Here is a 41,315-nt window from a genome sequence, read left to right as displayed (position 1 = left end):
GGCTGTGAGTTCTTCAGAAACCAGAGCCTTCAGATCAACCATTTGTTGGCTACTTGGCTGACCCTCTTGATGGGCAGCCATCATCCGTTTCAGAGCACCCCTTTGATCAAAGGCCAGTGCTGAAATAATGCCATTTTTACTGACTTTTTCTAAAGACTTTCTTTTATTTGTTGTTAAAATCATCCTATACCTCTTCTACTTTAATGTCCTTGAATAACTTATCAAAATGAGCCATATTAACCTTCCCAGTAAGGTCTTCTTGGGCATTGAGCATGCCTAGAGTATTGGCTTTTTTTAGAAAGGTCTGATCATCATCTCCCTCAGCCAATGCCCAGGCAATGCCCGCTACCGTTGAATCACCAGAACCAACAGGATTTTTGACTGTAATTTTGGGAATCTTAACCTGATAATATTTGTCCCCATGCTTAGCAAATGCCCCATCTGCTCCCAATGAAACCACGATCCATTCAAGACCCTCAAAAAGATCATCTGCTAAAACTGCTTTCAAATTTTCTGGACTGGCTACAATTTTTTGTCTCACAATCGCTTCTAGTTCTTCAATATTTGGCTTAATAACAGTTGGTTTTTCTTTTGATTGTAAAACTGTCATTAAGGGGATTCCAGAGCAGTCAAGGACTGTTTTTTGGTGGTAAGTATTTGCCATAGCAATGAGCTTTTTATAATAATCTGCCTCTAGACCTTTTGGCAAGCTACCAGATAGCGTAATGACATCATAGAGCTTTTGAATGATACCCATATGATTAAGAAAGCCTTCGGCTTCATCCAGGTCAATATAGGGACCACTTTCTAAAATTTCAGTTTGGTTGCCTTCATGCAAAATGGCGATGCAATTCCTTGTTTCTCCTTTGATCTTGAAAAACTGGTTCTTAATTTGAGCCTGATCAAGCTCATGAATGAGGTAATCCCCTAATATACCACCAACAAAGCCAGTAGCAACAACCTCTTGTCCTGCTTGGGAAAGTACGCGTGTGACGTTTAAACCCTTACCACCAGCTGTTTTACGAGCTTTTCTAACACGGTTGACAGTATCAAGATGGAACTGATCTAAAGGGTAGGAAATATCAATTGACGGATTTAGGGTTACTGTTAGAATCATATTGTCTCCTAGTCGTGATAATCGCCGCGATCCCATTTCTCTAGAAATTCTGTAAAGAATTCAGGATCTTCTTGCTGGGCTGAGTGATTTTCAAGGTGGGCAATTTTGGCGATCAACTTTTTATTGTCCTCAGTTTCCTTATAGTCAGCCTTAATAAAGGCTTCAATAATATCACACATTAAAAGTTGGCCCGTAATTTTTCCACCAAAGCCAATAACATTAGCATTAAGCTCTTCTTTGGCATAGAGAGCTGTTGTCATGTCTCTAACCAGAGCTGATCTGATTCCTGGAACCTTATTGACGGCGTTGTTAATGCCAACCCCAGTCCCACAGATACATACCCCCAGATCGGCCTCGCCATTCATGATGGCTTCGCCAACCTTTTTTCCATAGATAGGGTAGTGGGTCCGTGTATGATCGTAGGTTCCATAGTCTAAAACCTCGTAACCTTTTGATTTCAAAAATTCTGATACCGCCATTTTTTCATCTGTTACAATATGGTCACATCCTATAGCTATTCTCATGTCATTTTTCCTTTCTTAGGCCATCTTGTTAAGCATGTCTACACGAATTTGGTGACGTCCACCATCGTATTTGCCTTCGACAAAGGCCTTGGCAATATTTTCTGCAAGTCCCGGTCCAACAATTTCAGATCCCATGCTGATCATCCGAGCATTATTGTGGCCACGGGTCATATAAGCAGAGCGCTCATCTGAAACCTCAGCAGCAATCATTCCTTTGATCTTACTTGCTACCATAAAAGGACCAGCGCCATAGGCATCAATCATAATGCCCAGATCTTCTTCTGATTGCTTGAGAGCATTAACTACAGCCAGAGTATTATCAACAAAATCCTTCTCGGGATCAGAGACATCTTCAACAGAATATCCTTTTTCAATGAGAAAACTTTTGATCTGGTCTTTTAATTGTTTTCCTTGTGCATCAGCACCTATAATAACAGTCATATGCGACTCCTTTTTTCTATATCTTCTAAAACTTTCTGCTCTTTTTTGAATGAAGCTAAAGTTATACACCAATAGTACTTCCATTGGTGTCAACTTTTATCTTTAATCTTTAATTTTTTTCTGCAAGGTAGGCTTCATTACGTACTTTCATTTGCTTAGCATACCAAGCAAAGAGTCCAAGGTAAATTGCCAAGAAAATGATGAGGGTAAAAATAGCTGTTAATTGGCCAGTTGTTGCCTGTCCAATCGTATAACCAAAGATTTTTTCCATTGGTCCTTCAAGTGTTGAATGGGTAATGAGAGATCCAGCTGGTGCTCCAGCAGGAAATGCTCCTACTTTTTTAGCTAATTCTGTAGCAAAAGGAGCAATCATTGTTCCAGAAAGAAGGAATAATGGCAGCAAGAGACTACCAAAAATAATCATGCGGATCAAACGACCACGCGTAACCACTAAGAGTGCTGGTGTCATCCCCATAGCAATAATCCCAGCCAAAGGTAGGATACCATTGCCCACTTTTGAAAGTAAGAGAGCCTCAACTAGCATAATAGGAGCTAGGATATTAGCACAGGCCCAGATCTCAGCTCGCCCAGCAATAAATGGCCAGTCAAGTCCGATATTGAAGCGTCGGCCGCCCATTTTTGAATTAGCAAAATTTGTAATCCCTTGTGACAGCGGCTCAACAGCTGCGATAAACCAAGAACCAATCAAGGAGAACAATTCCAAGCAGGCACCTGCAGTAAAGCCAAGTTCAAACCAATGTTTAACAGAAAGAACCTTAAGGTGCGGGTCACCCATAACACCAATAACAAAGCCTAGAATCATACCGATAAAAAATTTTGATCCCCAAAAACCAATTTTTTTGTTGAGCTTGGCAGCGTCAAAATCGTATTTATCAAGACCAGGGAAAAGCTTGTCAAAAATTTTATCAAGAACCATGATGATTGGATTCATCATATAATTCATATGAGTAGAGGTCATTGGAGAAGCTGGGCCTGTACCTAATAAGTCATCAAAAGTCGGCTTCATCAGATCAGAATTAATGATTTTTAAGACACCAACCAAGACTATTGCCAAGGTTGCAATGATTACTGATAAGACAATAGGAAGATGATTCTTAGCTGCATACCACATAATCAGCAAACCAGTGATGGATAAATGCCAAATATCAAAGATATCGACATCAAGGGTATTGGTTTTGTTCATGATAATCATGACAATATTGACAATTAACATGATGACTAAGAAATACAGGGTATAAGGAGAGCCCCAAGTGATGGTAGCTAAAGGTGCCCAACCCACGTCAATAATACTGAGACTGATGCCTGTGTTTTTAACAAAGGCCTGTAGGGACTCAGAAAAAGACGTTGTCAAGATTCCAATAATGGCTCCAATACCTGTTAAGGCAATAGCCAACTTGATCCCGCCTTCTAAGGCCTTGGTGAATTTAACTCCAAATAGCATGGCTAAGCCAGTCATGACAATTAACATAACCGGACCAGATCCAAGTTTTATAATGGGAGCAAAGACAGTATTGACAACATGTAAAAAATCATGCATTTTCCTTCTCCTCTTTATTTCAAATGATTTTCTTGAATAACCCGTTCTAATTCTGAAAAAACAGGTTCACTCATTACAGGAATGCGATACAAGATCGGCCCAGCTTCTACTGTTGGAATAGGCACGGTAAAGCCTAAGTCTGTTTTAGCAATAGGGGTAAAGATATCATAGCGTGAAACCATTTCTTCAGTAATGTCCTTAACCATTACAGCGTCACAATGAACCTGATAACCTCGTTCAGACATCTTGCTTTCAATAGCATCCTTAATCTGGTGGCTAGAATTAACACCGGCTCCGCATGCTGCTAAAATTTTAATCATTTTTCAATACTCCTTTTTCTATTAAGTAGTTTTTTAGTGACTCCTTATTGGGACCAATCTTCTCTAATTCTTTAATATTTCCCTTTGTCATAAAGAAATTGATCAGATTGGAAAGGATGGTCGTTTGCCCATCATTTTTATTGTTGACAATAAAAAAGAAATGTTTAACAGGACAATCTTCTTCTGGATTAATCATGTGTTTAAAAATCAAGGGACTGGCATTTTGAACATAAATTAGCTGATCAACCAAGCAATACTGTGTTTCTGTATGGGGAATAGCTGCGTAATAAAGATCGCTTCCATCCCTAAAGTCAATTTTTAAACCAGTTGGAAAGTCCTTTTCTCTTTCCTTTAAAGCCTTTTTGTAGTCATGACTGACAAAGCCAAATGATTCTAATTGATCAGCAACTTGGTTAAAGAGTTCATCCTGTGTTTGTGCCTGGGTCAACAAAATAGTATTAGCCATCAAACATCTCCTTCCAAAATAAGAAACAAAAGTATTCAGATTGAAAACAAGATCCTTTTTTTAAATCTTTTTATGTCTCTTCTAAAGTGCTAGAGTCAAAAAATTCTTCTTTGTTTGTCTTCTGAATGTTTGTTTTTGTTTGTTATTTGTTTTGTAATCGTTAACAATGTCATTATATATTATTTTTAAACATTTATCAACACATTTTAAAATATTTTGTTTGATTATGTTTTTAATTGTGTTTTATTGAAATGTTTTTCCCTTTATGCTATTATTAGGAAAAGAAAAGCCTGGAAAAGAGGAATCAGCGTGCTAAAGAGAGAACGTTTATTAAAAATCATAGAAAAAGTGAATCAAAAAGGCATCATAACGGTTGCAGAGATCATTGAAAATTTAGAAGTTTCTGATATGACAGCTAGGCGTGACTTAGATGAACTGGCTGCAGAGGGGAAATTATTACGTATCCATGGTGGAGCTCAAAGTATCTCAAAGCCCAGCAAGTTGGAAAAGTCAAACAGTGAAAAATTAACCGTTCAAACTCAGGAAAAAAAAGAAATTGCTAGTTATGCTAGTCACTTTGTTACGGAAGGGGAAACCATCTTCATTGGACCTGGAACGAGCTTAGAATTCTTTGCTGAAAGTGTCAGAACTAAGCATATCCGTGTTATCACTAACAGCCTACCAGTCTTTGAAATTTTAAAAAAGAGCAAAACGGTTGACCTACTCCTATTAGGTGGTGAGTATAGGGAAATAACTGGAGCTTTCGTGGGTAGTATCACCAGTCAAACCATTGCCAATTTAAAATTCTCTAAGGCTTTCATCAGTTGTAATGGCATCTACAAGGATGACATCGCAACCTATAATGAATCTGAAGGAGACATTCAAAAAATAGCTTTTAATAATGCTATTGAAAAGTTCCTCTTGGTTGATAGTAAGAAATTTAATACCTATGATTTTTCTATTTTCTATCAACTAAAGAATATTGATAAGGTTATAACAGATTCCTCTATCTCAAAAGAAGTCCAAGAAAGTTATCAGGCAAGGACAAACCTATTAATAGCAAACAAAAAAGAAGTTCACTAGAAGGAACTTCTTTTTTGTCAGTCTTTTTTGATGCTATAGGCTGTGCCTCTTAAAGCCCATTTGAGCAAGAAAGTTAGTGGCTTTCCACTAATCAGGGCTTCTTCTTTGTCAAGGTCAACCCGAACACTTTCCACTCCTCTAACTGAAGCAAGTTTTTTTCTGACCTTTTCAGCACAAGCCTGACAGGACATGCCTTTAATCTCATATTTGTTTTCCATTAGAACCTCCTCTTTGTCCATTTCATTCTTTTTAAGCGTAGGGCATTTAAAACCACTGAAATTGAGCTAAGGCCCATGGCAAGGCCAGCTAAGATGGGACTCAGCAAGGGTCCGCCAAAGAGATGTAAGATTCCCATAGCTACTGGAATCATTAGGATATTATAAATAAAGGCCCAGAATAAGTTTTCTTTAATAACCCTGATAGTCATTTTGCTTAAATCAATAGCTTTGACTAAATCCATCATAGGAGCCTTCATTAAAATCAGATCAGCCGACTCAATGGCAATATCAGTTCCAGATCCCATTGCGATCCCTATATCAGCTAAAGCAAGTGCCGGAGCATCATTAATGCCGTCACCGACCATGGCTATCACTTGATTTTCCTTTTTCAATTGGGCAATAATATCTGCCTTTTGGTCTGGTAAAAGCTGACTATAGACCTGATCAACACCAAGCTGTCTGGCAATAGAGTCTGCTGTTGATTTTTGGTCTCCTGTCAAAATGATCGTCTTGATTCCCCGCCCCTTAAGGGCTGCTATTGTCTCCTTACTATCTTCTTTGATCTGATCAGCTATCAGTAGATAAGCCCTCAGACGCCCATCCTTAGCAAGGTAAACCAGGCTCTCTTCCGGTCTAACAGTATTCACAATCTCTGCATCTAGCTGAATAGAATGTCTACGCATCAGTTGGCTATTACCCACACAATAACTAGCTCCATTGACCTCAGCCTCAATTCCCATACCTACTATGGCCTTGAAATCCTTCACTGCCACTAAGCTAAGACCTTCTTTTTTAGCCTCTTCTACAATAGCTGAGCTGATAGGATGTTCAGAATACTGCTCAATGGAAGCTACATCCCTAAGTAAGTTTGGATCTTTGCCTGCTGTAAAAATAAGTCTGCTAAGCTTAGGTTTACCCTCAGTGATCGTTCCTGTCTTGTCAAAGACCACACTATCAACCTCATGTAATTTCTCTAAGAACTCTCCACCCTTAAATAGGATCCCATTTTGGGCGGCACGGCCTGAAGCAACCATAATGGCCGTTGGCGTAGCTAAGCCCAGTGCACAGGGACAGGCAATAACTAAAACAGCAATGGCTGCAGTCAGTGAAAAGTTAAGGTCTTGCTTCATTAGAAAGAACCAGAATAGGCCTGTCAAGACTGATAAGGTAATGACTATTGGAACAAAGACCCCAGAAACCCGATCAGCTATCTGGGCAATGGGCGCCTTACTTTCTTGGGCCTCTTCTACTAGAGTGATCATTTGAGACAAGAAGGTCTCACTGCCCAGCTTATTGACCTTAACACTTAAACTTCCCTGGCCGTTAATGCTACCTGCGTAAACCTCCTGTCCCTTGGTCTTTTCATTGGGAATACTTTCACCTGTAAGCATAGACTCATCAATATAGGATCTTCCTTCAACGACTAGGCCATCAAGAGGGATCTTTTCTCCCGGTTTTATGATAATTTTATCACCCAGAGCTATGTCTTCTATAGGAACCATCTGAGCAGAGCCATCCTTAACTAACCTCGCTTCATTGACCCTTAAACTTAAGAGCTTTGAAATAGCCTGTGATGTTCTACTTTTAGACTTAGCTTCAAAATAATTCCCCAGGGTAATCAAGGTGAGAATGACTACTACTGATTCAAAGTAAAGCTGGTGGACGTAGTGGTTGTGACCAAGATAAATGTTAAAGAGGCCAAAAAGGCTACAGCAAAAGGCAAAGGATGTAGCCAGGGCTACTAGGGTGTTCATGTTAGGATGCCCTTTAAAGAGTGATGTGAAGCCATTGTGGTAAAAAGTTCGACCAAAGTAGAGGACTGGTAGGCTTAAAAGAGCTTGTACAAAGGCAAAGTTAAGGGGCTCTTGGTCTGCTGCTATGATACTTGGAACCGCTAGGCCTATCATGGGCCCCATGGCTATATAGACTAGGGGGATGGCAAAGACAGCTGATCCTAAAAACTCTTTCCATAGCTTGGAAGTCTGCTCTTTATGGCGCTGCTGACTTGATTTTTCCTGATAAGAATCATATAGTTTAGCTTTGAAGCCTGTGCCGGCAAGGGCTCTTTCAATATCTTCGGGGCTGACTTCTTTTTCAGGATAAGAAACTGTTAATTTCTCAGTTGTCAGATTAACACTGGCCTCTTGGACTTTGGGTATGTTCTTAACTGCCTTCTCAACAGTTAGGGCACAGGAGGCACAGGACATTCCTTCAATGAGATAGCTTTCTTTTGTCATCTTAGGTCTCCTTTCAATGCTGGCACTGGCATTGGCCAGGTACACAGTTGCAAGCTACCCGAGGGACTAAGTCTTTTTTCTTTTGCCTTAAGACTTGCTCAAATGCTTCCAAATCAGCTTGGGTCATGGGCATATCTTCCAGCAAGGTCAAAAGCAAGTGATTGTGCTGACACTGGCAGATTCGAGCAAAGCTTTCCTTCACCATTTGCTCCTGGCAGTTTTTTTGGTCTATTAGGGGCTGGTAGAGGAAGGCTCTGCCGGCTCTTTGGGTCAGGACTAACTTTTTGTCCACAAGTCTGCCCAAGAGGGTCTTAACTGTGGAAGCTGACCAGTCATATTTGTCTTTAAGAATGGCCACAATGTCAGTGCTCTTTATTTGCTCATTGGCCCAAAGAACCCGCATAACTTCCCATTCAGAGGTAGATATAGATACCATGATAAGCTCCTATATGTTTACATTTGTAGATATATAATAACATTTATGTTTATAATTGTAAACAAATGTATTTTCCTAGTCCCTAATTGTCCAGATACTATTGACATTTACTCTCTTTTTTGCCATTATTTTATAATGATATATTTATTTTAAAATATAGATTATAAAATACTAAAGGAGTTTTAGGTGAAAACGAAGTTTTATCTATTTTGTCTTATTTGTTTTTCCATTAGCTTGTGTATGATCCCTGAGGTAAATGCTCAAAACCGTTCTTGGAAAAGTTGGTTTATTGAGCAGTATTTCTGGCTAAAAGGTGATAAGAGCTACTATAGTGCTCAAGATCCCGCAAGCTTTGATAAATACGTTCAAAGTGCTGGGCTAGAGTCTAATAAAGGGTTTGCTCTCTCTGCAGATTCTGTTAATGGTGAACTAGTGACAGAGCAACAGTTTGGTATGCAGGTACACCGATGGAATAAAAGTGGAAAGGCCAACCAAAGAGTTATTCTTTACTTACATGGAGGGTCTTACCTAAATAACCCAACATCTTACCATATTGACACCTTAAAGACCTTGTCAACCAGTTTAGATGCTGAAATCGTTCTCCCCATTTATCCAAAAGCTCCTTCTTTTACCTATCAGGATTCCATTCCTAAGTTAATTGAGCTCTATAAAGGAATTAGACAAAAAACTGATCCTAAAAACATTACTATCATGGGTGATTCTGCCGGCGGCGGTTTGGCTCTTGCTCTAGCTTTAGCTGTAAAAGACAATGGCCTCACACAGCCCAAAGATATCATTCTTTTATCCCCTTGGTTAGATGTCAGCATGTCAAATCCTGGAATTCCAGCCTTTGAAGAGTCTGACCCAATCCTTTCTGCCTGGGGACTGCGACGTGTTGGTGAAATTTGGGCTGGTGGTGCCGAGCATATTAACCACCCTTATGTTAGTCCTATAAATGGTGATTTTACTAACCTTGCTCCTATTACCTTATTTGTAGGAACACGAGAAATCTTTTACCCAGACATCATTATCTTTAGAGAAAAATTAGCTAGCATGAACCATCCTCACCAATTATTTGAAGGTACAGGAATGAACCATGTCTATCCTATTTACCCTATCTCAGAAGCTAAAGATGCTCAATATAAAATCATAGATACAATCAATAAGGTTTGGCAATAATATATAAAAAAAGACCTCTATTACTGGTACATATCAGACCTGTCCATAGTAATAGGGGGCTTTTCTTTTTATTCAGCAATAAGGTTCTTGCTCTAAGCTTTTTAATGCTCATACTGAAGACCTTCTTTATTTCCTTATTTTTTATCTAAGTCGCGTAGGAGTTGGTCTATCTTATTACCATAGGCAATAGACTCATCCTTTTCAAAGATTAAATCAGGAATTTTGTAGAGAGTTAAGGTTTTACCAAGTTCACGTTTTATGGTTCCTTTGGCCTTTTCTAAACCAATTTGTGCTTTTTGATTATCAGAAGCTAAAGAACTCATCACAGTATAGTAGACCTTGGCTGCTGATAAATCTCCCAGCATTTGCACCTCTGTGATGGTAATACCTTCTACGCGTGGGTCACGAACCTTTTTTTTCAAAATATCATTGACTTCACGTTTAACTTCCATACCGACACGGTCAATACGATGATTTGCCATTTGGTTCTTCCTTTCATTGGATTCAGGGTGATTAGCTTGACCGCAATATAGCGGCTGGCGTCTTATGAAGAGCTACTTTAGTAGCCTTCATAAGTATCACTTACGAACAATCTCTTCCATAACGTATGCTTCTAGGTTATCATCAATTTGAAGATCATTGAATTTCTCGATCATCAAGCCACCTTCTTGGGAATTTCCGACCTCTTTAACATCATCTTTGTAATGTTTGAGACTTTCAATTTTACCATCAAAGATAACCACACTATCACGGATAACACGAACGCTGGAATCACGGGTGATCTTACCACTTGTAACCATAAATCCACCAATGGTACCCACTTTAGAGACCTTGAAAGTGTCACGAACAATAGCTTCCCCAATAATTTTTTCACGGAATACTGGGTCAAGTTTACCTTTCATGGCTTCTTCAACTTCTTCGATAACTTTGTAGATAATACTATGAAGACGAATTTCGACTTCATCAGATTCTGCCTGTTGGCGAGCCTGTGGCGTTGGACGTACATTAAATCCAATAATAACAGCATTTGAAGCTTCAGCTAAGGTTACATCAGATTCGTTGATGGCACCTACTGCTGAATGGACAACATTGACACGCACACCTTCAACTTCAATTTTAAGGAGTGAAGCTGATAGAGCTTCAACGGAACCTTGAACATCGGCTTTAATAATAACATTAACTGTTTTAACTTCACCAGCTTTAAGGGTGTCAAATAAATTGTCAAGACTAACACGCTGCGTATTTTGACGTTGTTTTAAGAGAGCACGTTTGGCACGTTCTTCACCAGCTGCACGCGCTGCTTTTTCATCTTCATAGACCGCAAAGTGATCACCAGCCATTGGTGTTTCATTAAGTCCTGTAATAGAAACCGGTGTAGATGGAAGGGCAAATTTGACACGACGACCAATATCGTTTGTCATGGCACGAACACGTCCAAAGGTATTTCCAATAACGATAGGATCTTGCACATGTAGGGTTCCTTGTTGAACAAGCAAGGTTGCTACTGCTCCTTTACCTTTGTCCAAACGCGCTTCAATAACGGTACCAATTGCACGTACTGTAGGATCGGCCTTTAATTCTTCAACTTCAGCGACCAATAGAATCGTTTCTAAGAGTTCATCGATATTCTTGTTAAATTTAGCTGAAATTTCAACAAATTCACAGTCCCCACCCCAAGCAGTTGAAATGATACCATATTCTGCAAGTTCAGAGATAACACGCTCTGGGTTAGCCCCTGGCTTATCAATTTTATTGATAGCAACAATAATTGGGACTTCTGCAGCTTTTGAATGGTTGATGGCTTCAATGGTTTGAGGCATAACGCCGTCATCAGCCGCAACGATCAATATGGTAATATCGGTTACAGAAGCTCCACGCGCACGCATGCTGGTAAAGGCCGCGTGTCCTGGTGTGTCTAAGAAGGTTATCTTCTTGCCAGCTTCTTCAATTTGGTAGGCTCCAATATGCTGAGTGATCCCACCAGCTTCTCCTGTAGCAACACGAGAATTACGTAAGGTATCTAGCAAGGTTGTTTTACCATGGTCAACGTGTCCCATAATGGTAACAACGGGTGCCCGTTCAACAAGATTTTCAGGATTTAGGTAAGTTTCATCTTCAAAGAAACGCTCTATATCCGCATCATCAACTTCAACCTTGGCTTTTGCTTCGATGCCATAATCTACCATCAATAATTCAATGGCATCTCCATCTAAAGATTGGTTCTGAGTAGCCATTACGCCCATCATAAATAGTTTTTTAACAATTTCTGCTGGCTCGCGCTTAATACGTTTTGCTATATCGGCAACGGTCATTCCCTCAGTATATTCAAATTCTTTAGGTAATTCATGGAATTTGCGCTCTGTTACTGGTTTTGGAGCTGAGTTATTATTCCGATTGTTCTTGCCTTTTTTAGGTTTCTTATTCCAGTTACTATTTCTTTGATTTCTCACTTGGTTATGATTATTCCAACTTTTCTTATTTTGTTTTTGTCCAGATTCATGTGATTGGTTAAGCTCTTGTGAAGGTTCTGGACGAGATTTTTTACGACGTTTATCTACAGCTTTGACTGGTTCGGCATGAGCTTCCATGACCGAATGAACTGCGATATCCGTTTTGGCTGATGTTTTTTGCTTCTTGGCTTTGGCTATGTCTGCTGCTGCCAATTTTTCTGCTGCAAGCTGCGCTTCTTCTTTAGCAATCTGTGCTAAACGTTTAGCTTCTTGTGCTTGACGGAAATCAAGTTCTCTCTGACGAGTGTACTCCGCATTTTGTTCAGCTTTCAGCGCTGCTGCTCTGGCCTTAAAATCAATTTTACCACTTGTCGGCTGGCCTTGGTTGACCTGACGATTAGCAGTAAAGCGATCATTCTGAGGTCTTTTAGGTTTGAAGGAATCTTTGCGGTTTTGATAAGTATTTGAAGCATTGGCATGCTGATTATCAAAACTTCTTTTCTTGGCTGTTTTCACCTCATTGTGACCAGTATTTCTAGCTTCCTGCTTATGATTGTTTCTCGTTTTATCTGATTGACGAGACTTCATTTGCCATGGTCCACCAGCTTGTTGCCCTGCTGCTTGAGCCTTAGCTCTTGCTTCTCTTTCTGCCTTAAAGTTACGACTTTTGGGTTTAACAACAGTTGGTTTATCAGCTACTGGCTTAGTCTCTGCCGCCTTTTTTTCAACTTTTTCAGTAGAAAGTGGCTTTTGCTCGACTTCTTTTGCCTGTTGAGAGCTATGGTCTTTAGGGAGGGCTGCTTCTTTGACAGTTTCACTCTTCTTATCGGCTTTTGATCCCGCCAAAGCAAAACTAGCAGCTATCTTTTGGGCATCCCCATCTTCAACACTCGAAGCATGGCTTTTAACCTCTAAACCCAAACTTTTAGCTTTTTCAACAACCTCTTTACTTGTTTTCCCTAAATCTTTTGCAATTTCGTGTAATCTTTTCTTTGACAATTTGTGTCCTCCTATTCGTCTATTTCATAAGAGTCCTCATTTTCTTTGAAAATCCAGCATCTGCAATAGCAAGAACCTTTCTTGGTTTTCCTAAAGCAGAACTTAATTCCAGTGTATTAAACACTGTGGAGACTTCTACATTATAAGAATTACTTTTATCTCTTACTTTTTTTGTCACATTTGGTCCGGCATCATTTGCTAAAAAAACAAGTTTTGCTTTTTGGTTCTGGATAGCTTTGATAACTAATTCCTCACCTGAAATAACCCTTCCAGCTCGCTGAGCTAAACCAATGAGATTTGATAATTTTTCTAAATTATTCAAGGCCTAACTCTCTTCTTTTGACTTTGTGATCAACATAAGCAATCAATTCATCGTAAAAACTCTCTGGAACTTCCATTGAGAAACTACGGTTAAAAACCTGTTTTTTCTTAGCTTGAATGGCCTCTTCATTGTCTAACTTAATATAGGCACCCCGACCATTCTTTTTGCCCGTAGGGTCTATAAAGATATCGCCGTCCTTGGTTTTGACAATCCGAAGCAAATCACGTTTGTCAATTATTTCTCCTGAAACAAGTGATTTACGTAAAGGTATTTTTTTTACTTTAGGCATAAAACACCTCTTTTCTTATTCTTCCTCAGTAGTCACTTCAGAAATCGCTACATCAGCTGATGAATCTTCCATTGATGTATCTTCTTTTTCTGCCTCTAAGCGTTCATACTCACTGGCAGATTTAATATCAATACGGTATCCAGTTAGGTGGGCAGCCAGGCGGACGTTTTGTCCTCTTCTTCCGATAGCTAGTGACAATTTGCTGTCTGGAACAACAACTGTTGCACGTTTGATATCTTCATCATCAAAGAGTACCATATCCACTTCAGCTGGAGCAATAGCGTTATAGATAAATTCAGCTGGATCATCAACCCATTGAATAACGTCAATGTTTTCTTCAACTGGAATTTCAATGCCTGTTTTGGCATCGAAACGTTTTGGATGGAATTTACTGATAACCTTTTTAATGTTACTTCCACCACGACCAACGATAGTTCCGATAGCATCTACATTTGGGTTGTGGCTACGTACTGCAACCTTTGTTCTGTCACCAGCCTCACGAGAAACACTCATGATCTCAACAGTTCCATCAAAAACTTCTGGAATTTCTTGCTCCATGATGCGCTTGATAAATTCTGGATGGCTACGGCTTACAAAAACGTTAACTCCTTTAGGATTATTCTCAACCTTATACACATAAACTTCAATGCGATCATGTGATTTAAAGCTTTCACCAGGGATTTGATCCTGATGTGAAAGTTGGGCTTCTAGGGAACCTAAGTTAACATAGATGAAACGTTGATCAAAACGTTCAACGGTTCCTGCCATGATTTCACCTTCATGTTCCTTGTATTCATTGAAGGTAACTTCACGCATTTGACGGCGCATCTTTTCCACGATGGTTTGCTTAGCAGACTGAGCTGCAACTCGGCCAAACTCGGTTACTGATTCTTCGAATTTAATTTTATCACCTAATTCATAAGCTGAGCTGATAGCCAAGGCTTCGCTAAGACTAATTTCCAAACGGCTGTCAAATACTTCTTCAACAACTTCACGAACAGTGAAGACTTGGAAATCACCAGTTTTTTCATTGTATTCAATCACACAGGATTCCGCTTGTCCATAACGACGTTTGTAAGCTGACTTCAATGATTCTGTAACAGCCTCTATGATATCAACTTTGTTGATGTGTTTTTCTTCTTCCAAAATACGGAAGGCTTCTAGCATTTCTTTGCTCATAATCGTATGTGCTTTGCCATTTTCAGCTAAAGCAAAAATTCCTTTCTTAATGTCGTATCACATGTCAATGGTTTTATAATTTCACTGCCAATCGTGCTTTTGCTACTGATTGATAGGGAATGTCGACAGTTTTTTGGCGGGTTTTATCAAGGTAAGTGATTGTTAGGGTCTCTCCATCGAAGCTAACCAAATCACCTTGAAAGATTTTGACCTTATCAATAGCTTTATAAAGGCTGACATTTACATAAGAACCAATAGCCTTCTTTAAACTTTCTGCTGTTTTTAAAGGTCTTTCTAAACCTGGACTAGAAACTTCCAGCATGTACTGGTCGGGGAAGGGATCAGGAGTGATGGTATCCAAAAGTGGGCTTATCACCTCAGTTAAGACAGTTGTATCCTCTACTGTAATACCACCTTCTTTATCAACTAAGATGCTCAGAATATAGTCACTTCCCATTTTTTCATACTCAACATCTACTAACTCATAGGGCGATTCTATGACTGGTCTGACTTTCTCGGTAACTAAGTCTATTATATTTTGATTTGCTATTGTAATGACCCCCTTTACAGTTCTGGTAATAGGTTCTCTTGAACCCAGCAAGGTAAAATTCAATACAAAAGTGGCGAGACATGTCTCACCACCTTTCTGTATTAATTAAGTCTATTATACCACAAATTATTGGAATAGCAAGATGAAAGCATATTTACTTGGAATTTATTTAAAAGAACACTTTTACCTTCTAGCATTTCCACTGCAAAACCAGATAATGCTTTGCTTATTAAAGAATAGAGTTTCCCATATGACTGAAATATAATACAATAGATAGGATCGTTATTTTTTAGGGAGTTTCAATTGAATCAGAAAATGAGAACAGACTTTATTGTAACCTGTTTAAAACTTAAAAATATTCTAAAACTTAGAGACACTTGGTATGGCTTAGTCAGTTTCTTGGTAAGCTATGGACTAGGGTCAATCGTTTTATATAATAACTACTTTGTAGAGTCTGCACATCAGAGCCAAGACCTTGCAATCCACTATTTAGTTCTTCTTTCAATTGCTCTGGGCTTTTTGATGACCAATAACCTCTCCTACAAGTTTTTTTGGCGCCTTACTTTATGGCTCTTATCATTTAACAAGCTATTTCTTGAAATGATCCTACGACCCTACGGCTAAATGACCAGGAGTTTAACTGGTTACAGTTTAAAGAATTTTAGCAGACAGACTCTTTACCCTGCTTATTTATGGCGATCTTATTCCTTTGTAAAAGCCGTTTTTTTAAGTGGAGCAGTTATTTCTTCTTTGAAAAATAGATTACTTTTGGTGATGCTTTTTTCTGCCTAGGATCTAGTTTCTTTACTTATATCAAGGCCAAGGCTAATAAGGATTTTCCTAAAAATGTGCTCGTCCTTTCTTCTGTTTATAACTTTTATAATGTTAATTGGCTGGGCATCAATGCTAATGCACGTTTTCAATCTCTATCTTATGTCTGATTAAAGGCATTAACTGTGGATAAAATGGCTAAGCCTAAGGGATATAATCAAAAAAACATTGAGACCCTGTATCAAAAATATAAAAAAGAAGCAGCCCTAATCAATAAAAATAGATCTGCTAAAATTTCTGATCAAAGTATTACCTATATCTTAAGCGAAGCTTAGCTGATCCAATCCGTTTAGAGGTAATCACCGCCAGCAAAAATCCGCTGGAAAACATTAAAAACATCCAAAGTACTACAACCAGTGGTTTGATGATCTCAGATGGCTATGGTGGCGGAACAGCAAACATGGAATTCCAAAGTATCACTGGTATACCTATGACCAATTTTAATTCAAATATTTCCGTGCTATTTTCAGAAATTTCCCCTAGAATGTCTCTGGTTCCATCACTTAGCCACTTTTACCAACCTGAAAATCGGTTGGTTCTTCATCTTAATAGTGCTAACAACCACAACCGTTCAACCGTCTATCAGAAGTTGAATTTTTCAAAATTCATTGCTATAGAAGGGACAGATCACAAACCAAAAGTTACTGAAAAATATGGCACATACCCAAGTGACCAAGCAATCTACCAAATCGTACTTAACCACTTAAAAGAAGGAAAACACCAGTTCATCTATGCATTGACCATACAAAACCATGGTCCTTATTTAGAAAATGGTGGCTCATATGATATTTCTGCTAGCAATTTCACAGCCAGTCAAAATAAAAAATTGGAAGACTATGCTAATAGACTGGCCCAAACAGATAGGGTAACTATTGATTTCTTAAATCAATTGAAGGCAATAGATAAACCTATTTCTGTTGTTTTCTACGGAGATCACCTGTCCGGATTCTACCCAACAGATTTCTTCAAAAGTAATGATCTGAATAAGCAAACTACAGAATATTTCATTTGGTCAAATAAAACTAATAAGATTTTAAATTATCCACTCATCCGATCAAATGATTTTACTGCCCTCTCACTTGAAACCACAGAGTCTCAGCTCTCACCCTATTATGCTTTACTGAGAAAAAACCTTCCTTCCCAAGACAGTGTGATAGATGAGGTTAGCGCAGAAGATTTAAAATTAATCCAATACGATTTAACCGTTGGCCACTACTACCTAAAAAACTATCCACAGTGCTTTAAGATTAACGGCTAAAAACCACCCTCTCTTTTCTCATAAAGAAAGTAGAAAAGACAAAACAAATAAGGCTGGGATAAACCCAACCTTATTTTTACTAATCTTCATTTGTAAGGGGTGAAAAACGGGTCAAACAAAGAAAACCCTTGATATATCAAGGGTTTGGAAGGAGAGGAGGGGATTCGAACCCCCGAGCCCCGTTAAGGACTACACGCTTTCCAAGCGTGCGCACTCGGCCACTATGCGACCTCTCCATAAATGAAGTTGCTTAGTACAACTTCGATAGTTTACTTAAAAAATGCTTCTACGCGATAAATGACTTGACCCTTGCTGGAGAATTTTTCCTCATACTCGGTCATGACATTGTCTTCCAAATCACTGGCATGTAAATCTAAGCAGACTTCTTTTAAGGTCATACCATATTGTGAAAAACTAGCCAGACTATACTCAAAGAGACCACGATTATCCGTTTTGAAATGAATCTCACCCTTTTCAGGAAGTATCTTCTCATAGGTATCTAGGAAGTCCTTATAGGTTAAACGTCTCTTTTCGTGCCTTGTTTTTGGCCAAGGATCTGAAAAGTTGAGATAAAGTAAATCAATCTCACCGTCTTCAAAATAATTTCTTAGACTAGAACCATCAACTCTTAATAGTTTAACATTTTTTGCCTGAGATTCAAGTACTTTATCTAAGGCATAACTTAAAACTGAAAGTTGAATATCAATACCAATATAATTGATATCTGGATGCCTAAGAGCCATTCCAGTGATAAAACCACCTTTACCAGAACCAACTTCTACGTGGATGGGGTTTGTATTGCCAAAAACTTCTTGCCACTTTCCCTTAGCTTCCTCGGGATTTAAAATAACATAGTGGGGATGGTTTTCTAAATGCTCTTTTGCACCTTTTCTTTTTCTAACTCGCATTATTTCTTTCTAAATCTGTCTCTAAACCTACGAAGGGCATAAATTTCTTGGTTAACATGTTCCATATCTCTCTTATCAAAACATCTTAAAATCTGAGTTAAATAAGATAACTGACCATACCAGATAATTTTGCGCATGACTTTCTCGTTATTTTTATAACCATAGAAAGACAGCCATTCTGGCCAGCGAGATTCTGGGATATAATGACTCAACAAATAAGCCACGTCATACATCCTATCTGTTAGTCTAACTGAATCCCAGTCGCAGAGATAAATCATCCCACTGGTTGTAATAATCCAGTTACTGTGCTTGATATCACCATGAACAATGGTTGCAACTTCCGCACGAAACCCTGGTAGGCTCTTTTTCAATTCCTTAACAACACCTTGCAAGTAAGAATTGTTTTGAATCTGCATAGGAGCATTTTGCTCAAAATCCGCCAACAAATCATAGGGATTTTCAATCTTGTAATTCAATTGAAGGAGCTGATTAACCAGTTGTTTTGACTTATGCAGACGAGACATAATGTGAATAATCTGTTTACTATTCATATCCTGTCTGGTCAAAATCCTACCATCTAACCACTCTTGGGCACTCATCATGTCCCCATTTCCCATCCGTTTTGCCCACAATAATTGAGGGGCAATCTGCTCCTTTGCTAGGGCAGGCAAAATTGGAGTTGTATTGAGTTTGATAAAGACACTGTCACCATTTGGATAAGTCCCTTTATAGGCCTTGCCACTTTTACCTTTTAAGGGCGTCAATGTTAAATCTTGTTCTGTTACGGTCACCTTATCGCCCTCCATTTCTATTTCAAATCATTTAATCCTATTTTACTTGTTTTAGGCTACTTAGTCAATTATGTTCTTCAACTTATAGGGAAGGTAAAAAAGATTGATTAAAAGCATAATTAAAAATAATAGCAGAGCAGAGAGCAAGCTTTGACTAAAGGGTAATTCTATACAGAGGCAAAGAAGGCTAAGAGCTCTCAAAAAGGCCAGTAGATTCTTAGCTTTTTGGTCACTATTTTTAGGATAAAGAATGCTTAGATAGTGATAATCAAAATGATGATAAAGAGCAATCAACTGAAAGAGCAAGAGATAATTAAAGGTTGCAGCTAAAATCAAAGCCAAGTAGCTATTAGACACAAAATAAAGAGCTAGGGTAGCCAGCAAGGTCAGTCTTACAAATAACCCCAGATAATCTGAACTTCGTAAAAAGGCTCTGAGATAAAGGTTTGTCCACAATTTTGAACTGGTCTTTTTAACCAAGGAAAGAACCACATTAAGGTAAGAACGATCTTTAAAACTTGTTGATACACCTTTCACATTTGTAAAAAGAGAATAAAATCCCAGAACTTTTTGCTTACGTTGACTTTCCAGCAAAATAGCTTCCTGCCAATTCAAATGATCCCCACAGAATAAAGCAGCCACTTTTCTTTTTAGAATGACCCATTTTAAGAAGAGTAAGAGAAGAAAAACTCCCCAAAAAAGAAGGAAAGAAAAGCCTAATTTCAAGAAAAGAGGATATAAAACGAGAAGTGCAAGACTTTGCAAGCCTCCCCAAAAAAGAAAGGCTCTTTGTCCTGCTTTTTTAAGATGTTCTCCAACTTCAACTTCTTTACTGAGCAAGTAATGACTGTCTGCCTTCTCCAAGTAGCTGGCTATTGTCCCCATATTCAAAAGCAGAGCTATGATGACAATTAATAGGAAAAAGATAGGGAGATGATTCTTAGGAAAATTTTTTAAAAGGCTGCTATATTGGAAAAGCACATACCCTAATAAAAATAAGAGAACCAAAACAAAATGATCATTAAAAACATAAGGCAGATACTTTTGATGTAATTTTTGAAAGGCCAAGCGTCTTTTATTAAATAACTCTGTCATTTCACACCTCTTTTGTCAGTGCTAAATAGATATCATTTAAGCTAGCATTTGGACTAGCAAAACTTTGACGTAACTCCTCTAAACTCCCTTGTGCTCTGACTTGCCCCTTGTGCAAGATAACAAAGCGATCGCACATTTTTTCAGCAGAATCTAAAACATGGGTACTCATCAAGATTGATTTCCCTTTTTTCTTTTCTTCTTCTAAATAGGCTACCAAATCAGAAATAGCTAAAGGGTCAAGACCGAGGAAGGGCTCATCAAGGATAAACAAACTAGGGTCAATGATAAAGGCACATATAATCATAACCTTTTGCTTCATCCCTTTTGAAAAGTGACTAGGATACCAGTCTAGCTTATCTGTCAATCGATAGGTTTCTAATAGTGGTTTGGCTCTATTCTGGGCAAGCTCAAGGTCAATATCATAAGCCATGGCAATGGTTTCAATATGCTCTCTTAGGGTTAACTCCTCATATAAGGCTGGTGTTTCTGGAATAAATCCAATTTTTTTTCGATAGTCAGCCTTGTCTGTGTCCAGACTCAGTCCATCAATAGTAATCTTTCCTTTATAAGGCTGTAAAAGTCCAATAATTTCATTGATAGTGGTAGACTTTCCAGCGCCATTTAATCCGATCAATCCAACCAGCTCACCGTTTTCAACTGTGAATGATACTTCTTTTAAAACAGGGATATTAATATAGCCCCCTGTAACATTTTCAATTTTTAACATACGCATTCTTTCTATAATTTGATATACTTGTAATGTCTATTATAACAAAATCAAGTAAAGAAGGTGACAGAAAATGGAAGATTGCATTTTTTGCAAAATTATAAATGGTCATATCCCATCATCAAAAATTTATGAAGATGAGCAAGTGATAGCTTTTCTTGATATTTCACAAACAACACCTGGACACACTCTCCTAGTGCCCAAAAAACATGTGCGAAATATTTTAGATATGGATCAAGAAACAGCAGCAGAAACTTTTTCACGTCTACCTAAACTGGCTCGCGCTGTGCATAAAGCAACAGATGCTCTTGCTATAAACATTATCAATAACAATGAAGCACTAGCTGGCCAAAGTGTTTTTCATGCCCATATCCATATTGTTCCACGCTACAGCGAAGACGATGGCATTTCAATTTCTTATACAACACATGAACCAGATTTTGAAAAGCTAGGCTTACTAGCTGATAAAATAAAGAAAGAGGTTATCTAATGACATTCAAGTCTCTTTTAGCAGTTGGACTCACTTCCTTTGTAGCCTATGAAGCCTACAAGCATAGGACTCATCTAAAAAACACCATCAAAGGTGTAAAGGATGATAAGGATCTCATTCAGTTGGATCTTGATAAAATCAAGGCAAATCTTGAACTGATCCAAAAAGAAACAAGAAAAGTTCAAGAGCTTAGCGATGATCTTAACCATAAATTACGCGTCTTTAATCAAGAAAGCCAACCGGTCATTGACCAAATCAAAAATCGCATGGCCAAATACCAAGCGAAGACAGAATAATCTAAAAAAACAGTTCTCGCGAACTGTTTTTTACTTTAATTATCACTTGTTGGGCTAGTAGAAGGAACCGGAGCTACCGGTGTTGTAGCAGCATTTGAGCTAGCAGTTGCTGCTGTCCCCTGTTCACTAGAATAGTTGTTGGCGCCGGATGAATAATCGCTTGCAGGGGTACTACTTTCTGGTGGAATAATGTTCACACTATTATCTGACCCAGAATAGTAGTTTCCTGCATCTGAATTTCCTGAGTAGCCTGAATATTGGTCACTGGTATTTGGTTGTGAGCTATCCCCTTCATACCCTGAACCTTCTCCTCTAGTCTTTGCTTTCTTAAACTTACTAGAACCTCCCCCATAAAGAACCTCATAGGTTATAGCACTGGTTTTTAGTTCTGTCAGTTTTGATAAACCAAGCTCACGCCTAATATTATTTTGGACTTCCAAAAGATGATCTTCTGTGACGATTTGATAAGATCCACCATCTGCAAGAGTAGCATCCTCACCTTTTAATTGGTAAGATTTAATATTTTTCAAGGCATCCGCATATCCCAATAAGCTAGGAATTGTAGATGAAGATATCTCAATGTTAGTTTGCATATTGTTACTTACAGCATGCAATATTTTGCGGTAAGAGCTGACACTGTTTAGGGCAAGAACTTTCTTTAGGACTTTTTGAATAACGATACGTTGACGTTTTTGACGTCCATAGTCTCCTTCAGGATCATCATAACGCATTCTAGCATAAACAAGAGCCTGCTCTCCGTTTACCTTATGAGTTCCTGGTGCGACTGTTGCCTGATATTCAGGTTCATTTTCAGAGATGGAAATAGGAAAGTTAAACTCGTTGGTAACAGTGATACCACCAACTGCATCCACCAGATCAATAAGACCCTGCATGTTGATTTGGATATAGTTGTCAATAGTCATATTGAGCAAATTTTGAACGGTCATAATGGCCATCTTGGCACCACCAGCCGCATAGGCAGCATTTAGCTTAGCTTCTTGTCCATTCATACTATTTGATTCTGGGCCAGTAAGTTTGATCAGAATATCTCTTTCAAGACTGGTCATGGTTGTTTTTTTGGTTTTAGGATTGATGGTGACTAGAATCATTGAGTCACTATTACCTTCCCATCTTGATTTACGTTCTGAGGAACCAGTGTCCACTCCCATCAAGAGTATAGAGAAGGGTTTTGTTTGTTGAATAGCTGTACTTTTAGTTTTAGAGGTTGAAAAGTCCTTAAAAGTCTTTGACAATTCTCCAGTCGAAAAAGTATAAGCACTTGTAGCATAAATACCAACAGCTATAAGAGTAGCCATTATAATAGCCGTTATCATCAATACTATTTTTTTTCCAATTTTCATCTATTTTTTATCCTCAAAGACTTTACCCATTAGATAAAGATCTAAAAACTCTCCATTTTTAGTTTTGGCACTTTTTTTCCGAGTGCCTTCGATTTCAAAACCGAATTTTTCATAGAGTTTCAAAGCTCTTGTATTTCGTTTTTGAACTTCTAATTCCAATTTTTTAATCTGAGGGCTATACTCTGCCCAATCTACAGCTAATGCCATCAAATCACTGCCTAGCCCATAGCCTTGGTAGCCCTCTCTAATGGCAATAAAGAGATCAGCAATATGGCTGTCAGATTCTTTTTGACCAGCTTCTAAATTGACTAAGCCGACAACTTTATCATCAACTTTTACTAAAAGACAAATCCTATCTTGAGCCTGCAATTGTTCTTCAATGAATTGCTCCATAAAGCTTAGGTCTGCTGAGGCTACTAGTTCTGTATCGCTAATATAATCAGTCTCCTCAATTATCTGACCAAGACAGCTTAAGAGTTGACTAGCGTCTGCCGTAGTGGCTTCTTCTATTGTTACCTGATGTTCAGACATCCTTTAATCCTTCGATGATTTTCTCAGAAGCTTTGCCATGAGCTTCTAGCTCAAGGTCTCTCACTAAGCCATTTTTCTTTAATCTTATTTGCAGATAGTCATCCAAAAGAGACTGATCTAAAAGGTCGCCCCATTCAATAACAGTAACCCCGTCGCCAAAAATAAAATCGTCTAAATCAATCGAATCAGGATCATCACCAATGCGATAGACATCTAAATGATAGAGAGGTAAGCGTCCCTCATATTCTCTAACAATTGTATAGGTAGGGCTTTTGACCATTTGGCTAACACCAAGTCCCTTGGCAATACCTTTGGTAAGGGTGGTCTTGCCAGCACCTAAGTCGCCAGACAAAGTAATGATAGTCTTTTTTTGTAATTTTTGACCTAAATGATAACCAAACTTAATAACTTGGTCTTCGCTCATACCGTTCATTCTATAAAACATAAAAATATTATAGCAGAATTCATATAGACTTCCAAGTACAATCTTGCAGTGAGGATTGAATCAAAAAAGGTGCTTAAAGCACCTTTTCTGAGATTATAAAATTGCCAAAATAATAAAGTTTAAAATGAATAGGAAGGTTGCACCCCACAAGATAGGATGAACTTCTTTTGCTTTTCCTTTAACAACCTTAACTAAGCAATAGAAAATAAATGCGCCAGCGATACCGTATGAAATAGAATAACACAAAGCCATAAAGAAGGCTGCGAAGAAGGCTGGAAGCGCATCTTCAAAGTTACTCCAGTCAACATCTAGGAATGAAGATACCATCATAACCCCAACGATAATCAAGGCTGGAGCTGTAGCTGCGGCAGGAACAATTCCAACTAAAGGTAATAAGAGAGTTGAGAGGATAAAGCAGACAGCTGTTGAAAGAGCCGTCAAACCTGTCCGTCCTCCTTCTGCAATACCAGCAGCTGATTCAACATAGGTTGTTGTGTTTGATGTACCAAACAAGGCTCCAATTGAAGTTCCAATAGCATCCGCAAAAAGAGCGCGATCCATTTTTGAACTGAAACCTTTACTGTTTTCAAGTGCTGCTTCATCTTCTGCAGAAAAGATTCCCGTACGACGACCAGTACCAATGAAGGTTCCGATGGTATCAAAAGTATCAGATAGAGAAAAGGCAAAGATAGTCATGAATACCAAAGGTAGGCGACTTGACTGGCTAAAGAGTGAAGACATGCCAGAAAATGCCGCTAAGAAGGTGCTGCCTAATTCATTAAAGGCTGAGCCAATGTGATTAGCACCAAAGTTGACAGTCGATAGATCAACAACTCCCAAAGGAATGCCCACTAGGGTTGTTATGACGATACCTAATAAGATACCACCACGAACATTTTTGATGACTAGAACCGCCATTAGAAGGAGACCAAAAATAGCTAAGAGAACACTTGGATTAGTGAAGTTAGAGATAGCAGGAACCACACCACCATTAGCATTAACAGAAAAGATACCATTTGCAAAGGTCTTTGCAGTCGCTTTGGTAGGTTCTACCCCATTGACAGCGACTATATTTCCCTGAGACAGGGAAAACTCAATGATGTTAGCATTCTTAAAACCAAGATAAGCTACAAAAACACCGATCCCGCCACCAATAGCATGTTGTAAGCTTAGTGGGATAGCTTTGATAATGCTTTTACGAACTTTGGTTACTGTAATAAAAATATTAAATAAACCACAGATGAAAACCATTGCTAGAGCTTCTTGCCAAGAAAAGCCAAGAGCAAATACGACTGTATAGGTAAAGAAAGCATTTAAGCCCATACCTGGAGCAAGTGCGTAAGGAACGTTAGCAAATAATCCCATAATTAAAGTAGAAACAGCTGCAGAAATAATGGTTGCTAAAAAGACCGCCTTTGTTGGCATACCTGCTGCACCCAAGATACTTGGATTGACAAACAAGATATAAGACATGGCAAAAAATGTTGTCAGCCCTGCTACAATTTCAGTAGAAACGGTCGTTCCGTTCTCTTTCAAATTAAAAAACTTTTCCATTTAGATGGAGTCTCCTTAAGATAATATAAATAAAATTAAAAAAGCGTCCTCGCTAATGATTAGCTTCCCCTTACTATGATTAGTCATCTTATTGTGAATGATATGTAAAGCATATCATGTGACTCTATTTTTATCAAACCTTTCATGAGATTTTTTGTAAAATGTTCGGATTTTAAGCACTTCGACCCACTTTTTTACAAACTTGCCTGTTTTTTCTTATTTAAATAGACAAATTTCCCGAATTAAAGAAAAAGTTTTTCTTTTTTGATACTTTTCTTAGCTGGTGAGAGAAAACTCCTTTCTTTTAAGAACTCCAGGCCTAACTTTTGACTGTCATAAGGTTTTTCTGAGAAATAATCACCTATAAATTGTTAATCAAATGACTTTAGCTGTTTTTCTACTTCCTATTTTCTGTTATAATTTACCCATGAATAAAAAAATAATTGCACTTGATTTAGATGGAACACTTCTCCATCATGACAATACCATTTCAGACTATAGCAAAAAAGTCATTAAAAAAGTACAAGAAAAAGGTCATTATGTACTCATTTCTACAGGTCGTCCTTATAGAATGGCCTTAGATTATTATATGCAATTAGAGTTAAAGACACCTATTATTACCTTTAACGGCTCTCTGACCCACATGCCCGAACAAAAATGGGAGCATGAACATAATGTGACATTAGATAAGAAGTATTTATTAAAAATGCTGGACTGCCAGGATGACTTTAAGATGGATTTCATTGCCAGTGAATACCGGAAAAACTTTTATATCACTATGGAAAACCGGGATAAAATCAACCCTCAGCTCTTTGGTGTCGATGAAATCACCAATAAAATGAGTTTAAAAATTGAAAAGATCACCCGAGATCCTAATGCTCTATTGATGCAAAGTCATCATGAAGATAAATATGCCTTAGCCCAGGACATAAGATCCTTCTTTAATGATGAAATTGAGGTTGATTCTTGGGGAGGGCCACTAAATATCTTGGAGGTTTCTCCTAAGAACATTAATAAGGCCTATGCTCTTAATTATCTACTCAATCTTTTTAATAAGGATAGAGCAGACCTGATTGCTTTTGGCGACGAGCATAACGATATCGAAATGCTAGCCTTCGCTGGAATCGGTTATGCTATGAAAAACGCTAACTCCGTTCTCCTACCTTATGCTGACCAGCAGCTTGACTATTCCAATGAAGAAGATGGGGTTGCTAGGAAATTAGAAGAGCTTTTCTTATAAATGGAAACGAAACTACTTTTTTCATGAAAGTAGTTTTTTAAGGTCTCATTTTGCCTGTTTTTAAAATTAGGATTTTCAGATTATTTTTCATTTTTTCACCATTTTTTCTGCATATTTACCAAATATTATTGGTATATAATGCCCTTTTTTAGAATAAAAATGATTATATCTTATTAATTCGTGAAAATAGTTACAAACTTAATAATATTTTTGAAAAAGGTATTGCTTTTTCATTGAAAACGTTTTAAAATAAAGACGTTCTTGAATTTCGTTTTCTTGAAAAAGAATTGCCAAAAGGATTTTTTGGAAGGAGATTATTCTTTTTCAATTAAACGAGAAAATACAATATAAGGAGGAAGAACAAGAATGGGTATCGGTATTATTATTGCCAGCCATGGTAAATTTGCTGAAGGTATTCATCAGTCTGGTTCTATGATTTTTGGTGAACAAGAAAAAGTTCAAGTTGTAACTTTTATGCCAAACGAAGGACCTGACGATTTGTATGGACACTTCAACAATGCTATCGCACAATTTGATGCTGATGATGAAATCCTAGTTCTAGCTGATTTATGGAGTGGTTCACCCTTTAACCAAGCTAGTCGCGTGATGGGAGAAAATCCTGAACGTAAAATGGCTATCATCACAGGTCTAAACTTGCCTATGCTTATTCAAGCTTACACTGAACGTCTTATGGATGCTAGTGCAGGTGTTGAAAAGGTTGCCGCAAATATTATTAAAGAATCTAAAGAAGGTATTAAAGCACTTCCTGAAGAACTTAATCCTGTTGAAGAAACTGCTGTTGCAGCAGCTGCTCCAACACATCAAGCAGCTATTCCAGCTGGAACTGTCATCGGCGATGGCAAATTGAAGATCAATCTTGCACGTATTGACACTCGTCTCTTACATGGACAAGTTGCTACAGCTTGGACACCTGCTTCTAAAGCAAACCGTATCATCGTTGCATCTGATGAAGTGGCACAAGATGATCTTCGTAAACAGTTGATCAAACAAGCTGCTCCTGGCGGTATTAAAGCTAACGTTGTTCCAATCAGCAAATTGATCGAGGCTTCAAAAGATCCTCGTTTTGGAAACACTCATGCTTTGATTCTTTTCCAAAACCCTCAAGATGCCCTTCGTGCTGTTGAAGGTGGTGTGGAAATCGCAGAATTGAACGTTGGTTCAATGGCTCATTCAACCGGTAAAACAATGGTTAACAACGTTTTATCTATGGACCAAGATGATGTTGCTACCTTTGAGCGTTTGCGTGACTTAGGCGTTAAATTTGACGTGCGTAAAGTTCCAAATGACTCTAAGAAAAACCTATTTGAACTGATTCAAAAAGCTAACGTTAAATAGTGCTAGCTTTACTAGGCAGACTTTTACGTCTCTTTAACTAGTATTGTTCATTAAAAATTAACTCACAAACGAAAGGATTTATCATGTCAGATATTTCATTAATTTCTGCAATTTTGGTCGTTGTCGTTGCCTTCTTTGCTGGTCTTGAAGGTATCCTCGACCAATTCCAAATGCACCAACCACTTGTTGCATGTACTCTTATCGGTCTTGTAACTGGACACCTTGAAGCTGGTGTTATGCTTGGTGGTACTCTTCAAATGCTTGCTCTTGGTTGGGCAAACATCGGTGCCGCTGTTGCACCAGACGCTGCCCTTGCTTCTGTAGCTGCTGCTATTATCATGGTTAAAGGTGGCGACTTCACTAATAAAGGGATTACCTTTGCTTACTCTACAGCTATCCCACTTGCTGTAGCAGGTCTTTTCCTTACAATGATCGTTCGTACTTTGTCAACTGCCCTTGTACACGCTGGTGACAAAGCTGCTCTTGAAGGAAACTTCAAAACTATTGAACGTCTTCACTTTACTGCCCTTCTTTTACAAGGTCTTCGTATTGCTATCCCAGCAGCTCTTCTTGTAGCTGTACCAACTTCAGTTGTGCAATCTGTATTGAACTCAATGCCAAACTGGTTGAATGAAGGTATGCAAATCGGTGGTGCTATGGTCGTAGCCGTTGGTTATGCTATGGTTATCAACATGATGGCTACTCGTGAAGTATGGCCATTCTTCGCACTTGGTTTTGCCCTAGCTGCTCTTACTAAGTTAACACTTATCGCTATGGGTGTTATCGGTGTTTCTATTGCCTTCATCTACTTAAACCTTTCTAAAAAAGGTGGTAACGGTGGTGGTTCAGCTGGTTCTGTTGACCCAATCGGCGATATCCTGGAAGACTACTAGAAAGGGGTAAGACAAATGACTGAACAAATTAAATTAACAAAAACTGACCGTCAACGTGTTTGGTGGCGTTCACAATTCTTGCAAGGTTCTTGGAACTACGAACGTATGCAAAACATGGGTTGGGCTTATGCACTTATCCCAGCACTTAAAAAATTATATGTAACAAAAGAAGAACGTGCTGCTGCTCTTGAGCGTCACATGGAATTCTTTAACACTCATCCATACGTAGCTGCTCCTATCATCGGTGTTACTTTAGCCCTTGAAGAAGAAAAAGCTAACGGAACTCCAATCGATGACAAAGCTATCCAAGGGGTTAAGATTGGTATGATGGGACCTCTTGCCGGTATCGGTGACCCAGTATTCTGGTTTACAGTTCGTCCTATCTTAGGAGCTCTTGGTGCTTCACTAGCTTCAACTGGTAATATCGTTGGACCACTTCTCTTCTTCTTTGGATGGAACATCATCCGTATGGCCTTCTTATGGTATACTCAAGAATTTGGTTACAAAGCTGGTTCTGAAATTACCAAAGACATGTCAGGTGGTATCCTTCAAGACATCACTAAAGGTGCTTCAATCCTTGGTATGTTCATCCTTGCCGTACTTGTACAACGTTGGGTATCAATCAACTTTACTGTAAACCTACCAGGTAGACAGTTAGCTGAAGGAGCATATGTTGTTTTCCCAGACGGAGCTGTTAAAGGTGCTGAATTAAAAACAATCCTTGGTCAAGCTATGGGTGGTATGAGCCTTGATAAGGTTCAAACTCAAACCCTTCAAGGTCAGTTGGATTCACTTATCCCTGGCTTAGCTGGATTACTTCTTACATTCCTATGTATGTGGTTATTGAAGAAAAAAGTATCACCAATTGCAATCATCATCGCTTTGTTTGCCTTTGGTATCCTTGCTCACCTTGCTCACATCATGTAATACAAAGATGAAGTCTGGGCTCGCCCAGGCTTTTCTTTTTTGATGAAATGGTGAAATGATTCTCTAAATTATGCTATAATAGCAAGAAATAATAGCTACTGAAAGGAAATCTAATGGCTCAGTCCTTAAACACAAAAGTCGATTATCAAACAAAAGTAGTTTCCTACCTTGGACTAGGAGGAAAAGTTGGCAACATACTATTAGGTGATAAGGCTATTGAATTTTATAACGATAAAAATGTCGAAGACTATATCCAAATTCCATGGAATTCTATTAACCAAATCGGTGCAAATGTCTCCGGTCGTAAGGTTAGCCGACATTTTGAAATCTTTACTGATCAAGGAAAATTTTTATTTGCATCCAAGGATTCTGGAAAGATATTGAAAATTTCCCGTGAGCATATTGGAAATGATAAGGTTGTCAAACTGCCTACATTGATTCAGATCATCTTTCAAAAATACTTTAAGAGAAAAAAATAACAGACAATCACTATAAAAAACTTCCTTAAAAACTCTTATCAGCTTTTAAGGAAGTTTTTTTATATTTCTTGAAAAGGAAACATGCGATCTATCCACTTCATTAATTGGGCCACCCTCAACCACTCAAAGATATGGAAGCGACTTTTTTCTATGAGAAAGGCAAAGCCATAGATGAGGATGCTGACTCCCAGTATTAAAAAAGGATAGAGTAAAATATGGACATGAACAAAAGGTTCTGCAAAATCACGAATAACGAATCTTACCAAGAGCGGGTGTAAATGAGCCAGGTAGACACCAAGTGTTGCAGGTGAGACCACTCTTATAAAGGTAAAGAGAAAATGTTCTGGGGTAATAACCATTTTTGCAAAGATAATAAACAAGGAGATGGCACCCAAACTTAAACTTGGGGATACATACCAGTACCAGATATCACCAACTAAAAATTTCATAACATAGGTAATGGCCATGCAAAGAAAGTAAAGACCCAGAAGTTTTTTGGTACTAAATTGCTTGAGATTAATACGATGCAAATAAGCACCGACAATATATAAAATAATCAACCAGGTCATCTCAAAACCCTTACTGAGTGAAAATTCTGGTACAGGATTATTCATTAAAGCGGGCAAGAGAGAAAATACAACTATAATCAGAATAACTAAATTGCGAAGCTGACTATTACTTAAGGATCTGATACCTCCATTAATCATAGGCATAAAGACCAAGAGGCCAAAGTAGGCTGTCATATACCAGTACTCTCCACTAACAATTGGGAAAAAGGCGTGACGCCAATCATTGAAGCTTACTGGGAAGCCACAAAGGGCAAAGAGTGCCGTGATCGTAAAAGTGTAAAAGAAAACTTGTAGCCAAATATTAGCTAACTTAGAATACTTGTAAGTAGCATTTGCGCCCACATAACCGCTGATAAGGGCATAGCAATTAACCGCTCCATAGACCAAAACCTGCATAATCCAAGTCGTTACAAAATAAGAATCTGCCTCTCCTGATACGGTAGATCGCAGCCCTCCCTTACCTAGAACATGAGTAATCACTATCATAAACATCGAAATAATTCTCAGTAAATCTAGACCATAATGGTGTTCTCTTACTTTTTTTGTTTTTGCTATCATAGAAATATTTTATCACATGTTTTTTAATAATACCATTTGCTAAATATTTTAAACTTATCTCATAATACTGTTTACATTTAAAACTTTTTTGATATAATAGTCCTATCGGATAAGTAGTATTTTTTTCTTTTCAGAAAGTCTGTGGTCGCTGTAAACAGATAAGGGAAAAATGTGAAATTCTACCGAATAAACAATTTTATAACAATTAAGTGCACAGATTGTGAAGCTGGATGGAACCGCGCAAAAGCGCTCCAGCATATCACCATCTGTGTTTTTATTTTAAAAAAGGAGATTCAATATGCTAGATTTAAAACGTATCCGTACTGATTTTGACACTCTTGCCGCAAAGCTTAAGCATCGTGGCGTTTCTGAAGAAACCTTGACAAAACTACGTCAACTAGATGAAAAACGCCGTCAATTATTGGTGCAAACTGAAGAGCTTAAGGCTGAACGTAACACATCTTCAGCTGCTATTGCTCAAGCCAAACGTCAAAATGAAGATGCAAGCCAACAAATTGCTCAGATGCAAAAGCTGTCTACAGAAATTAAAACCATTGATACAGAACTAGCAGCTATTGATGACCAGGTAAAAGATATCATAACCTGTCTTCCAAATACGCCACATGATTCTGTTCCAATTGGTGCTGACGAAGATGAAAATGTCGAAGTTCGTCGTTGGGGAACTCCTCGTGAATTTGATTTTGATATCAAAGCTCACTGGGATATTGGAGAAGATCTAGATATCCTTGATTGGGAACGTGGTGCTAAGGTTACCGGAACTCGCTTCTTATTCTATAAAAACCTTGGTGCACGCCTTGAACGTGCTATCTATAATTTCATGTTAGATGAACACATCAAAGAAGGCTACCAAGAAATGATTACCCCTTACATGGTTAATCACGACTCAATGTTTGGTACTGGACAATATCCAAAATTCAAGGAAGATACCTTTGAACTAGATGGCACAAACTTTGTCCTCATCCCTACTGCAGAAGTACCTTTAACCAACTATTACCGAGGTGAAATCTTAGAAGGCAAGGACCTTCCTATTTACTTCACAGCTATGAGCCCATCATTTCGTTCTGAAGCCGGATCTGCTGGACGTGATACCCGTGGTTTAATTCGTTTACACCAATTCCATAAAGTAGAGATGGTTAAATTTGCTAAACCAGAACAGTCTTATGATGAATTAGAAAAAATGACTGCCAATGCTGAAAACATCCTTCAAAAATTAAATCTTCCTTACCGTGTCATTACCCTATGTACTGGTGACATGGGCTTCTCAGCGGCTAAGACTTATGATTTAGAAGTTTGGATTCCAGCTCAAAATACCTATCGTGAAATCTCAAGCTGTTCAAACACTGAAGACTTCCAAGCTCGCCGGGCACAAATCCGTTACCGTGATGAAGCTGATGGCAAAGTCAAACTCCTTCATACCTTGAATGGTTCAGGCTTAGCTGTTGGACGTACTGTAGCTGCAGTCTTAGAAAACTACCAAAATGAAGATGGTTCTGTCACTATCCCTGAAGTGCTTCGTCCTTACATGGGCGGCCTTGATACTATCAGACCAAAAAAATAAAGAGAAGGTTGGCCTAGGCCAACCTTCTCTTTATTTTTTATAATAGCCACCCTTGATACCTAGATATTCCTCCAGGGTTTTTCCGGAATGCGCTATTTCACTAGCTTCTTTTCCAATATAGCGAATATGCCAAGATTCTGCCCGATAGCCGGTGATCTTCTCTTTTTCTGGTAAATACCTAACAATAAAGCCATAGTCCGGAGCATGCCTAAAAAGCCAGTCAGAAGCTGACTTTTCTTCTAGCAAGTTCCCTTGGCTATCAATTAAATCAAAAGCTAATCCTGTTTGATGTTCACTATAACCAGGTCTTGCTGAATAGAGGTCTGCATTTTCCTTCCCGTCTCTTATGACATAATTTTCATAAAGTTGACTTTGCGTCTCATAAGAACGAAAACCACTATACTGGTCACTAAGAGCAAAGCCCTGTTTTTTCATCTGAACTTTCAGCTTTAAAAAAGCTGACTTAGCTTGTGGATTTTCACCAGGATTATAATCTTTGGAAAGGGGAAAACTCTTATTGACGATAATGATATCACTATATTTTCCTGGTATGCTGTAAAAAGACCCATTGTATTTCACAGCAACTGTCTTTGAACTAGCAGTATTTGGCTTCTTAGCTAATCTGCTTAAGGACTGTATTTTTGCATTGGCGGAATTGGAAAATCCTTCTTGTAAGTGACAGGCTGTTAAGAGAAAAATAAGTGAGATTAAAGTAAGGTATTTTATTGGTTTCATTGAACTCTCTCCTGAAAGTATTTAAAAATCCTATACTAGTAGGATTTTTAATATTTTCTAAAACGATTATACCTTTTTTCCAGCAATTCATCTAGGGGCAACTCTCTTAAACTGGTCAAAGTGCTAAACAAGCTTTTTTTAATCTCTTCAACAATTTCACTGGTAAAATAGCCACGCTCAGGAATAATGCGGTCAATGACCTCCATACGATAAAGTTCCCTTGCAGTTATTTTCATCAGTTCTGCTGCTTCTGTTGCCCTGGTGCCATCTTTCCATAAAATAGAAGCAAAGCCCTCAGGACTCAATACGGCATATATGGTATTTTCAAGCATCCAAACCTGATCTGCCAAAGCCAAGGCTAGGGCACCACCAGAACCACCTTCTCCAATGATAATGGCAATAATAGGAACCTTTAGGTCACTCATTTCAAGCAGATTTCTGGCAATGGCTTCACCTTGTCCTCGCTCTTCAGCTCCAACACCAGGATATGCTCCTGCTGTATTAATCAGGGTAATGATTGGACGACCAAATTTTTCAGCCTGTTTCATTAACCTTAAAGCTTTTCGGTAACCTTCAGGATTTGGTTGACCAAAATTACGTTTCAAATTATCCTGTAGGTTAGAACCCTTTTGAATACCCACCAGGGTTACAGGCATCTCCTGTAAATAACCAATGCCGCCAATTACAGCTCCATCATCTGCAAATTGACGATCTCCATGGAATTCCATGAAGTCATCTAAGATCAAAGAAGCATAGTCTAAGGCACTTAGTCTTCCTTGATCTCTTGCTTCTTTAAGAATACGTGAAACTTCTGTCATTTGTCACCTCCATGAAAGGCAAGAAGGCGCGCAATCACCTCTGGTAGATCTGTTCGTTTGACGATAGCATCAACAAAACCATGTTCTAATAAAAACTCAGCCTTTTGAAAGCCTTCCGGCAGGTCTTCTCTGACCGTTGTTTCTATAACCCGCCTTCCAGCAAAACCAACTAGAGATTGTGGTTCGGCAAGAATAACATCGCCTTGCATAGCAAAACTAGCTGTCACTCCACCAGTGGTTGGATCTGTCAGAATAGTTAAATAGAATAAACCAGCATTGGAATGCTTTTTGACAGCTGCAGAGATCTTGGCCATCTGCATAAGGCTCATTATCCCTTCTTGCATCCTAGCACCTCCTGAAGCTGTAAAAATTATAAGTGGCAACCTTTCCTTAGTGGCCAACTCAATCAAGCGTGTTAGTTTCTCTCCAACTACTGTCCCCATACTGGCCATAATAAAACGAGAATCCATAATGGCAAGTGCTGCCTTTTGTCCTTTGACACGTCCAGTTCCCGTTAAAACAGCTTCATGCAAGCCTGTCTTACTTCTGGCCATCTCTATTTTTTCTTGGTATTTAGGAAACTGTAAGGGATCCTTACTTTCAATATCCGTAAATAGCTCGGTAAAGGAGCCTTCGTCTACCGTGATCATCAACCTTTCCTGAGCTGATATCCTAAAATTATAAGAACACTTAGGACACACCTTAAGAATACCCAAGTCTTTTTGATAAATGAGGTGCTTACAGGATGGACACTTAGCAAATAATTCCTCAGGAACTTCTGGAATCTTATTGTTTAAAGGCCCTTTGAGAGAATTATTGGGAGTTATACGAATATATTTATCCTTTTTACTAAATAATGCCATTGAAACTCCTATTCTTTATGATAGTTCGGTAAAAAAGTTTCCATCAGAAAGGACGTATCATAATCTCCCGCGATAACTTTTTGATCTGAAATTAAGTCCATTTGAAATTCAATGTTGGTTGATAAACCCTCTATTTCAAGCTCATAAAGGGCTCTTTGCATTTTCATCAAGGCATCAAAACGATTCTCACCATGAACAATAACCTTAGCAATCATACTGTCGTAGTAAGGCGGAATGGTATAGCCTTGATAAACAGCAGAATCAATACGTAGCCCGACACCACCACAGGGTAGGTACAAATCTTTTATCTTACCAGGACTGGGTGCAAAATTGAAGGCTGGATTTTCCGCATTAATACGGCACTCAATAGCATGTCCTTGAAAATGGATATCTTCTTGTTTAAAAGATAGGGGAAAACCAGCTGCAATTCGGATCTGTTCTTTTACAATGTCTATACCTGTCACAAATTCGGTAACAGGATGCTCAACCTGGATACGGGTATTCATCTCCATAAAGTAAAAATTGCCACTTGCCTCATCCAGCAAGAATTCAATGGTTCCAGCATTTACGTAGCCAACTGCCTTAGCAGCTTTAACGGCCGCTTCCCCCATCTTGCTTCTAAGAGAGGGACCTATGGCAATAGAAGGACTCTCCTCTAAAACCTTTTGGTTATGACGCTGTAAGGAACAATCACGTTCTCCCAGATGAAGAATCTGACCAAAGCTGTCACCCAGGATTTGTACCTCAATATGCCTAGCAGGATAAATAACCTTTTCGACATACATGGCTCCATTTCCAAAGGCGCTCAAAGCCTCTTGTGAGGCTGAGTGAAAGGCTTCTTCTAGTTCAGATTCTGAGTTAACCTTTCTTATTCCTTTTCCTCCGCCACCAGCAGAAGCCTTGAGCATAATAGGATAAGCTATTTCCTCAGCAATTTTCTTTGCTTCTTCAACCGTAAAGATTTCACCAGATGAACCGGGAATGACAGGAACTCCAGCTTCTACCATGACCTCCCTGGCATTAATCTTATCCCCCATCTTATCCATAATATCTGCAGATGGACCAATGAATTGAATATTCATTTCCTCACACATGGTCGCAAACTTAGAATTTTCACTTAAAAAACCAAAGCCAGGGTGAATAGCTTGCGCTCCGCTGACAATTGCAGCAGATAAAACAGAGTTCATATTTAAATAAGAATCCGCCGCCTTAGCTGGACCAATGCAGATTGCTTGATCAGCCAGAATGGTATGCAGCGCTTCTTTATCTGCTTCTGAATAGACAGCAACTGTGGAAATCCCTAGTTCCCTAGCCGCTCTGATAATTCTAACGGCAATTTCACCACGGTTAGCTATTAAGATTTTTTTAAACATCTTTATTTCCTCCACAGAACATTTTTACTTACTGACCAATTGCAAATGTCAATGTTCCGCTTGCTGCTAACTTACCATCCACTTCTGCTTTTGCATTAACGACAGCTATATTAGCCCTTCTTTTGACGAATTCTACGGTCATGATCAGTTGATCCCCAGGAACCACTTGTTTTTTGAATTTAACCTTATCCATGCCCGCATAAAAGACAAGCTTATCTTTATTTTCTTCTTTTGACAATTCTAAGACACCAGCAGTCTGTGCCAAGGCCTCCATAATTAAGACCCCTGGCATAACTGGGTACTGTGGAAAATGCCCTGTAAAAAATGGTTCGTTAATGGTCACATTTTTAAGAGCCACAATATGGTCTTCACTTGCTTCAAGAACGCGATCAACTAGAAGCATAGGGTAGCGGTGTGGTAGTGCGTCTTGAATAGCTTTGATATCAATCATTTAATTCTTACCAAGCCTTTCCCGTATTCTATCATTTCTTCATTAGAGACTAGAACTTCCGTCACAATACCATCATTTGGTGCTGGAACTTCATTCATAACTTTCATAGCTTCAATGATTAAGAGTGTCTGTCCCTTTTTAACCTGATCACCTACTGACACAAAATTAGGTTTTCCTGGTGCAGGAGATAGGTAGGCAACACCGACCAATGGACTTTGGACCAATTGACCTTCTGCCACTGGTAATTCTTCTCTTCTTACTTCTACTTCTGTCTCTAAAATCTCTTGTTCCGGTGCACTCACTCTCTCTTGAGGGCTAGGGGTCAAGGCTGTTGTTACAAGTTGCTTCTGCTCATTTTTACTAAAGCAGATTTCAGCTTCATTTGTTTTAAAGGAAAATTCCCTAAGGCTTGATTCATCGAACTGTGTCATCAAGTCTTTTACTACTTGAATATCCAAACTAAGTCTCCCAATCTTCAAATTCCAGAATTATTCCACTAAAAGGATTTTCTTCTTTCAAAAAGTTTTCCATTTGCGGTAGTATGTCGTTACTATGTTTTTTGTATTTTTTATATTACATTCAGTTGAGTGATTCTTTTTAAAAATTAGATCAATTTTTTCGATCTTTAGAGTAAGCTCGTTTAAGCCTAATGCATCTAAATGTGAAATTAAATTTCTAATCTCCTCAAAGGCCCACACTTAATCCTCCCAATCTTTAAATGCTAAAACAGCATTATGGCCACCAAATCCAAAGGTGTTAGAAAGGGCATAGCGAATTTTAGACACTTTTCCTTGACCACATACAATATTTGCTTCAATGTCATCTGAAAGTTCTCTTGTTCCTGCTGTCATTGGTATGTAACTATGACGCATGGCTTCAATGGTAGCAATCGCTTCTACAGCCCCTGCCGCCCCTAATAAATGTCCTGTAAATGATTTGGTTGAAGAAACTGGAACTGACTTGCCAAGTACTGCAACAATGGCTTGACTTTCACCCTTTTCATTAGCAGGTGTAGAGGTACCGTGTGCATTGACATAATCAATATCCTTAGCTTCTAGTCCAGCCTCATCCAAGGCCAACTGAATAGCTTTTCTAGCTCCTAATCCTTCTGGATGTGGAGAAGTCATATGGTAAGCATCACAAGTATTTCCATAGCCTACTATTTCAGCTAGGATCGTTGCGCCACGTTTTTGAGCATGTTCCAAACTTTCAAGAACTAACATACCAGAACCCTCCCCCATGATAAAGCCATTTCTCTCCTTATCAAATGGAATCGAACTACGGCTTGGGTCTACGGTTGTTGACAATGCTGTCAAACTTTGGAAACCTGAAATAGCAAAAGGTGTGATGGAAGATTCTGCGCCACCAACTACCATGATATCTTGTAGGCCAAATTTGATGGTATGATAAGCATCTCCTATAGCATCATTTGATGAGGCACAGGCTGTATTTATTGACTTACAAACGCCTTTTGCTTCTAACTTCATAGCCACATTACCAGCAGCCATATTAGGCAAGGCCTTTGGCAAAGTCATTGGCTTAACACGTTTTGTTCCCTTTTCATGAAGACGAATGACCTGTTCTTCAATTTCTGTGATACCACCAATCCCAGAAGCAACAATAACTCCCATACGGTCTTTATTGACTTCTTCTAAATCAAGTCGGGCATTTTTGACAGCTTCCAAGGAAGCATAAAGCGCATATAGGGAATACATGTCAAAACGATTCAGATCTTTCTTGGTAAAGTATTTATCAAAGGGGAAATCATCTATCTGAGCAGCATTTTTAACAGCATAATCACTAGTGTCAAATCTGGTAATGGGTGCAATCCCGATTTTACCATTTCTTAAACTTGTCCAAAAATCTTCAGGTGTATTACCAATTGGTGAGGTTAATCCATAACCTGTCACGACCACTCTATTATGATTCATATTTTATTACCTCTTTATTATTGCATGGTTACGCCACCATCAATGGCAATAACCTGTCCTGTAATATAGTTTTGACCAGCTAGGAATCTAACTAGTTCTGCAACTTCTTTTGCCTCTCCAATTCTGCCAATTGGAACCTGACTTAAAATAGCCTCTTGTGTTTTTTCTGGCAGTACATCTGTCATATCTGACATGATAAATCCTGGTGCTACAGCATTAACACAGATGCCACGACTAGCAATTTCTCTTGCTAGAGACTTAGTCAGACCAATCAATCCAGCCTTGGATGCGGCATAGTTTGCTTGGCCAGCATTACCTGTTAGGCCCACAACACTAGAAATATTGATAATAGATCCCTGTCTAGCCTTTAACATTGGTTTTAAAACGGCTTGAGACATATTAAAGGCACCCGTTAGATTGATTTTTAGAACTTTTTCAAAGTCTTCCTCTGTCATACGCATGATCAGTTTATCATTAGTAATTCCAGCGTTATTGACAAGAATATCCACAGACCCAAGTTCATCTATAGCTTGCTGGATCATTCTTTTAGCATCTGCACCATCTGATACATCTCCTGAAACAGGGCATACCTTGACATTATATGAAGCAAAGTCTGATAGAAGAGTTTCCGAAATAGCAGATCTTCCATTTATAACAATATTTGCTCCAGCTTCAGCAAAAGCATGGGCAATTGCTAGACCAATTCCTCTTGTAGAACCTGTAATAAATACATTTTTTCCTGTTAATTCCATAAAATACCTCTCTAATTCTTTAAATAATCTCTCAAAGTTTGAATGTCTTCAATGCTTTGACACTGCAAGTTTTTATCAATTTTTTTAATAAAGCCACTAAGAATTTTTCCAGGACCAATTTCAATGAACTGGTCGCAACCCAAAGCCTTCATGGTCTGGATACTTTCGTAGAACCGAACAGGTTCCATTACTTGTCTTTCAAGTAGCTGTGCTATGTCTTCTTTGGACATAAGCTTAGCTTCTGTATTTCCAACCAAGGGTATCTTAAGTTCTTTAAAATCTATCTTCCTTAATTCTTGTCCTAATTTTTCACTTGCCGATGCTAAAAGTGCTGTATGAAAGGGACCTGAGACATTTAAGGGAATCAGTCTTTTACTTCCTCTTTCCTTTAAAAGCTCAATGGCTGCATTGACAGCCTCTACCTGACCACCAATGACAATTTGTCCTGGGGTATTATAGTTAGCCGGCCAAACAATTCCTAGGTCAGAGACTTCCTTACAAGCTGCTTCAATGATAGAGGCTTCTGTATTTAAAACAGCCACCATCTTGCCGCTGCCCCTAGGTGCTGCCTCTTCCATCAGTTGGCCTCTTTTAGCCACTAGGCTTAGGGCATCTTTAAAATCAATAGCACCTGAAGCTACAAGAGCCGAATATTCACCAAGTGATAAGCCAGCTACATAGTCTGCATGGAACTTATGACTCTTTAATAAACGATAGATAGCGATCGAAGTTGTTAAAATAGCAGGTTGTGTGTACCTGGTTTGATTGAGCTTCTCCTGATCATGATCTATTAGAAATCTAAGATCATAACCCAGTACTTGACTGGCTTGATCAAATGTTTCTTTTACTATCGGAAAAGCTTCATAGAGGTCCTTACCCATTCCTAACTTTTGGGAACCTTGCCCTGCAAATAATAAGGCTGTTTTTGTCATTTCATTCCTCACAAGTATTTTTTAGTTGTTGAGTACATTTTCCCAATTTTTAGCCTGATCTCTAATGACCTTAGCCGCTCCATAGAAAATATCAGCTATGATTTCCTGACAGCTTACTTCCTTGGTGATAAGCCCTGCAATTTGCCCAGCCATAACTGAACCATTAACGACATCACCGTCAACTACTGCATTTCTTAGTGAACC

46 protein-coding genes, 1 tRNA gene and 3 pseudogenes (1 of these 50 running past the window's edge) are annotated in these 41,315 nt (G+C 38.6%); 13 read left to right on the top strand and 37 right to left on the bottom strand.

The annotated features are described in order from the left end of the window. The 7 genes and pseudogenes from HBN42_RS06140 to HBN42_RS06110 all read right to left on the bottom strand — a co-directional run. Positions 1-183: pseudogene (locus tag HBN42_RS06140) on the bottom strand (tagatose-bisphosphate aldolase); the annotation flags it as partial. Between the two features lies 1 nt (position 184). Continuing rightward, positions 185-1,117: a tagatose-6-phosphate kinase gene (locus tag HBN42_RS06135; protein ID WP_165994175.1), complete on the bottom strand. Its 933-nt coding sequence runs from the start codon at positions 1,115-1,117 to the stop codon at positions 185-187. An 8-nt stretch (positions 1,118-1,125) separates the two neighbouring features. After that, positions 1,126-1,641: a galactose-6-phosphate isomerase subunit LacB gene (gene lacB / locus HBN42_RS06130; protein ID WP_165994174.1), complete on the bottom strand. Its 516-nt coding sequence runs from the start codon at positions 1,639-1,641 to the stop codon at positions 1,126-1,128. 15 nt (positions 1,642-1,656) lie between these two features. Continuing rightward, positions 1,657-2,082 carry a galactose-6-phosphate isomerase subunit LacA gene (lacA, locus tag HBN42_RS06125; protein ID WP_165994173.1) on the bottom strand — a complete coding sequence of 142 codons (426 nt, stop codon included), beginning with the start codon at positions 2,080-2,082 and terminating at the stop codon, positions 1,657-1,659. A 109-nt stretch (positions 2,083-2,191) separates the two neighbouring features. Beyond that, positions 2,192-3,640 (bottom strand): PTS galactitol transporter subunit IIC, encoded by a 1,449-nt coding sequence (locus HBN42_RS06120; protein ID WP_165994172.1) that lies wholly within the window; start codon positions 3,638-3,640, stop codon positions 2,192-2,194. A 14-nt stretch (positions 3,641-3,654) separates the two neighbouring features. After that, entirely contained in the window at positions 3,655-3,960 is a 306-nt protein-coding gene (locus HBN42_RS06115) for a PTS sugar transporter subunit IIB (protein WP_165994171.1), read from the bottom strand. Continuing rightward, the gene (locus HBN42_RS06110) at positions 3,953-4,426 is read right to left on the bottom strand and encodes a PTS sugar transporter subunit IIA (RefSeq protein ID WP_165994170.1); all 474 of its coding nucleotides are present in this window, start codon (positions 4,424-4,426) and stop codon (positions 3,953-3,955) included. Before HBN42_RS06110 ends, HBN42_RS06115 begins: the two co-directional genes overlap by 8 nt. Positions 4,427-4,735: 309 nt before the next feature. On the opposite strand from HBN42_RS06110, the gene HBN42_RS06105 reads away from it, so the two are divergent. After that, positions 4,736-5,509 (top strand): DeoR/GlpR family DNA-binding transcription regulator, encoded by a 774-nt coding sequence (locus tag HBN42_RS06105; RefSeq protein ID WP_165994169.1) that lies wholly within the window; start codon positions 4,736-4,738, stop codon positions 5,507-5,509. A gap of 17 nt (positions 5,510-5,526) precedes the next feature. On the opposite strand, the gene HBN42_RS06100 is transcribed toward HBN42_RS06105, so the two are convergent. Genes HBN42_RS06100 through HBN42_RS06090 form a run of 3 tightly spaced genes read right to left on the bottom strand, consistent with a single transcriptional unit; the run spans position 5,527 to position 8,400 of the window. Beyond that, a complete protein-coding gene (locus tag HBN42_RS06100) occupies positions 5,527-5,727 on the bottom strand; it encodes a heavy-metal-associated domain-containing protein (protein ID WP_165994168.1) in 201 nt (66 codons plus the stop codon). After that, on the bottom strand, positions 5,727-7,964 hold the full coding sequence (locus HBN42_RS06095) for a heavy metal translocating P-type ATPase (RefSeq protein ID WP_165994167.1): 2,238 nt from the start codon (positions 7,962-7,964) through the stop codon (positions 5,727-5,729). The genes HBN42_RS06100 and HBN42_RS06095 overlap by 1 nt, the downstream gene beginning before the upstream one ends. A 13-nt stretch (positions 7,965-7,977) precedes the next feature. Then, positions 7,978-8,400 carry a CopY/TcrY family copper transport repressor gene (locus HBN42_RS06090; RefSeq protein WP_165994166.1) on the bottom strand — a complete coding sequence of 141 codons (423 nt, stop codon included), beginning with the start codon at positions 8,398-8,400 and terminating at the stop codon, positions 7,978-7,980. A 240-nt stretch (positions 8,401-8,640) separates the two neighbouring features. Between HBN42_RS06090 and HBN42_RS06085 the strand changes: the two genes are divergently transcribed. Next, positions 8,641-9,579 (top strand): alpha/beta hydrolase, encoded by a 939-nt coding sequence (locus HBN42_RS06085; protein WP_165994193.1) that lies wholly within the window; start codon positions 8,641-8,643, stop codon positions 9,577-9,579. Between the two features lie 134 nt (positions 9,580-9,713). Here the strand turns inward: HBN42_RS06085 and rbfA are convergent, their stop codons facing one another. The 6 genes from rbfA to rimP form a co-directional block, all read right to left on the bottom strand. Continuing rightward, positions 9,714-10,061: a 30S ribosome-binding factor RbfA gene (gene rbfA, locus HBN42_RS06080; protein WP_165994165.1), complete on the bottom strand. Its 348-nt coding sequence runs from the start codon at positions 10,059-10,061 to the stop codon at positions 9,714-9,716. A 96-nt stretch (positions 10,062-10,157) separates the two neighbouring features. Beyond that, positions 10,158-13,028 (bottom strand): translation initiation factor IF-2, encoded by a 2,871-nt coding sequence (infB, locus tag HBN42_RS06075; RefSeq protein ID WP_165994164.1) that lies wholly within the window; start codon positions 13,026-13,028, stop codon positions 10,158-10,160. A gap of 19 nt (positions 13,029-13,047) precedes the next feature. Continuing rightward, positions 13,048-13,350: a YlxQ-related RNA-binding protein gene (locus tag HBN42_RS06070; RefSeq protein WP_165994163.1), complete on the bottom strand. Its 303-nt coding sequence runs from the start codon at positions 13,348-13,350 to the stop codon at positions 13,048-13,050. Further along, a complete protein-coding gene (gene rnpM, locus HBN42_RS06065; protein WP_165994162.1) occupies positions 13,343-13,639 on the bottom strand; it encodes an RNase P modulator RnpM in 297 nt (98 codons plus the stop codon). The genes HBN42_RS06070 and rnpM overlap by 8 nt, the downstream gene beginning before the upstream one ends. Before the next feature lie 15 nt (positions 13,640-13,654). Further along, complete coding sequence (gene nusA, locus HBN42_RS06060; protein WP_165994161.1) at positions 13,655-14,818, bottom strand: transcription termination factor NusA; 1,164 nt, start codon at positions 14,816-14,818, stop codon at positions 13,655-13,657. 73 nt (positions 14,819-14,891) lie between these two features. Further along, positions 14,892-15,374 (bottom strand): ribosome maturation factor RimP, encoded by a 483-nt coding sequence (gene rimP / locus HBN42_RS06055; protein ID WP_165994192.1) that lies wholly within the window; start codon positions 15,372-15,374, stop codon positions 14,892-14,894. Between the two features lie 297 nt (positions 15,375-15,671). On the opposite strand from rimP, the gene HBN42_RS06050 reads away from it, so the two are divergent. The 3 genes from HBN42_RS06050 (at position 15,672) to HBN42_RS06040 (ending at position 17,457) form a co-directional block, all read left to right on the top strand. Further along, positions 15,672-15,992, top strand: coding sequence for a hypothetical protein (locus tag HBN42_RS06050; protein WP_165994160.1), 321 nt, complete (start codon positions 15,672-15,674; stop codon positions 15,990-15,992). Positions 15,993-16,324: 332 nt separating this feature from the next. Continuing rightward, a complete protein-coding gene (locus HBN42_RS06045; protein ID WP_165994159.1) occupies positions 16,325-16,474 on the top strand; it encodes a hypothetical protein in 150 nt (49 codons plus the stop codon). Between the two features lie 8 nt (positions 16,475-16,482). Next, positions 16,483-17,457, top strand: coding sequence for an LTA synthase family protein (locus HBN42_RS06040; protein ID WP_328804321.1), 975 nt, complete (start codon positions 16,483-16,485; stop codon positions 17,455-17,457). 149 nt (positions 17,458-17,606) lie between these two features. Here the strand turns inward: HBN42_RS06040 and HBN42_RS06035 are convergent. From HBN42_RS06035 to HBN42_RS06015, 5 genes are all read right to left on the bottom strand, one after another. Beyond that, positions 17,607-17,693, bottom strand: a tRNA-Ser gene (locus HBN42_RS06035). Positions 17,694-17,726: 33 nt separating this feature from the next. After that, positions 17,727-18,365 carry a tRNA (guanosine(46)-N7)-methyltransferase TrmB gene (gene trmB / locus HBN42_RS06030; RefSeq protein WP_165994158.1) on the bottom strand — a complete coding sequence of 213 codons (639 nt, stop codon included), beginning with the start codon at positions 18,363-18,365 and terminating at the stop codon, positions 17,727-17,729. Continuing rightward, on the bottom strand, positions 18,365-19,156 hold the full coding sequence (gene ccrZ, locus HBN42_RS06025) for a cell cycle regulator CcrZ (RefSeq protein WP_165994157.1): 792 nt from the start codon (positions 19,154-19,156) through the stop codon (positions 18,365-18,367). Before ccrZ ends, trmB begins: the two co-directional genes overlap by 1 nt. A 60-nt stretch (positions 19,157-19,216) precedes the next feature. Then, positions 19,217-20,251, bottom strand: coding sequence for an ABC transporter permease (locus tag HBN42_RS06020; protein ID WP_165994156.1), 1,035 nt, complete (start codon positions 20,249-20,251; stop codon positions 19,217-19,219). 1 nt (position 20,252) lies between these two features. After that, positions 20,253-20,978 (bottom strand): ABC transporter ATP-binding protein, encoded by a 726-nt coding sequence (locus HBN42_RS06015; RefSeq protein ID WP_165994155.1) that lies wholly within the window; start codon positions 20,976-20,978, stop codon positions 20,253-20,255. Positions 20,979-21,051: 73 nt separating this feature from the next. On the opposite strand from HBN42_RS06015, the gene HBN42_RS06010 reads away from it, so the two are divergent. Both HBN42_RS06010 and HBN42_RS06005 read left to right on the top strand, forming a co-directional pair. Next, on the top strand, positions 21,052-21,468 hold the full coding sequence (locus HBN42_RS06010; RefSeq protein WP_165994154.1) for an HIT family protein: 417 nt from the start codon (positions 21,052-21,054) through the stop codon (positions 21,466-21,468). Beyond that, positions 21,468-21,764 (top strand): chemotaxis protein, encoded by a 297-nt coding sequence (locus HBN42_RS06005; RefSeq protein WP_165994153.1) that lies wholly within the window; start codon positions 21,468-21,470, stop codon positions 21,762-21,764. The genes HBN42_RS06010 and HBN42_RS06005 overlap by 1 nt, the downstream gene beginning before the upstream one ends. 35 nt (positions 21,765-21,799) lie before the next feature. On the opposite strand, the gene lytR is transcribed toward HBN42_RS06005, so the two are convergent. The 4 genes from lytR to HBN42_RS05985 all read right to left on the bottom strand — a co-directional run bounded on the left by lytR (position 21,800) and on the right by HBN42_RS05985 (position 25,655). Next, positions 21,800-23,125: a glycopolymer--peptidoglycan transferase LytR gene (gene lytR / locus HBN42_RS06000; protein ID WP_165994152.1), complete on the bottom strand. Its 1,326-nt coding sequence runs from the start codon at positions 23,123-23,125 to the stop codon at positions 21,800-21,802. After that, positions 23,126-23,656: a GNAT family N-acetyltransferase gene (locus tag HBN42_RS05995; RefSeq protein ID WP_165994151.1), complete on the bottom strand. Its 531-nt coding sequence runs from the start codon at positions 23,654-23,656 to the stop codon at positions 23,126-23,128. Further along, positions 23,649-24,101: a tRNA (adenosine(37)-N6)-threonylcarbamoyltransferase complex ATPase subunit type 1 TsaE gene (tsaE, locus tag HBN42_RS05990; RefSeq protein WP_165994150.1), complete on the bottom strand. Its 453-nt coding sequence runs from the start codon at positions 24,099-24,101 to the stop codon at positions 23,649-23,651. The genes HBN42_RS05995 and tsaE overlap by 8 nt, the downstream gene beginning before the upstream one ends. Before the next feature lie 93 nt (positions 24,102-24,194). After that, on the bottom strand, positions 24,195-25,655 hold the full coding sequence (locus HBN42_RS05985) for an NCS2 family permease (protein ID WP_165994149.1): 1,461 nt from the start codon (positions 25,653-25,655) through the stop codon (positions 24,195-24,197). A 427-nt stretch (positions 25,656-26,082) separates the two neighbouring features. Between HBN42_RS05985 and HBN42_RS05980 the strand changes: the two genes are divergently transcribed. The 5 genes from HBN42_RS05980 (at position 26,083) to HBN42_RS05960 (ending at position 30,550) form a co-directional block, all read left to right on the top strand. Further along, on the top strand, positions 26,083-26,895 hold the full coding sequence (locus HBN42_RS05980) for a Cof-type HAD-IIB family hydrolase (protein WP_165994148.1): 813 nt from the start codon (positions 26,083-26,085) through the stop codon (positions 26,893-26,895). A 366-nt stretch (positions 26,896-27,261) separates the two neighbouring features. Continuing rightward, the gene (locus tag HBN42_RS05975) at positions 27,262-28,251 is read left to right on the top strand and encodes a PTS sugar transporter subunit IIB (RefSeq protein WP_165994147.1); all 990 of its coding nucleotides are present in this window, start codon (positions 27,262-27,264) and stop codon (positions 28,249-28,251) included. A gap of 83 nt (positions 28,252-28,334) precedes the next feature. Further along, positions 28,335-29,144, top strand: a complete 810-nt coding sequence (locus HBN42_RS05970; RefSeq protein WP_165994146.1) for a PTS mannose/fructose/sorbose transporter subunit IIC — start codon at positions 28,335-28,337, stop codon at positions 29,142-29,144. Between the two features lie 15 nt (positions 29,145-29,159). Then, positions 29,160-30,071, top strand: a complete 912-nt coding sequence (locus HBN42_RS05965) for a PTS system mannose/fructose/sorbose family transporter subunit IID (RefSeq protein ID WP_165994145.1) — start codon at positions 29,160-29,162, stop codon at positions 30,069-30,071. A 113-nt stretch (positions 30,072-30,184) separates the two neighbouring features. Continuing rightward, complete coding sequence (locus tag HBN42_RS05960) at positions 30,185-30,550, top strand: DUF956 family protein (protein WP_165994144.1); 366 nt, start codon at positions 30,185-30,187, stop codon at positions 30,548-30,550. Positions 30,551-30,609: 59 nt separating this feature from the next. Here HBN42_RS05960 and HBN42_RS05955 read toward each other — a convergent pair whose 3' ends face one another. Further along, a complete protein-coding gene (locus HBN42_RS05955; protein ID WP_165994143.1) occupies positions 30,610-31,677 on the bottom strand; it encodes an acyltransferase in 1,068 nt (355 codons plus the stop codon). 298 nt (positions 31,678-31,975) lie between these two features. On the opposite strand from HBN42_RS05955, the gene serS reads away from it, so the two are divergent. Then, positions 31,976-33,256, top strand: a complete 1,281-nt coding sequence (gene serS / locus HBN42_RS05950; protein ID WP_165994142.1) for a serine--tRNA ligase — start codon at positions 31,976-31,978, stop codon at positions 33,254-33,256. Positions 33,257-33,286: 30 nt separating this feature from the next. On the opposite strand, the gene ldcB is transcribed toward serS, so the two are convergent. The 11 genes and pseudogenes from ldcB to fabK form a co-directional block, all read right to left on the bottom strand. After that, positions 33,287-33,991 carry an LD-carboxypeptidase LdcB/DacB gene (gene ldcB / locus HBN42_RS05945; protein ID WP_165994141.1) on the bottom strand — a complete coding sequence of 235 codons (705 nt, stop codon included), beginning with the start codon at positions 33,989-33,991 and terminating at the stop codon, positions 33,287-33,289. Positions 33,992-34,038: 47 nt separating this feature from the next. Continuing rightward, positions 34,039-34,809: an acetyl-CoA carboxylase carboxyl transferase subunit alpha gene (locus HBN42_RS05940; RefSeq protein ID WP_165994140.1), complete on the bottom strand. Its 771-nt coding sequence runs from the start codon at positions 34,807-34,809 to the stop codon at positions 34,039-34,041. Beyond that, positions 34,806-35,672, bottom strand: coding sequence for an acetyl-CoA carboxylase, carboxyltransferase subunit beta (gene accD / locus HBN42_RS05935; protein WP_165994139.1), 867 nt, complete (start codon positions 35,670-35,672; stop codon positions 34,806-34,808). Before accD ends, HBN42_RS05940 begins: the two co-directional genes overlap by 4 nt. A gap of 8 nt (positions 35,673-35,680) precedes the next feature. After that, positions 35,681-37,045, bottom strand: coding sequence for an acetyl-CoA carboxylase biotin carboxylase subunit (locus HBN42_RS05930; RefSeq protein WP_165994138.1), 1,365 nt, complete (start codon positions 37,043-37,045; stop codon positions 35,681-35,683). A gap of 28 nt (positions 37,046-37,073) precedes the next feature. After that, a complete protein-coding gene (fabZ, locus tag HBN42_RS05925; RefSeq protein WP_165994137.1) occupies positions 37,074-37,496 on the bottom strand; it encodes a 3-hydroxyacyl-ACP dehydratase FabZ in 423 nt (140 codons plus the stop codon). Further along, positions 37,493-37,741, bottom strand: a pseudogene (locus HBN42_RS10330) (acetyl-CoA carboxylase biotin carboxyl carrier protein); the annotation flags it as partial. The pseudogene HBN42_RS10330 and the gene fabZ, both read right to left, overlap by 4 nt. Before the next feature lie 98 nt (positions 37,742-37,839). Then, positions 37,840-37,954: pseudogene (locus HBN42_RS10325) on the bottom strand (acetyl-CoA carboxylase biotin carboxyl carrier protein); the annotation flags it as partial. A gap of 240 nt (positions 37,955-38,194) precedes the next feature. After that, positions 38,195-39,427, bottom strand: a complete 1,233-nt coding sequence (gene fabF / locus HBN42_RS05915; protein ID WP_165994135.1) for a beta-ketoacyl-ACP synthase II — start codon at positions 39,425-39,427, stop codon at positions 38,195-38,197. 17 nt (positions 39,428-39,444) lie between these two features. Then, positions 39,445-40,179, bottom strand: a complete 735-nt coding sequence (gene fabG / locus HBN42_RS05910; protein WP_165994134.1) for a 3-oxoacyl-[acyl-carrier-protein] reductase — start codon at positions 40,177-40,179, stop codon at positions 39,445-39,447. Between the two features lie 11 nt (positions 40,180-40,190). Then, a complete protein-coding gene (gene fabD / locus HBN42_RS05905; protein WP_165994133.1) occupies positions 40,191-41,111 on the bottom strand; it encodes an ACP S-malonyltransferase in 921 nt (306 codons plus the stop codon). 21 nt (positions 41,112-41,132) lie between these two features. Continuing rightward, positions 41,133-41,315, bottom strand: partial view of an enoyl-[acyl-carrier-protein] reductase FabK gene (fabK, locus tag HBN42_RS05900; RefSeq protein WP_165994132.1) — the 3' portion only. The gene runs 786 nt beyond the window's last position; the window shows 183 of its 969 coding nt (coding positions 787-969); its start codon lies beyond the right edge, outside the window; the stop codon is at positions 41,133-41,135.

Source organism: Streptococcus catagoni, assembly GCF_011421425.1.
Taxonomy (GTDB): domain Bacteria; phylum Bacillota; class Bacilli; order Lactobacillales; family Streptococcaceae; genus Streptococcus; species Streptococcus catagoni.
The sequence above is the reverse complement of the archived record's forward strand: the minus strand, read 5'-3'. Positions and strand labels throughout refer to the sequence as shown.

Coding starts and splice junctions, on each gene's coding strand:
- tsaE (WP_165994150.1), bottom strand. CDS start 24,101: ATGTTTTATAGAATGAACGGTATGAGCGAAGACCAAGTTATTAAGTTT.
- HBN42_RS05955 (WP_165994143.1), bottom strand. CDS start 31,677: ATGATAGCAAAAACAAAAAAAGTAAGAGAACACCATTATGGTCTAGAT.
- HBN42_RS05930 (WP_165994138.1), bottom strand. CDS start 37,045: ATGTTTAAAAAAATCTTAATAGCTAACCGTGGTGAAATTGCCGTTAGA.
- HBN42_RS06120 (WP_165994172.1), bottom strand. CDS start 3,640: ATGCATGATTTTTTACATGTTGTCAATACTGTCTTTGCTCCCATTATA.
- rbfA (WP_165994165.1), bottom strand. CDS start 10,061: ATGGCAAATCATCGTATTGACCGTGTCGGTATGGAAGTTAAACGTGAA.
- accD (WP_165994139.1), bottom strand. CDS start 35,672: ATGGCATTATTTAGTAAAAAGGATAAATATATTCGTATAACTCCCAAT.
- lacB (WP_165994174.1), bottom strand. CDS start 1,641: ATGAGAATAGCTATAGGATGTGACCATATTGTAACAGATGAAAAAATG.
- HBN42_RS06005 (WP_165994153.1), top strand. CDS start 21,468: ATGACATTCAAGTCTCTTTTAGCAGTTGGACTCACTTCCTTTGTAGCC.
- HBN42_RS06100 (WP_165994168.1), bottom strand. CDS start 5,727: ATGGAAAACAAATATGAGATTAAAGGCATGTCCTGTCAGGCTTGTGCT.
- serS (WP_165994142.1), top strand. CDS start 31,976: ATGCTAGATTTAAAACGTATCCGTACTGATTTTGACACTCTTGCCGCA.
- HBN42_RS05965 (WP_165994145.1), top strand. CDS start 29,160: ATGACTGAACAAATTAAATTAACAAAAACTGACCGTCAACGTGTTTGG.
- nusA (WP_165994161.1), bottom strand. CDS start 14,818: ATGAGCAAAGAAATGCTAGAAGCCTTCCGTATTTTGGAAGAAGAAAAA.
- HBN42_RS06110 (WP_165994170.1), bottom strand. CDS start 4,426: ATGGCTAATACTATTTTGTTGACCCAGGCACAAACACAGGATGAACTC.
- rnpM (WP_165994162.1), bottom strand. CDS start 13,639: ATGCCTAAAGTAAAAAAAATACCTTTACGTAAATCACTTGTTTCAGGA.
- HBN42_RS05940 (WP_165994140.1), bottom strand. CDS start 34,809: ATGACAGAAGTTTCACGTATTCTTAAAGAAGCAAGAGATCAAGGAAGA.
- HBN42_RS06095 (WP_165994167.1), bottom strand. CDS start 7,964: ATGACAAAAGAAAGCTATCTCATTGAAGGAATGTCCTGTGCCTCCTGT.
- HBN42_RS05960 (WP_165994144.1), top strand. CDS start 30,185: ATGGCTCAGTCCTTAAACACAAAAGTCGATTATCAAACAAAAGTAGTT.
- HBN42_RS05980 (WP_165994148.1), top strand. CDS start 26,083: ATGAATAAAAAAATAATTGCACTTGATTTAGATGGAACACTTCTCCAT.
- HBN42_RS05975 (WP_165994147.1), top strand. CDS start 27,262: ATGGGTATCGGTATTATTATTGCCAGCCATGGTAAATTTGCTGAAGGT.
- HBN42_RS05995 (WP_165994151.1), bottom strand. CDS start 23,656: ATGTCTGAACATCAGGTAACAATAGAAGAAGCCACTACGGCAGACGCT.
- HBN42_RS06015 (WP_165994155.1), bottom strand. CDS start 20,978: ATGTTAAAAATTGAAAATGTTACAGGGGGCTATATTAATATCCCTGTT.
- HBN42_RS06085 (WP_165994193.1), top strand. CDS start 8,641: ATGATCCCTGAGGTAAATGCTCAAAACCGTTCTTGGAAAAGTTGGTTT.
- lacA (WP_165994173.1), bottom strand. CDS start 2,082: ATGACTGTTATTATAGGTGCTGATGCACAAGGAAAACAATTAAAAGAC.
- HBN42_RS06090 (WP_165994166.1), bottom strand. CDS start 8,400: ATGGTATCTATATCTACCTCTGAATGGGAAGTTATGCGGGTTCTTTGG.
- HBN42_RS06135 (WP_165994175.1), bottom strand. CDS start 1,117: ATGATTCTAACAGTAACCCTAAATCCGTCAATTGATATTTCCTACCCT.
- fabD (WP_165994133.1), bottom strand. CDS start 41,111: ATGACAAAAACAGCCTTATTATTTGCAGGGCAAGGTTCCCAAAAGTTA.
- HBN42_RS05970 (WP_165994146.1), top strand. CDS start 28,335: ATGTCAGATATTTCATTAATTTCTGCAATTTTGGTCGTTGTCGTTGCC.
- HBN42_RS06010 (WP_165994154.1), top strand. CDS start 21,052: ATGGAAGATTGCATTTTTTGCAAAATTATAAATGGTCATATCCCATCA.
- fabG (WP_165994134.1), bottom strand. CDS start 40,179: ATGGAATTAACAGGAAAAAATGTATTTATTACAGGTTCTACAAGAGGA.
- ldcB (WP_165994141.1), bottom strand. CDS start 33,991: ATGAAACCAATAAAATACCTTACTTTAATCTCACTTATTTTTCTCTTA.
- HBN42_RS06115 (WP_165994171.1), bottom strand. CDS start 3,960: ATGATTAAAATTTTAGCAGCATGCGGAGCCGGTGTTAATTCTAGCCAC.
- HBN42_RS06020 (WP_165994156.1), bottom strand. CDS start 20,251: ATGACAGAGTTATTTAATAAAAGACGCTTGGCCTTTCAAAAATTACAT.
- fabF (WP_165994135.1), bottom strand. CDS start 39,427: ATGAATCATAATAGAGTGGTCGTGACAGGTTATGGATTAACCTCACCA.
- fabZ (WP_165994137.1), bottom strand. CDS start 37,496: ATGATTGATATCAAAGCTATTCAAGACGCACTACCACACCGCTACCCT.
- trmB (WP_165994158.1), bottom strand. CDS start 18,365: ATGCGAGTTAGAAAAAGAAAAGGTGCAAAAGAGCATTTAGAAAACCAT.
- lytR (WP_165994152.1), bottom strand. CDS start 23,125: ATGAAAATTGGAAAAAAAATAGTATTGATGATAACGGCTATTATAATG.
- HBN42_RS05985 (WP_165994149.1), bottom strand. CDS start 25,655: ATGGAAAAGTTTTTTAATTTGAAAGAGAACGGAACGACCGTTTCTACT.